This is a genomic window from Halobacteriovorax sp. RT-2-6 (assembly GCF_047085025.1).
Taxonomy (GTDB): domain Bacteria; phylum Bdellovibrionota; class Bacteriovoracia; order Bacteriovoracales; family Bacteriovoracaceae; genus Halobacteriovorax_A.
Map to the genome: position 1 here is coordinate 230,687 of NZ_JBKIYH010000003.1, position 57,671 is coordinate 288,357.

A 57,671-nucleotide genomic window follows, 5' to 3' on the forward strand; every position below is an offset into this window, starting at 1 on the left:
TCTTTCTCCATTACTGTTTGAAATTTCTTCTGATCAAACTCAAGTAAACCTTCCCTTGAAAATTGGATACCTAGTTCTCCAATACGAGAAGTCCCTCCGTCTTTAAGAGGAATATCTTTAAAGATTGCACTTCTTAATCGAGATTCGATTGATTGTAGAAGAATATCTCCACCTAGAGTTCTAGAGGTATCAGTCGTTTCATCCATTGTGTTTTGTTGTTTAATGAATGAGAATACACCGTTAATTTGATCAATTAGAGATTTTACTTTCTCTCCAATTTTTCCAGCATCTTCACTAATGTTGATAGTGAACTCATCACCAGGCTTTGCCTTTTTAAGATCAAGAGTTACACCAGGTATTAGTTCTGCCGCTTTGTTTTCAGGTAATTCGATTTCAAAACCATCAAGTGCAACGACAGCGTCTTGGGCCTCTCTTTCAAATTCAATATAAAAATCTTGTTCACCATCTACGAAATAGAAGTGTGGGAATTCTGCCTTGTTAATATCACCAGTATCTTTTAGCGATAGGATTAGACGCCAAGGTGTATCTGATTCCGAACCGTCATTGATAACACTGGCCCTTAGTCCTGATTCTTCATCTTTGTTAATTAGTTTTGCTACTGACTTTAATGAAGCGTTGTCAGCATCTACGTATATTTCTTTTGTATCGCCACTTGGTAGTGAGTATTGAATAAACCCAACACCAATATAACTTTCATCTGGATCAGCAAAACCAGATGTCATGGCCGAAGACTTCTGTGCAAGTTGTTTAACTTCGAATTGATATGTTGCTGGTTCCGCAACGTTCTTATCCGCAGTAATTCCTACGATATCATCATTTCCAATAACACTTAATTCTCTTAGAGATCTGGCACTACCGTTTTGGAGGAGGGTTCCACGCATACCTTCAACTAGGGACGTAAGCTCTTGGACAAGTGCTTTCTTGTCAGAGATCTTACCTTTACGCATTTCCATATTTTGAATAGGAATTCGTTCAGCTTTCATAATTTGCTGAACAATATCCTTTGGAAGTCCCGTGTTAATGGAGCCCATTGCTATCGACAAAAATCCTCCTGATTTTAGATGTGAAAATCCTTTTCACACTTGTCTCCAACTCTGATTTTATCACACTTGAGCTTTTTTTTCCGTCGCATCATTAGTGGAAGAATTTTCTAGGCAAGGCCTCTTCGTCATTTGATGTTTTAGGGGCTATAATAGTTAAATCCCTGAAAATAAAAAACCCGCCTTGTGGGCGGGTACTTTTCGAGAAAGTAATTTTTTTTGGGATTGGGATTTTGTACTAAATTTATCGGGTATTACTGTGAAAACTTTAGAGAAAAAGTCGGATATTTACATTGAAAAGACAAAATTCTTGTTATTTCGACTAGTTACATATTTTACATTCTTATTATTGCCAATCTATTTGCAAAAAGAAGTTAATCTCGAGCCAATTTGGCAAATTATCGCAATGATTTTCTTTTCAATGTTTATTGTTTCTCAGTGGTTCTTACTGGGAAAGGAAATTGACCACCGATTAAAGATATATTTCAAAGTGAACTCATCCATCGATAGAGTCGTTTATCGACTTTTTATGGGGATGTTCTTTATGGCCATTTATTTCAACTTGCTAAGCCTTTTGCCTCACAAGTGGAGTTACAATATTTTTTGGCTTACGTGGATTGTGATGGGGCTATTTTATTCATGGCCTACGCGAGGAAAGATCATTAAGGAGTCGGTTTCGACTAACTTCCATGAGTATCGCTATCTTGATAAGTTTGAAAAGACAGTACTATTTTTAACAGTAGTTATGTTCTTTACTTCGCTACCTCAGTTGCCAAATTTATTTTCGACAAGTTCTCTAAGGCTGTTCTTTGATCCAAGTGAACGAGTCTCAGGAGCATTCTGGAACTTTATATCAATTAACTATATTCCATTTAGTAAGTATCCAAAGCTTTTAAATCTATCATGGTCGATTCATTTTTACTTTGTAACGATGTCTCTATTTTTGATGACCTTCTACGCTCTTCTTCGAAATTTTGTTTCAAGGAGACTATCTCTTCTTGGAGTATTCGCGTTAGTTTCTTCTTGGTCATTTTCAAAGATACTTGCAAATAACTACGGATTTACCCTTTTAACGACTTTTTCTGTTGTGTGGGTATGGTCTACACTCTGGTCGACAAAGAGTTCTACGTACCGTTCAGGGCTGTTTATAGGTCTGCTAGGTGCTTGGGGAACAGTTATTGATAAGTCGAATATAATCTTATTAATAGTTCAACTCCTATTAATCCATTTTGTTTTCTTCAAAGAGGAAACTGCATGGTATAAGAGACAATTTTTCAAATATACATTGTTGGGAGTCTTTCTCTCTATTTCTCTGTTCTTTTTATCAACGAGCACCGTTTCAATCGAAATGATTGAAAGTGTAAACATAATTTCTGCAGAGATAATGAGGCTCGTGTCTCGTAAATCATTCTTTATTCTCTCAATTTTTGGCCTAATAGTTTTTATGTATAAAATTTTAGGGCAAACGCGAAGTGAGAAGCACAAAATACTAAATATCTCGCATGATTCTTCCATTAAGGTTGCTATCTCTATTCTGTGCCTCCTTCTAATTGACGTTCTCTTTAGCTCGCGAACATTTCAGGACTTTTCTATACTGTGGTTATTGGCATTTTTTAGTGTCTTACTTATCGAAGTTATCTTCCAGAAAATCAGAGGGCTTAGAAGCTCTAGGAATATGATATACGCGGTTTATATTATTATCTGTCTACTGGACTCACACTTTGAAGGACGAGTTAAAATCCTATTAAGAACGATCGGAGCAATTGACTAAAATCCTAGGACTTAAAATTATTTATTTATATGAGAATTAATTTATAATTTAATTAACGTTAACGATGAAAGGGAGTTTCATCTGTTTAAGTCTCATATAACAAGACAATTGTTTGAAGAGTTTTCTGATTCCTACAAAATGCGTAAAGACGCGGCCACTTCACATCCATTTGTATTTGTCGACCCAGCTGATAGTAGTATCAAGCTGATAGCTAGTTCATTTACTTATGATGATGGTGAAGAGTATGGAGCGATCCTAGCAGGTAGTGAAGAATTAGAATTCATGGTTACTTCCGAGTAACTGCCTCTACCTTACTGAAATAACTATTATTGTGCTTTGAGCATAAGGGAAATCCATCCCTCAAAATCTTACTTCAGATATTCGAAAAATATTATTGACAAGCTTTAAAAGCACTTTGAAATGTGCATATGTGGATAAGTTAGCTTTTTTTGTTGGTAAGTTTACTTGCGACCTGTCAAAACCTGTCATCACATCGCAACATCTAAGGTAAAGTGTTGAAAATAAGGCATTTCATTAGTAAAAGTTAAATTAATGAAAAATAACCAAGCATTATGGTCAAGTGTGGATAACTCTGTTAATAATGTTAGTAAAAAACCTGAGTCAATAAGTTTTTTCACAAAAGAAATTTTTTTTTCGCGCTCAGATGTAAGAAAAATGTCGTGGACTTACAAAAAGCGACTTTTTCAGTTTTTTGAATAATGTTGGTCTAATATCAGATATAAGGTTTAGTTAATGACGTTTAAAGTAAAAGATTATTATTACAACAAGGCTAAGAAAGAGAACTTTTTGGCCCGCTCTATTTATAAGCTAGAAGAAATTGATAAGAAGTATAAGGTTATCGAAAAGGGTAATAATGTACTCGACTTAGGTTATTTTCCAGGCTCTTGGATGCAGTATACGAGCAAGAAGATTGGGCCAGAAGGCTTTGCAGTGGGTATTGATATCAAGCCAGTAAATAAGAAACTTTTAGGAGTTAAGAATGTCAGGCTTTTTGAAAAGTCGATTTTTGATGTAACAACTGTGGAGGAGCTTGATTTTGATCGCAAATTTGATGTTGTTATTTCTGATATGGCCCCAAACACTACTGGTGTACGCTCTGTAGACCAGTTAAGAAGTTTAAATTTAATTGAACAAGTTTTTGCACATCTTGATGTCTTTTTAAAAAAAGATGGAAACTTTGTAATTAAAGTATTTGATGGCCATGAGGCCCAAGTCTTTTTAAAATCACAAAGAAGTATTTTTAAAGAATTCCATTTCCTAAAGCCGAAATCTACACGTTCGGTTAGTAAGGAGTTCTTTGTGATTGGTAAGGGCTATAAAGGTGTTCAAATATAGGTTTTTGTATAAGTATTTATTAGTTTTAGCTCCGCTCGCTTTAATAGGATATTTTTTAGTAGGAAAAGACGAGCAAAAGAAAATAGAAGTTAAGCCAAAGGCGAGTGAAATTGATAATCATCAATTGAAGCACTACCTCTCAAGCCAACTTTTAGATCCTAAAACTCCATTTAAACAAACAATTTCACATAATTCGAAATCTTACAAAGTGAACTATTCAACAGATCCTGAATTAGAGAGCTTTGTAAGAAAACGACTTCGTTATTATCGTCCTGATAAAGCAGCTATTGTTGTTATGGATAATAACAACGGTAATCTATTAGTCAGTATTGGATTTACAAGAGAAGGAAAGGTTTTTGATTACCTTCTTCCTTTTACTGGGACACATCCGGCAGCAAGTGTTTTTAAGATTGTTACAAGTGCAGATCTTATTAATAATGAAGATTTTAATATTCATGATAAGTTTAAATATCGTGGTCGCGGAACGACGCTTTATAAATATCAGTTAAAGAATAAAAAATCGCGTTGGCAGCGAACAACATCTTTTGATAAGGCTTTTGCATATTCTAATAATGTAATTTTTGGAAAGGCTGCAATTAATAATACAACTCCTGAAGAGTTAGAGGAGATGGCAAAGCGCCTTGGCTTTAATGACGAGTTAATGAAAGAAATTGACTTGGCCAAGTCGACATTTGAAATTCCTCAAACAGACTATGCAATGGCCGAAATAGCGTCGGGCTTTAATAAACGTACGCAAATCTCTCCGGTTCATTGTGCTGTACTATCAAGTGTTGTTGCTAATGATGGGGTTTTACAATATCCACGACTGGCAACTGACTTAGTTGATGAACAGAATCAAAAGGTTTGGCAAAACGAAATTCGTAAAGATCAGGTTATTGGCCAAGATACTGCTAAAGAACTATCTGAACTAATGCAAGGAACGATTAAACGCGGTACTGCAAGAAGAACTTTTCGAAGATACATGAGTAGACGTATTGCTAATAAACTCGAGATAGGCGGTAAAACTGGTTCAATTACTGGTGGTTTTCCGTTTGGGAAAAGAGATTGGTTTACATCTTATGCTAAACCGAAAAATAATTTAGACGATAAGGGTATCTCTGTTTGTGTCATGATTATTAACTATAAGAAATGGTATGTGAAATCGACTAAGTTGGCGCAAGAAATTATTTCAAAGTATTATCGAGGAATTAAGTGAGTGATATTTTAGACGAGAAAATTGCTAGTCGTAAGAAAAGTTTTCTAAGGATGAGTCGAGACTCATTTCTAATAATATTATTTCTTTTGGTTTTTAGATCTTCTTTTTATGAGCCATATCGAATTCCCTCTGGTTCAATGATCCCGACACTAGAAATAGGTGATTTTATTTTAGTTGAAAAATTCAGCTATGGCCTAAAGTTACCCTTTTCTGATATTGCCCTAGGTGGGGTTAATTCAAACCCTGTATATCTACTTAGAACTAATGATGTTCAACGTGGAGACATCATTGTTTTTAAATATCCAAACGATCCAAAAATTAATTATATTAAAAGAGTCGTTGGACTACCTGGTGAAACTATTGAGATTAAAAACAAGAAGATTTATATCAATGGTAAACCAATAAACGAAAAATTAATTGCAACAAGATTCAACGATAATTACGATTATCTTGAAACTAAGATGAATGAGAAAACATTTGTTGTTAAAAAAGATATGGATAATATCTATAAGCTAAACTATCCCGCAACAAAAATACCAAAAGACCATTATTTCGTAATGGGAGATAATCGCGACAACTCTTCTGATTCTAGAGCATGGGGATTCGTACCATTTGAAAATATTAGAGGACGCGCCTTCTTCGTTTGGTTCTCAATGATGCAAGATAGCTATACTGGTCAAATGAATATAAAATCAGAGCGTATTTTTAAGTCGATTGAGTAAGATCGATTCTTGTTGCACCATCATTTCCTTCATCTGGTGACCAATTTAGATCTCTCTGTCTTCTAAGCTCATTTCTCAGCCATTTCTTTAATGTACCATCGCCATGGCCATGTACAATGATTAAATAGGGAATATGTCCCATTCTTAGATCATCAATGCATGAAAAAACTTTCTGCTGGAATTCGCTTAAACGCATCCCACGACAATTAACCTCTGTAGTGTAGTTAATGGTCTTAAAGACATTAATTTCAACTTTTTTTGCTTTTTGTGGCTTCTTATTGTTGATACCTTGTTGATCAAAAAGGGAAGCCTTTGGAACAGAAATTTTCTTTCCATTAACCTCAACAACACAATTCTTACCTTTTATTTCAGAAACAATACATGTCGAATTCAGACGGTCGCAAAAATAGCGAGAACCAACTTTTATCTCAGTCGCAATTTGTCTTTCTTCTTTTGGCCTTTCATTTCTATTTGGTTTAAGTCTTTCATATTGCTTGTTTAAGGTAGAAATTTCATTACTTAAGCTTTTAGTCTTAACATCATTAAGACCTTTTATGATCTTTTTAATTTCTTTTTCATATTGATCATAAGCTCTCTGTTTCTCTAAGAAGAGAATACCTTCTTGAGATTTTTTTTGATTCTTAAGTTCATGATTAAGCTGAATATTTTCTTTAAGTGTTTTGCTGATTTTTTCTTGTTTCTTAGATAGATCTTGAAGAAGCCTTTCATAAGTAACGTATTTAGTATCAAGCATTTTTTTAGCATCATCTAAAATAAATTCAGGAATATTGTGTTTCTTACTAAGTCGCTTAAATATCTCTAGTGCCATTGATGAACCAGGTGTTCCAATGATTAGTTTGTATGTAGGAGTATTGTTATCAAAATCATAACCTACATGGGCCGAGATAAATTCTTCACTTTCTTGGATTTTGGTTTTAAGTAATTGGTGGTGTGTCGAAATAAGAACATCACATCCAAGTTCTTTTGTAACATAATTAATAATTGAATAAGCAAGTGATGATGCCTCATCTGAAGATGTCGAATTAAAAATCTCATCTGCAGCAATAAGTGAATCATTTTGAATATTTTCTAGCATTGATAAGATTACCTGAACTTCTCCCGCAAATGAGCTTAGTCCCATTTCTAAATCTTGGTAATCGCTGTCAAAGTAGAATACATCACTTTTATATTGTAGCTTTGCTTTTTGCGCAGGAATGAATAACCCAAGTTTTAGGAATAAATGGGCAATAACAATACTTTTGATGGATACTGTCTTACCACCTGTATTGGGACCAGAGATAATAATACCTCTTTTCTCACTATCAACTTCGATTGTGTTTCTGACACAATTATCAATTAGTGGATGATAAAAATCGACCAAGTTTGTTGAACCATCAATACTAACTTCTGGATAACAAAAACTTTTCGCGTGTGAATAACTAGCTAATGTATATGTATAATCTAATTCTATAAAAAATGAATACACATCATGCATTGTTGAAAGATCGTTATTCACTAGGTCACAAAAATTCTTACATATTTGTGATATGGCATAGTCAATTTTAGAGTTTATTTCGATAAGGTCATTAGACATCTTTCTCGTTGCAACTGGTTCAACAAAAAGTGTGTTACCTGTTGAAGACCTTGCAACGATACTACCTAGATCACTTCTATAAGAGTCACTTCTGATTGGAATGACAAATCTTTCATTAATAATATCAAAAGTATCCATTTGAAGACGCTTGGAAATGTCTTCATCCTTAAGAATAAAATTGATTGTTTCTCGAATTCTTTTTTCTAATCCTAATTGTTCTTGGATAAGTGGTGCGATAATAGGGTGTCTTTCAAGATGAACGCTGCCGTCTGCATCGACAAACTTTCTAAATGGATTGATAAATTTCTGCTTTAGCCTTTGAGTTTTATTCACTAACTCATCTAGATAAATTCGATAGTGGCTAAAATTAAGGACTCTTTTGGTTGAAAAAAGGTTTTCAATTGTATTTGCCAGAAAGTTAAGCTGATCTAATGTCGCAACGCCACCTTTAGAGATGTAATTTAGGGCATTGTGATTTTCTTCACTATCTCTCAAATTACTAAAAAAATAGTCTCCTAAACTACCTGACTCATCAATTTTCTTAATAATCTCATTTAAGTCAAAAAAATGCTCACTTAATTGTTCAGATTCGAATATCTTTGGATTATGTTCTATAATATTTTTATTAACTTGAAATCTTGCGTGGGTGATTATTTCAGAAGCTATCTTGCTCCAGTCAATATTACTCAGTGTTTGTGACAAAATTGTTGGATTATTCATGAATTTAAATTTCTCAGAGCTAGGGCGAAATGTCGATAGAATTAATGATCAATTAATTGAAAATGGCGCTTCAACAAATCCTCGAATACAAAAAATCTTCTCATCGGGAAAGCTCGTATTATTACAGCTTAGACTTAGAGGAAAGAATCTTTGCATTACAATTGGAAGAGGAGGAGAGCATTGTGGTATTTGGGACTCAATTCAATCGATTCCTTCAGAATATCGAATTACACGTGATCAGTTTCTAGAATTTCTAAGATCTAATATTCGAAATAGTCGACTTATTGAAATTGAAACTGATACCAAAGATAAGTGCTTAAATTTCAAGTTTTACGATAAGAGTAACCTTTTGCTTTTCTGGAAAGGACGACAACTATTCTTTAGTTATGTTTATATAAACGAGGGGAAGAAGTTTCACTTTTCTCCATGGCAATCGAATAAGAAGCAAGTTTTTGATTTTGAAAATTATTTCGACATCTTCAATGAATTAGGAAGAAAACAACTTGATACAAAAGATGTTAAGGAAAAAAAGCTTATTCTAGCTGAAGAAGATGTTTTTAATAAAAAAGCAGAGACAACTTATAATAAAAAATTGTTGCGTAAGAAAAATTTTATTCAAAAAGACCTTGAAAACTGTAAGGTTAGACATGAGCTTGAGAAGAAATTAATTAACGATGAATTAGATTTAAATGAACACGTTTTCAAATATAAATCACTCAAAGCTAAGTTTGATTTTGGCCTTAGTTACTATCAAAAGAAGAATATTCTTTTCACGAAGATTAAGAAGTTGCGAAAAGGTGAGGAATTTCTTGAAAAACGTCTTGCTGATGTTATTAAAGAAATTGAATCCAAGAAGGAAGTATTTGTTCGAGAAAAAGTGAATGTACCAGTTTGGAAGAAAGTAGCACCCAAAAATACTGAAGTTAATAAGTCGGATGATCATTCAATTTTTAAATGGAATGAAATATCAATTGCTGTTGGACTAAATACTAAGGGAAATGATTATATCCGAAGTAAATGGTCTAGTAAGGGTGATATTTGGTTTCATATAGATGGAGATAAGAGTGCTCACGTTATTGTTAAGAATTTAGAAGGCTTTGATTTTGATAAATATAGTGTAGTTGCTTCAATTCTAGCTGATTACAGTGAGTTTAGTGCTGATCAAATACCTGTTATATTTACTCAGGTAGAGAATTTAAAAGGTGTTAAAGGCTCTGCAGGTAAAGTTATTTATAAGAAGGAAAAGCATTTGATTTTACCTAAAGTCAATTGGAAGGAAATAATTTCAACTAGTTGGTAAAGGTCTGTGTCCCTTTTAAAATAAGTTAAAAGGACATATTATGCTAAAATTTAACTTATCCCTAATTGTTGTTTTATTACTTTCTGTCACATCTGTATTTTCTAACAATAGTAGTATTTTTAATGATCACAAATTAAGAACCTACACTCCATTAGAAGGGGAGATTCAAGATTTATTTTTCGATATTCGAGAACCTAATCTTGAAAAGTATGTAAGAGCAAATACGGCCCTTGAGCCTGATGATGTTTACTATCGTGTTTATTGGGTATATCCAAACAATATTAGAATTAGAGTTGAAGGGTTACCTGAAAAAGGTTTTGATTTATTAAAGCAAACTTTGATTGCAAAAGTTAAACCTTACGTAGAATTAGTTTTAGCGAAAAATCTAACGACTCCTTTAGAAATGAGTGCATTTAAGAAGGATCCTAAAAATAATAGTCGATTCATACGAGTGAAGGATCAAGCAGAATTATTAGATTTGAGTATTGAATTGTATTCAAGTGGACAAATTAAAGAGATTGAATCAAGTAGTCCACAGTTGCATACAAAAACTTCTTTTTCATATTCAAAAAAATCATGGGCAAAAGGGAAAAGTGTTATTTCACAGATATCAATTTCTGAAGGAAGAGGTGCTTCTTCAATTCTCAAAGAAATTGAAATTGAATATGAAAAATTTGGTACTTTCGGATTACCAAGTAATATCGAAGCAGTATCGTATGCCATAGCTGGCGATAAAAAGGTTGAGCTAGGTAAGTTAGATTTGAAGATTCAAAATTATCAAATTAATACTGGGCAAGCCAAAAAGATTATAGGCCTATAAATGAGACAAATAGAAATTAATAAAAAAGTTAGACTTTACTTTGAAAGTAAAGTTATCCATTTATCTGAAATTGATATTGAGGATTCTCTACGCTCTTTTCGTCCGGGGGAATGGTGTAGTTTCAATCATTTGAAAAATAAGTATATTGGCTTTGTGAATCCAAACTCGACAAGAAAAAAGAATGTCGTTGTCTTGAATTCAACTTTAGGGCCATGGGATTACATCTCTAAAACAATTGAAAAGGCGATTCGTTATCGAAATGAAATTGGTTATGGTAAAAATGCTAGGTTAATTTATGGAGATGAGGATGGACTGCCTGGACTTATTCTTGATGGATATCAGAACTGTGCAATTCTACAAATCAATACAGCTGGAATGGATGGCTTTCGTAACGAGATAAAATCACATATCCAAAGCTTAGTAGATAAAGAAGTGATTCTTCTTGATAATAAGAAATATAGAGATATTGAAGAGCTTCCTGTTTTTGAAAGTGATGAATTACCAGATGTTATTAAAATTGAAGAAACAGAATTTCAATATCAAATCAAGAAAGATCTAATGCAGAAGGTTGGTTATTATTACGACCACCGAGAAAATAGAAGAAAATTTGAAGATCTAATTAAAAGAACAGGACAGAATTATAAGACTGGTTTAGACCTCTTTACCTATGTGGGATCATGGGGATTACACCTTCTCAGAGCTGGTGTTGAAAATGTTGAGTTTGTTGACCAAGCTAATATGAGTGAAGTTGTACATAATCATCTTGAAATTAATAATTTCAGTGGCAGAGGAAACTTTACTCGTAATGATGTATTTAAGTTCTTAGATGAAAAAGTGAGTGAAGGGAAAAGTTACGATGTAATTGTCTGTGACCCTCCTGCTTTTAGTAAGAGTTATAAAGACAAAAAGGCTGCTATAAGTGGCTATGAAAAATTATATACAAAAATATTCAAAATGATAAACAAAGGTGGAATTCTCGCTGCTGCATCTTGTACTCAAAATATTTCAATGAATGAACTAGATCAATGTGTAGCTCGTAGTGCGCAGAAGAATAATTTATCAATCCGCTTAATTGACACAGGAATACAAGGACTAGATCATCCAATTAGCAAATTAGAATCAAAATCAAATTACATAAAATATTTAGCATATAAGGTGGAAAGAAATGACTGATAGTTCAAGACAGAAGGTTAATAGTGTTTTAGATAGGGCCAAACGTATTGTTTATGGTCAAGATGAAATGCTTGATAGTATCATTGCGGCTTTAGTCTGCGAAGGACATCTCTTAATTGAGGGGATGCCTGGACTGGGTAAAACTTTATCTGTTTCTACAATGAGTAAGCTATGTGACTTAACTTTCAAAAGAGTTCAGTTTACGCCTGACCTACTTCCCTCTGACTTAGTTGGAACGATGGTCTACTCTCAACAAAAGGAAGAGTTTTCTACAAAGTTTGGTCCAATCTTTACACAACTTTTACTTGCGGATGAGATCAATCGATCTCCTGCCAAGGTACAATCAGCTTTACTTGAGGCCATGGCCGAAAAACAAGTTACAATTGGTGACTCTACTCATAAGTTATCGAGCCCATTTGTTGTACTAGCAACACAAAACCCAATTGAGCAGGAAGGAACTTATCCGCTTCCAGAAGCGCAGTTAGACCGTTTTATGATGAAAGTTAGTGTAAATTATCCTGACTTCGAAGCGGAAAAATCTATTTTAGATTTAGAAAATGTAAAGCAAGACCTAGGCTCTTTTCTTTCAACCGACGATATCCTATCGATTCGCCAAGAGATCGATAAAGTATACGTCGATGATAAGATGAAAGATTTAATTATTAAAATTGTAAGAGCAACGAGACCTGGAGATAAGCATTTTTCTCCTGATTTTAAAGGACTTGTACAAGCAGGAGCTTCTCCGCGTGCTGCAATCTGGCTACAGAAACTAGGCCGTTTTAATGCCTTTATGGCCCAGCGTGATTTCGTTACACCAGATGATGTAATGAAAGTCGTTGCCTCAGTGTTAGGACATAGAATTATTTTAACTTATGAAGCATCCATTGATGGAATTAATCCGAGAGACTTAGCAGTTAAGATTGCTCAGAAAATGATTTAATATGAAGACACTTGAAGTACATCAAATTGTTCAAAATATGAAAAATAGTTTGTTCAAACGATCAAACTCATTTTCTATTGGTATGCTTAAATCTCACTTCAGAGGAACGGGATTAAAGTTTAAGGAACATCAGGTGTATGTTCATGGTGATGATGTTCGTTTTATTGACTGGAAGATGGTCGCAAAAACAAATACTCCATATATTAAGACTTTTGAAGAAGAGAGAAATGTTGAGATTACAATTCTTTTAGATTGTAGTCCCGGTATGGTTATCGGACACAACGGAAAGTCTAAGCTTGCAGCAGCTTTTGAAATTATATCGTTACTTTATTTACTCTCAGAAAAAACACATGACTATATAGAAACAATTATTTGTTTGAATGATCGAGTCTTAAGAGTTCAAAAAAAGAGAGGAGAGGCAGGGCTCGTTGCGTTTGTTGACGCCTTGAGGAAAACGAATGTTATTAATCAAGCTGGAGAGATTGATGTTGAATATCTGGTTTCTCAAAAAGAAAGAAATTTCGCTAAATTTGATGCCGAACTAGTTCGTGAATTTTATAAGAAAAGAGAAGTCGTTATTCTAAGTGACTTTTATGAATTCTTATCTCCAGAAACCCTAAAGAGACTAACTGCACGTAAACATGTTCATGCTTTTCGTTTGCTCTGTCCCCTCGATACTTCTAATGAGTTTCGATTCTCTATTGTTGGACGTATCGCTGGTAAAGGTAGTGGTAAGGTTGATACTAGATTAAAAGGAAAGGCGGAAGTTTTAGATTTTGGATTTCGTTTAAAAGATATAAATGTAGGGGATCGCTATTTAGAAGACTTTGTTAAGGAGATGTTGTAGTGAAAGCACGTTTCTTTTATGCATTCTTTTCAATTTTATTAATTTGTATGTCATTTAGCTCCTTAGCTTTAGACACCAAAATTGAGATAAGTATTGATAGTGAGAATAATGTTTGGAGTGTTGGTGAAATTAAAGACTTTAAGCTAACTATTTATCCAATAAATGACATAGTAGATGAAGATATAAAGGCTCATTTATTATCACGTGATTTTGCTGATATTATTAAAATATCAAAAGTTAATAAACAGTATTTCCTAGCTGCTAATCCAGAATATTATATTATTGAAGCCAGTGGTGTACTTATTGCTACACCAAAAGATTCGTTTCCAAAAATCTGGGATTATCGAGGAATGGCCCTAGGGGTTACATTTTCAGACATTAGTTTTCAAGATACTACAATTAAACAACAGGATTTTTTTGTATTTAACAAAAAGCTAAACGAAAATAAATCGATTTTAGATTATTCAATTTATCTTCTTATCGTTCTTATGGTTCTTGGATTGGCCATATATGGTTATCTACAATTTTCAAAAAAAAGAAGAGAGCATCAAAATTGGCAAAAAAGAGTTTTAACTTTTAAAAGTGCTGATACACGTGAAAAGCATGAACTTATATATAGTGAGAAGGATTCTTTTTTTGAATTATTTGAAAACCGCGAAGCCTTTAAAAATTATTTGAATAAAGTAAATGAAGTTCAATATAAAAGAGCTTGGACACCTGAAGATGATGTAGCAATTGTAGCTCTCCATGAAAAAGCAAAGGAGAATATCGTTGTTAAGTAACTATATCTTTCATAATAAGTACTTATTCATCTTTGGAGTTATTGGCTTTCTTTTTTGGTGCGCTGATTTTTTTGCCATTTTTAAAAAAGGTGAACTTATCTTACCTCCTAAATATAGCTTAAAGAAAAGGCCGTCATTTCTAAGAGGGTTGCTGTTTCTAATGGCCATCGGTGCTTGGGCATTAATAAGCTTTTCATTAATGGGCCCAAAAACTCCAATGGGTAAAAGCAATGTGAAGAAAGAGATTAATGACATTTATTTTGTAGTCGACGTCTCTAGATCTATGTTGGCAGAGGACTTTCCGCCAAACCGCTTGGAAGCGGCAAAAGGGCAAATAAGAAAGTTCATTGAACTATCTCCTGTTGATCGCATCGGTATTATTATGTTTGGAGATAAAGTTTTTACACTAATTCCTGTGACTACTGATTTGAAATTAGTCGAACAATCGGTAGAACAAATTAATATTGGTTTTCTAGGCTCAGGCACAAATATTGGGGATGCCTTAGGGCTTGCACTAGCACGATCTGAAACTAGTGTTGCTGAAAACAAATCTATAATTTTACTAACTGATGGTAGTGCCAATGCCGGATTAATGTCACCGATGCAGGCAGCAGAAAAAGCTAAAGAGCTTGGCATTAAAATATACACAATTGGTATTGGTGGTGATCCTGATGCTAAACTACCAGTTGGGCGTGATGCATTTGGTAGAATGAGATATCAAAATATGCCTGGTCAAAGTATGGACTTTGAAACTTTGCAAAAAATAGCTGAGATGTCTGGTGGAAAAGATTTTGTTGCCTCTGATAATGAATCTTTGAATGAGGTACTTTCTGAAATTAATAAATTGGAAAGAAAGGGCCTAGAAATTAAAGGGCGAATTATTTATCAAGAGGACTATTACAAGTTCTTACTTGCTGGCGTTTTACTTTTGATATTAATTGAAAGTACTCGTAGATTATATTTAAGGGAAGTAGCATAATGGATTTTGTTAATACAAAGCTATTGATTATATCTATTATAGTAGTCGCTATATTTATATTTTTTCTTACCTTATTAAGAAAGAAATTTTTCAAGATTGTTAAACAAGTATGGAATTTTGATTCGCGTTTTATTTCCAAGCTATCTATGTTCTTATACGCGTTAGCATTTTTAGGTTTTGCCCTATCTTTAGGTGACTTAAGAGGGCCGGAGGAACTTGTTGAATCTAATATACCTAATCAACGTACACTTATTCTAATTGATAACTCGCAAAGTATGTTAGTTGAAGATATCAGACCTAATCGTATAGCTAAAGCTGCAATTATTGCTAAACATCTTGTGAAAAATGCATATGGGCACCAGATTGCATTAAGTGTCTTTTCTGACATACAAAGAAAAATTGTACCCTTTACTGATGATGTTGATATTTTAGAGTCACGTCTAGGAAGTATGCTGAGCGCAACACCAGAAGGTGGATCTAATGTGAGTCTTGCTCTTAAAGAAGCTTTTCAGTTTTTTAAAACGAGTGAAGGTTTTTCTAAAGGAAATATCCTCTTAATCACTGATGGTGAAGAGCATGGAAGTGTTGATGTTGAAATACCAGACGAAATCAGCCTTGCTATTATTGGCGTAGGAACTGAAGAAGGTGGAAAAATTCCAATGCGTGGAAAACGTGGAAACTTCTTCGGATATAAAAAGTTTAATGGTGTTGAAATTATATCAAAAATGAATAAGCAATTTTTTGAAGATTTAGTCGGTAAGTCAAAATATGCAAAAGTATGGTTTGTTGAATCATATAGTTTACCGACGCAAGAAATATTGGCTTTCTTTAAGGATGTACATTTAAATTCTTTTACAAAAGGAACTTTGAGGTCTAGGCCGGTTTTAGGATATTGGCTTATTGTTTCAAGTATCTTGTTGTATGTGTTTTCTGTATTGCTTGGGCGCTTTAGAACTTTTAAACCAGCTGTCTTAGTTTTACTTATGTGTCTTTTTATTTTGCCTGAAGTTAATACTTTTGCTCAGGACGATGAAGAAACTCCAGTTGATCCCTTACAGCAGGAACTTGTAGATAAAATGAGGGCCGGTAAAATTTCTAAAGAAGAGAAGTTGAAACTGGCCGAGCTTTTTCTTAGGCAAAAAGAGGGGCAAAAGCAAGCTGCAGAAATTTATAATGAAACATTAAAAAATTATGAAGATGAAGCACCGGCAGATCTATTTAATTATGCAACTGCACTTTTGAAAGATAATCAGTTCGTAGACTCTATTAATTTGTATAAGTACATATTGGAGAAGAACTCAGACAATAAAGAATTAGAGCAAGTCATTAAGGAGCAAATTAAGTTTGCCCTACAAAAGCAAAAACAAGACAAGCAGAAGAAGAAAGAAGAAGAAAAAAAGAAGCAACAAGAAAAGAAAGATAAAGAAAATAAGGATAATCAGGAAAATAACGAGAATAAAGATAATAATGATGACCAACAGAAAAAAGAAGGTCAACAAGACAATAAAGATCAAAAAGACAAGGGTCAAAAAGGAAAGGACTCTAAAAATAATAAGGACAATAAGAAATCAGATTCTTCAGATAAAAATAAAGATAAACAACAGTCTGAAGGTGATCAAAATAAAAATGAGAAGAAGAAACAAAAAACTCAGCAGCAACAATGGAAAGAACTTGAAGATCAAGCTAAGAAAAAGAAGCGTATGAGAAAGGCAAATGGTGTCTTCAAACAAATCATGAATGATGACTCTCAGTTGCAAAAGAAACTTTTTGATTCAACCTCAGATGGTAATAATCGTAAGGATTGGTAATGTTTAAGTATATAGTTTTATTTTTGTTAACATTTTCTTCGCTAGCACAAACGATAACAGCTAAGGTAAGTTCATCAGAAGTATCGTTAGAAGACTCTTTTAAGTTGATAATAAATTTTGAATATCAAGGAGAGACTGAACCATATGTTAATTTCAAATTGAATAATGCTGAAATCGTATCTGATAATACGAACGATGCAAGCCGTCTTATGATAAAGGGTTACTTTGCTGGCGGTAAGATGGTTCAAAAGAAAGTTTATAACTATGTTTATGAGCTGAGGGCCATTAAAACAGGTTCTGCAGTTATTAGAGATATTAAAGTTGATTTCGGTGCCCAAGTTGTGAAACACAGATCATTAACTGTTAGAGTTCTTAGTCAAAGAGCAAGGTTGCAAGATTATTTTGTACGTGCTGAAGTTGATAAGACACAGGCATATGTAGGTGAAAAGATCGACTTGGTTTATTACATTTACTTTAAAGGGCAGATTTCAAATCCTGAATTTGTAAAATTCCCTGTTCAAAAGAACTTTTTAAAAAGATTTGAATTACCAAGATCTTCGGTTGAAAGTGTAAGTATTCAGGGAGAAATTTATAAACGAGCCGCTTTGTATAAAAGTGTACTGTATCCTGAAAAAGCAGGTGACTTATCGATAGATCCAGTTGAAATACGTTTTCAACATCCCGATTATACAAGTAGACGTGGGAATGCCTTTGGTATGTCCTTTACCTTTAGTACTGGTTCCGAAAAAACTAAAGTGTTAAGGAGTGATCGAGTTAAGATTAAGGCATTGCCTATACCTGTTGAAAATATGCCTAAATCATTTACTGGTCTAGTTGGTAAACATACTTTCAACCTAAGCCTGAATAAAAGTAAGATTGTCGTAAATGACGTACTTGAGGCACGTTTAGAAATTCGTGGTGATGGCGCTTTAGAGAAGTTTGATGCTCCTCGCTTGATAACATCAGATGCGTTTGAAGTTTTCGAAACAAGAGCAGAAATGATTGAACAAACAGCTTTAGTTAAAAATAAAGTTTTTGATTATACGTTTCTAGCGAAGAGGGCAGAGTTCGTATCGGAAAGGAAAATAGAACTATCTACATTTAACCCACTAACAGGGAATTTTGAAACGACAGAATTAACAATTGATCCATTGATTATCATAGGTTCCGGTTCTGCGGCTTCAAATATAGCTTCTGATGAGACTAAAGACGTTGTTAAGAAAGTTCAGCAGACAGCTCCTGCCGAAGTGAAGACTGTTGTTTCTGGAAATATTATGGCCCCTGTTTTTACGAATTCTAAGAAAAGGAATTTGTGGGACATTATTAATTACTCTTTAATCGGGATCGCCGCTTTTGTAATTGCACTAACAGCATTTCCTTACATTCGCTTCTTTGATAGAGACCCATTTAAGAATCTTAAAAGAGAATTTAACTATTCTAATATTTTTCACCATATCACGACATTTACACCAGATGTGCATGGTGATAGTTTAAATGATCGTATTAAGGGGATGAGAGTCTCTCCTGAGGCACGAAAGTACTTTAATGACTTGGTTGATAATGCTGGAAAAAATGAATACAAGGGAGCCAAGTTACCTCTTAAGTATAAAAAAGAATATTGGCAAGAATTAGCTAGAGCAAATAATGAAAATAATTAAAAGTTTAAAAGATATTGAATGTGATAACTTTGCGATAACCATAGGAAACTTTGATGGTGTACATCGAGGACATCAAAGAATTATTAAGCAAATTTATAGTGAGTGTAGCGAAGCTAATTTAAAGCTCGTTGTTATCACTTTCACTCCGCATCCTGTAGAAATTCTTAACCCTAAAGAACACTATCTTATCAATAGTTATGAGGAAAGAAGAGAACTTCTATCTGAATTAAGTATTGATTATCTTCTTGAAATTGAATTTAATCGAGATCTTTCAATGAAAGAACCAGATGATTTTTTAAACGAATATATTTTCAATCACGTTGAACCACAAAGAATATACTTAGGACATGATTTTGCCTTTGGTGCTCAGAAAAAAGGGAACCATGAGTTTGTTAAGAAATTTTGTGCTGATAAAGTAACAGATGTTAATGTTCTATGCTCTTACGATGTTGAAGGGGATAAAGTATCAAGTACGATCGTACGAGATGCACTATCTGTCGGTGATGTTGAAAGCGTTGCTAAATATTTAGGGCGCGAATACTTTATTCGCGGACGAGTAATCAAAGGAGCAGGTCGAGGTCGTCAGATTGGAATTCCAACTGCGAATTTAGCACTTGATCGCTATCGTCGCTATCCTAAAAATGGTGTTTATATAACTAAAACGAAATTTGGTGAATCAACTTGGTTTTCTGTGACAAATATTGGCCACAATCCTACATTTACTAACGGTAATAACGTTTTTGTGGAAACACATATTTTAGATTTCGATAATGATATCTATGGAAATGAATTAGAAGTTTCTTTTGTAAAGAGGCTAAGAGATGAAAAAAAATTCTCTTCAGTTAATGAGCTTATTGAACAAATAAAGCTTGATGTAGAAAAGACTCGAGAATATTTTAATGCTTAAGCTTGGTTTACTGGGAAAAGATATTCAACACTCAAAGTCACCACAAATCTATGATGAATTATATAGTGGTCAGGTAGAATATAGTCTTTTAGATGTCTCTTCTGAAGATAAGATTCCTTGCCTTAAAGATATATTTAAAACGTTACAAGGCCTTTCGATTACAGCACCATACAAGAAACACTTTTTAAATGATGTAATTCTAGAAGAGAGTGTTCGAAAAATAGGGGCGATAAATTGTATTAAATTTGATGGTACACAATTTTATGGCACAAATACGGACTTCTTAGCGGTCAAGGAGATCATATTAAATAATTCATATCATAAGAAAGATATCGTCATGCTTGGTGATGGCGCAATGACGGATATGTTTAAGGTCTTATTTGAAGAGCTAAATATTAGCTATCATCAATTTTCTAGGCGAAAAGATGGTGACCTTAATGCAGTTAAATACGAACAATATGTAGAACTAGATAATCTATTGATTATCAACTGTTGTGCTCGTCAATTTCAATTTAATTTATCGTTATCAACTAAGTCTATTTTCTGGGATATGAACTATTCCCATCCATTTCATCACTCTTTTCTGAGCAATAAACTCACTTATATAGATGGAAGTGAACTTCTTTACCTACAAGCCGTAGCAGCAAAAAAATTTTGGAACTTTACGTTATAATAGTAAATAAATAGTAAATAGTTAGTGTATCTAAGTATTCAATATTTAAAGAAACTAATCTTAGGATAACGTAAGGTGATAAGAAAAGAATTTCTAGAAGTCATTTCAAAAACGGGTATGGTACCAAGAAAAGATTTGGTGCCTTTGGCCGCAAATAAAAACCCAGGTGTTGTTTCAGAACTCGATTTGTTAAAGTTTAATTTCTTCGATGATATTAAATTTGCAAAAGCAATTGCAGAGTTAAGTGGGCTTACATATGTTGATCTCTCTGAAACTCGTGTTCCTGGCTCTACACTTCAGTTGGTAAAAAAAGGTGTCGCAACAAAATTTCGAATCGTACCTTTAAAAAGACAGTCCGGTACTTTATCTTTAGCAATCTTTGATCCCTCTCTTGTGGAAATTAGAGCAGAGATTCAAAAAGAAATTCAATCAAACGTTGAGTTTGTTCTTACTTCATTATCAGCTTGGAAAACTTTATATCAAAATATTCAAGCCTCTATTGATGAAATACTTGAGACGGTTAGAGAAGTTAGAACTGATCAAGCTACTGGTGACGATAATGTTAAAGAAGAAGATATCGGAGAAGATATTATTTCTTACGTAAATAAGGTACTCGCTGAAGCGTATATTAAAAAGGTTTCAGATATTCATGTTGAACCTTATGAAAATAATTTTAGAATTAGGTTTCGTTTAGATGGATCCTTACATGAATATGCAGCACCTCCAAAATCGATGCTTTTACCACTTGTCTCTAGAATGAAAATTCTTTCACAGTTAGATATTTCTGAAAGAAGAATCCCACAAGATGGGCGTATTAAGCTTGAAATTGATGGTAATCCAATTGACTACCGTGTTTCAACACTTCCAACATTGTTTGGAGAAAAGGTTGTAATGCGACTGCTAGATCAATCAAATCTACAGCTTGATATGACTAAGTTAGGTTTTGAAAAGAAACAGCTAGAAGTTTTCTTAGAAGGGATTAAGCAGCCATATGGAATGTGTCTTGTAACTGGACCAACAGGGTCTGGAAAAACGACGACTCTTTATTCAGCACTATCAGAACTTAATAATATAGAAAAAAATATTTCCACTGCAGAAGATCCTTGTGAATTCAACTTGGAAGGTATCAATCAGGTTAACGTTAGAAAAGATATTGGTTTAGACTTTGCAAGGGCCCTTAAGGCCTTTCTTAGACAAGACCCTGATATCATCATGGTTGGGGAGATTAGAGATCAAGAAGTTGGAGAGATTGCTATTGAGGCCGCTCTTACTGGCCACATGGTTCTTTCTACGCTTCACACCAATGATGCGCCTTCAACGGTAACTCGATTGTTAAATATGGGAATTGAACCATTTCTTGTAACTGGTGCGTTGAATGTTGTTGTTGCACAAAGGTTATGTAGAAAGATTTGTGAAAATTGTAAGACTATAGATGAAAGCGTAACTGTTGATCAGATTGTTGCATGTGGAGTTACTCCTAATTCTGCAAAGAACTTAAAAGTCTATCATGGTACAGGTTGTGAGTTTTGTGATGGGTCTGGATATAAGGGCCGTGTCGCAATCTATGAAGTTCTAGAAATGACTCCTGCTGCAAGGGACCTCGTTTTAAAGCATTGTTCTTCTGATGATTTGAAAAAACAGGCTATCGCTGACGGTATGAAAACTCTAAGAATGTCTGCATTAACCAAGGTTGCAGAGGGTGTCACAACTTTAGCGGAAGCAATTAAAAATTCAAGTATTGATAAATTATAAAAATATAAATGGGTGATATAGATGAGTAGCGATAATACGCAAACAAAAACTAAAACCGAAACAAAAACAGGTGCTATCACGAGTGCGGAGTCTTTGAAGATTCAACAGTTATTTAAGCTGATGGTTGATAATGGTGGATCCGATTTGCACTTAACTCCTGGTACAGCTCCTGCAATGAGAGTCAACGGGGATATTGTAAGAGTTAAACTACCGGCCCTTGATGCATCCTCAAGTAAATCACTTATCTATCAAATTCTTTCTGAAGAACAGAGGAATGAGTTTGAAAAGAATTTAGAGCTAGACCTTGCATTTGGGATAAAAGGCCTTGCACGTTTTAGAGCAAATATTTTTTATTCTAAAGGTGGAGTTGCGGCAGTATTTCGTTTGATTCCAAGTGCTGTTCCTGACTTTAAAGCACTTAACTTACCAAATGTTTTAATGGAAATGACTGATGTTTCAAATGGTTTATTTCTAGTTACTGGGCCTACTGGTTCTGGTAAGTCGACGACTCTTGCAGCTCTTATAAATCGATTAAATGAAATGGAGCCTGCGCATATTGTGACACTGGAAGATCCTGTTGAATTCGTCCATCCTCACAAAACGAGTATTGTAAACCAACGTGAAATTGGACGAGATACTCATTCATTTGAAAATGCTTTAAAAGGTCTCTTAAGACAAGATCCGGATATTGTTCTTGTCGGGGAGATGAGAGACGTTGAGACAATTGAAGCCGCTCTAACGATTGCGGAAACAGGACACTTGGTTTTTGGAACACTACACACTAACTCATGTGTGCAAACAATTAACCGTCTCGTTAACGTATTCCCTTCAGATCAACAGGATCAAGTTAGAACGCTTCTTTCATTTGTTTTACAAGGTGTTGTTTCACAACAGCTTTTACCTAAGACATATGAACCAGGACGTGTCGCTTGTTTAGAAATTCTAAGACCTACACCGGCAATTAGAAATCTAATTCGTGAAGATAAGATGCATCAAATTTATTCTCAGATGCAGATTGGTCAAGATAAGACTGGTATGACGACAATGAATCAGTCAATTAAAAAACATGTTGATTCAGGGGCAATTGATGCAGAGACAGCAATGTCGTATTCAACGAATCCGGAAGAACTTGGGCCGCAACTAGGTCTTAAGGAGAGATAGAGTAAGATATGCCAATTTATAAATGGGAAGGACTAGATAAAAACGGAAAGAAGACCAACGGTCAAATACAGGCCAATGATGAGAAGGACGCTAAGAAAAGACTTCGCGCCCAAGGAAATCGTGTACGTAAAATTATTCCACCTTCGATCTTAGAATTTGATATTAACACATGGTTAATTGAAAAAGGTATTGGTTCTGCTTTCGGTGCAGCCGAGCTTATGAACTTTACAAAGCAATTGTCTATTATGATCAATGCAGGTGTACCTATTATTTTGGCGCTTGAGATTATTTATAAATCAGAGAAAAATCCTTCTTTAAAGAATGCTGTTAAAAATATTGCGACTGATGTTTCAGAAGGTAATACGCTAGCCGAAAGTATGCGTAAGCAACAAGGCTTTGATAACCTTTACTGTAACCTTGTTAAGGCCGGAGAGGTTGGAGGGATTCTAGATGAGATTCTTTCTAAACTAACAGAGCACTTAGAAAAGCAAGAGAAGATTAAAAAACAAATTAAATCAGCTATGAGTTATCCATTAATTGTTTCAGGTATTGGTGCTTTAGTAGTTTGGGGACTAATTACTTATGTTGTGCCTCAGTTTACTGGAATGCTTGCGGACACTGGACAAGAGCTCCCTTGGATTACTCAATTTGTAATTGATACTTCAGAATTTTTTGGTGAATACTCTGGCAAGATGATCCTAGGTGGAATAGCTTTATTAATTTTTCTAACTTACTTCATAAAAACACCTCAAGGAAAAATTGTATTTGATAAGTTTTCAATGAGTGTACCAGGCTTTGGTATTGTTATTATTAAGGGGAGTTTAGCACAGTTTTCAAGAACTCTTTCAACACTGCTTGGTTCAGGTGTAGCACTCATCGATGCCTTAGAAATTTGTGTTGAAACAATTGATAATAGTGTTATCTCTGGTGATATCAAAGAAGTAAGAAAGAAAGTTATTGAAGGTAAAACTCTTACTGAACCATTAACTAAGATTGACTACTTTCCAGAAATGGTTGCTCAGATGATTAAGGTTGGTGAGTCAACAGGGGCCATTGATCAAATGCTGGCAAAGATCTCTGTTGTTTTTGAAGATGAAGTTAATGATGCAATTACTGCAGCAACAAAAATGCTAGAACCTTTAGTTCTTGTCGTTCTTGGTGGAATTATTGGTGGTGTTCTTATAGCAATTTACTTACCAATGTTCATGTCAGCGGGGGCATAAATACTTAAATTGACAAAGATTAGAGGCAAAAAAGTAGTTAAAATTATTTATTGTTTTAAGTTAAGGTATTGATATTATTGGGATTTAATTTTTAACTTAAATATGCCGTAAAGTAGTTATAGGGCTGGTTAAATCTTAATTTTAGCTAAGTTCTTAAAGTTATTTAAATTAATCTATCTAAATTAGATTAACGAGGAGAAAAGACATGAAATTTACGAACGAGTTGAAAAACTCAAAAGGGTTTACCCTAGTTGAGTTGATGGTCGTTGTTGCCATCATCGGGATTCTATCTGCGGTAGCAATTCCAAACTTTAAAAAGTATCAAGCGAAAACGAAAACTTCTGAAGCGAAACTTCAGCTAGCTTCAATTTACTCAGCGATGACAGCTATCCAAACTGATTATGATGCCTTCGGTACATGTTTAGGTGATGCTGGTTATGTATCTCCAAATGGTGCATGGGATTCATCTACTCCAACTAGTGGAAGTAACTATTATTCAATCGGATTTAGTGCTGCTAACTCGACACCAAACCAAATTGTTAGAGATAACGGCGGAACTTGTCAGAATATCGAATTTGGGGCACCTGCATTTAAGAAGGTTGGTGGACAGAGAACAACTGTTGCTAACATTTCTACGATCGCTGTTTCAAACATGGGGAATGGTTCACAAACTGCTCCAGGTGTTGATGCTCAAGGTGGTTACTTTGTAGCTGGAGCAATTGGCTATATTGATACAGATAACATTACAACTGCTAAAGCTAGTAAATGGGCAATTGACCAAGACAAAGTACTTAGAGAGATTAATAAAGGTTACTAATCTTTAATTTAATAATCTTGAAAATAGAAGGCCTCATTAATTTGAGGCCTTTTTTATTTCTTCTATTTTCTTAATTAAAACTTCTCGTTCTTTTATATCTTTAGTTCTATTCAATTGTAATTGAAGGAGTTGGAGGTGAGACTGTTTAGACTTACGTTTATTCTTAGCCTCTTCAATTAATCTTGGGAGAATTACAAAGTTTACAGCATAAGGTGTCTTTTGAATCTTTTGATACATTAATAGGGAATTGTCGTAATCTTTGAGTTGAAAGTGATAGTTAAAGGCGGCATTGTACATAAGTCTGTAATCGTTAGGAAAAACCTCTAAACCTCTATTGAATATTATCTCCGCTCCCAAAATATCATCTTTAATGATTGATAAGTAGATACCACCATGAAGATAATTTTCGTAAAACTCTCTATCTAAATCAGCAATTAGTTTAAACCTATAATATAGCCATGACTTCTCTTGGTTCTTTACGTGTTGAATATCAGCGTCAAGAAGCGTTTTTGTCCAATAGTAGCTTGAAATAAAACGGTAGTTTCCAAATGAAACAATTTTTATAAAATCACTATTTAAAGTAGTAAATAACTCAGGATTAACTGGTTTTTTAAATGAGAGATTATAGTTAATACCTATTAAAAGTATGAATAGGATCAAAGGAATCAATTTATTTGTAAGTTGTGTTTTCTTCATGAGCATATCTGATTATACTAATATTAAAAAAAATAAAAAGGCTTCTATGTTAATTTGTGAAAATATATCAAAATCATTTAAGAAAGATTTTTGGAATAAAGATTTTTTAGCATTACAAGATGTAACTTTTGAACTGAATGCTGGACGAATCGTTGGTTTTCTTGGTGCTAATGGTGCAGGAAAAACAACTCTAATCAAAATTATTCTTGGATTCATTAAGCCGAACACTGGTTCGGTTAAAATCTTGAATATTGATTGGACTGAAGATGAGGTAAGAAAGTTAATTGGTTATATGCCAGAGCGACCATACTATTATCAGAATTTAACAGGTTATGAGTTCTTAACCTATTGTGGAGAACTACAAGAAATTGAGAACGAAGAGATTGAGAAAAATATTGAAAAATGGGCGACTAAGTTAGAGATTAAATTCGCTTTAGACAGGAAGATTAAAGGCTATTCTAAAGGGATGTTACAACGACTAGGTTTTGTCTCAGTACTTTTACATAATCCAAGACTTATTATATTAGATGAGCCACTTTCAGGCTTAGATCCAATCGGACGTAAAGAATTTAAAGACGTTATTAAAGAGGTTAATGAAGAGGGTGTTGGTGTATTCTTTTCTTCACATATTGTGAATGATGTCGAAGAAGTTTGCCACGATGTTGTTGTTCTAGAGAGTGGTAAGATCATTTATAACGGGACGATTAAAGAATTAGTATCACAAAATACAAGTAATAAATTTATCATTAAGTACAATGATGGAGATAAGGATCATGAATTAGTGGTAGATGAAGATCTGAAAGATCAAAAAATCTTAGAATTAATTGAAGCTGGATCAAATGTTTTAAAACTAAATAGAGAAAGCTCGTCGTTAGAAGAAATAGTGTATCGGTTAAACAAATGAAGAATATATTAACAATCGCAAAGTTTACATTTAAAGATATTGTTAAGAGTAGAGTGCTCTATCTTACTTTTTGGATTGCTCTTTTTATCTTAACTTTAAGTTATATAACTTCAGAATTCTCTTATGGAAACGTTTTAAGAATTTCAATAGACTTTGGTTTAGGGGGAGCTTCATTGGCAGCAAATATTCTTGCAATTTTTGTTGGTGTAAATGTTTTGTCAGATGAAATTGAATCGCGAACTATATATATAACCTTGTCTCGACCTATTTCGAGAGTTAAGTTTTTACTTGGTAAAATCTTAGGAGTCTCGTCTATTCTTGTTTTAAGCTCATTTGTAATATTTGGAACTTCGTTAATAGTTTACTTATTACGTGGTGGTGCTCTTGATGGAGTTATAATTAATTCACTATTCCTAGGAATATTAGAGTCAATTTTACTTTTCTTGATTGTGCTTTTCTTTAGTTTAATAACTTCACGTGCACTAAGTGTTATCAATACTGTCGTTATTTATTTTGTTGGACATGCAATAACTCATATTTCAAGTTTATCTTTTGTAAAGGATAGAGAAGGACTTGAACTAATACTGCGAATATATAAAGCAGTACTCCCAGATTTAAACTTATTAAATTATAAGCCATTCGTATTTAATTCAAATCTTGTGTCAAATCAAAATATCATGAATAGTTATTTATATGGGCTTGCTTATATTTTAGTGCTTTCTTTTATAAATGCATACGTATTCAAAAATAAAGAGCTTAGCTAATGATATTACTATTTAAAATATATGCGTTTATCTTTGGAGCAATGATAGGAAGTTTTCTAAATGTTCTCATTTTGAGACTACCTACTAATGAAAAGTTTTTTATCGATCGCTCACGTTGTCCAAAATGTGGCTTTCAACTTAAGTGGTTTCACAATATTCCAATTTTAAGCTTCATTGGCTTAAGAGGGAAGTGTGCTAACTGTAAGACGAATATTAGTTTTCAATATCCAGTTATCGAGTTACTTACGGCAACTATATCGTTATTTCTATTTGGAGGCGAAATAAGTCTTCATGGATTAACTTCTTATTTATTCTTTTTTACTGTTGCTTGTTGCCTCCTTGTTCATTTTGTCATTGATGTACGTCATCAAATATTACCAGATGTAATTAATGTATATTTGGGAATAATCTTTTTTATCCATGTCGTATTTTTTTATAATTGGAAGCACTGGGTTCTAGGTGGATTAGTTGGATTTTTAGTACCTTACTTAATTACTTACCTATTTTATAAAATTAAAGGTGTCATCGGCCTGGGTGGAGGTGATATAAAGCTGTTTGGTGTTCTCGGAATTTATCTTGGTCCATTAGGAATTATTCATAATATGCTCTTTTCATGTATACTAGGAAGTTTGCTAATGATGCCTTTATTACTTTTCAAAGTTATTAAAAGAGACCAGGCAATAGCATTTGGGCCATTTATTATTATTGTGGCCGTTATTCAAATCTACTTTCCAAGTACCTTTAAAATGATGCTGGGCGCATTGTTGTTTTAAATAACTTCTTGAAATGACTGGACTGTGCAGAGTATAATAAAATAATACTTTGATAGGTCACGGATGAAGAAGAATATTGATATACAGGATGTTATATTTAAAATTAGGGAAGCTTTAGGTTTAGTTCCTAAAGAACTTATTGGTGTTGACATTGGTCAAAGCTCAGTAAAAGTCTCTAAAATAGTTACTAAGAATGATACTTATAAATTAGTTAAGTATGCATCTGTTCCACTTCCGGAAGCTGCAATCATAGAAGATGAAATTCAAGATGAAGAAGCTCTAAAAGAAGCTTTAAAAGAAGCTTTTAAAGAAGCGAAAGTCACAGAGCCCTATATTTGCCTTGGTCTATCTGGGCCTAATACAGTAATTAAAAAATTACAATTGGCTGGTGGAGATGATGAAGAACTTGAAGATCAAGTAATTTGGGAAGCAGAGCAATACCTCCCATTTCCGGTTGAGGACTGTAATATCGATTGGTATGTCATCGGTGAAAACATGGGTGGTGGTCTTGATGTTATTGTTTGTGCGGTAAAGAAAGATGTCCTTGAATCATTCAAAACAATAATTGAATCCTTAGGTAAGATCGTAAAAGTCGTTGATTTGTGCTCTATTGCGATTACTAATATCTACGAGCTAGCTTCTGAAGAGGATTTATCATCAGATATTGATGATGAGTCAGAAGATGAAATATTTGAAAATACTTCAAGTACAGATATAAATAAAATTCTAATTCCATCGACATTGCTAATTGATATTGGTTCTCAGGCAACTGTTTTTATCGTCCTTAAAAAAGGTATTCCAGTCTTTGTTAAAGAAATCATTATTGGTGGCGCGAGTATTACAGAAGAGATTCAGAGACAATTAGGGGTAACATTTCAAGAAGCGGAAGACTTAAAGAAGATGTCATCTGGTGAAGGTGTTCCTGATGATGTGTTAATGATTATTAATGAGATTAATGGAACTCTTGTTAACGAACTAAAAAAAGCTCATGACTTTTATATTAATGCAACTTCTGATGATTCTTTAAAGAATATTACAGTAACTGGCGGTTCAGTGCGATTACCTAATTTACTTGAGGAAATCCGATCATCTTTTGGTGTTGATGTTAATGTATTGAATCCATTTAATGAAATCGAATTTAATGAAAATGATTTCGATGATGATGAATTAAATGATATGGCCCACGAAGGTGTTGTTTCATTTGGATTGGCCCTTAGGGAGTTTCCAAAATGATAGAAATAAACTTATTAGAAAAAAAGAAACCTTTAGAGCTACCAGTAATTCTTGGTGTTGATTTTAATAAGGTAAATAAGAAATCGCTTCTTATTGGTTATGCTGTTTATTACGGACTTACATCTGTTCTAATTCCAGGTTTTAAAAATAAAAATCAAGATGTACGTGATGAGATTGTTCAGCAAAAGGCAGTCTTTAACAGACTAAAAAAAGAAGTTGATTCATTTGGTTCTTTAACTGAAGTTATGGATGCTTTTACAAAAAGAATTGAAGAGTTAAAAAGTAGAGAAGCACTTGTAGCGCAAGTTATGTCTAATAAATCTAACCCATATAAAGTACTAAGAGGACTTTCGGGATCATTGAATGATGATATTTGGTTTAACTCTCTAACAATTGACGACAAAAAAGTTATCAAGATTGATGGGGAATCAATATCTTTTTCATCGGTCGGGGACTTTATTAACAACGTTAAAGAACTTGAGTATTTCATACCAAGAAATGGCTACTCTTCTGAAACATTTGGTATGAAAGAACTTAAAGAAACTTCAGATCAGCTTTACGGTGAAAGTGTTACATTACAAAGTTTTTCAATTGAAGGGAAAATCCAATCATATGGAGATCTTGAGTAATGCTATCTCTAATTAATAAGCTATATTTAATCTTAATCGTTTGGGGCGCATTCCAGGCTTATGAAGCGTACAACGAAGTTGAAATTGAAAGAGCAAGTCTTCAAGAAGAAGTTAATATTGTAAACGGTAGAATTAGTAAGAAGAAAAAAGAATTAAAAAAACTTAAGGATTACGAAAGAGACGTTGAGCAAAAGAAAGAAGAGATTGAAATAGTTGCTCAAAAACTTGAAGAGACACAAAGACGTCTACCTAAAGATATTAGTGATAATGAAAGTATTAACTTAATCAAAAAGCTCGGGGAAAGCTTAAAGATCAAAGATGTACAAATTAATCCAAGCGGACAAGAAGAAAATGGATTCTATATTACGAAATATTATACATTTTCAGGGAAAGGGACATATCTACAATTCTTACTTTTACTAGAAAACATTTCTAAACAAGAAAGAATTTTAAATGTTAGAGATATTAATTTAAGTAAAATTACAAAAACAAATAAGTCTCGTTACGAAATAATTAATCTATACGCTACGATTGAGAGTTATATTTATAATCAAAACCATAGAGAAAAGCGTGGTATTGAAGAAATTGAGCAGAAACTTAAACAAGAACAATCTAAAAAACCTGCGAGAAAGAAAAGAACTAGGAATAAGAATTGAAAAATCAGAGCAAATTAATATTAGCATGCTTATTTTGTTTCTTAGCAATAGGACAAGCGCCTGTTGAACTAGGTTCCGGAAGAAATATTAGAGACCCGTTTAAAGTTAAATATAAGAAAAAAATGGGAAACAAAAAAGCGAGAAGAGAAAAGTTTACTGGTTTCTCTAATAAGCTTACGACAGATCATCTTCGTATTGATCGATTAAGAGTTACAGGTATCTTTTTAGGTAAAGATCCACGAGCGATTATAAAACAAGTTGAAGAAGAAGGATTATCTCAAGCTGTAATCATAAAAGAAGGTATGAAAATCGGCCCAGATCAAGTTGAGGTTAAAGCAATTCTACCTGGTGGGGTAGTATTAGTTGAGAAAATTATTAATGTATACGATGAAGAAGAGTACTTGGAAACAATACTTCCTTTATCAGAGTAGTTCATAATACTTTTATAAAATTCAATTTGTGATATCATAAAAATATAATAATTTTACTTAGGAAGAGTAAAAATGAAAAAAATAGTTATTGCAGTATCAATTCTATACTCATTTCTTGCACTATCAGCAAATTTAACAAAAATTGATTTTCAACAGAAAGACGATTTAAGTTATTTGAATTTCAATTTTGATAAGAACGATTTCAAAATTAAAAAGTTCCAAGTCGTTAAAGACAAACAAGTCATTATTGATATTGAAAATACAGTATCCACTCAAAGAGTTCTTAGAGCTTTTGATACTTCTGAATTTTCAGGTTCGGTAGTATTTGTTTCTGCTTTTAAGGCTCCAGGGAAGTCTCAAGATATTAGAGTCGTCGTACAATTAAGAGATAATGTTCGCTCTAAACTTCAAACTTCAGGAAACCTTGCAAGTATCATATTTGAAAATCGTTACGGAGCATTTGCTAGTTCTAAAGAGGAAGAAGGTGCTTTAACAACAGCTGAAGAAAAGAAGAGTCAAAGACTTCTAAAGCCAAAATCTAAAAGCATGGAAGATATCTTAGAAAACTTAACTCTTTCAGGGCAAAAAAAGTATGTTGGTAATAAGATTTCCTTGAATGTTAAGGATATGAAGATCAATGACATTCTTGATCTTATTGCGGATGCCTCAGGTTTCAACGTTATTATGACAAATGATGTTGCTGAGTTAAAACCATTATCACTTAACTTAGTAAATGTTCCATGGGATCAGGCACTCGATACAGTTTTATCTATTAATAAGTTAGTAGCAGAAAAAAATGGTGCAATTCTAACGATTAAGACGCTTGCTCAAGCAACAGAAGAGAAAAGAAAAGAAAGAGAAGCTACGCAAATCAAAGAAGTAGCAGAACCTCTCGTAACTAAAGTTCTTCCTATCTCTTATTCTAAAGCTAAAGACTTAACGACTCTTTTAAAGGACTATGTTACTCCTGCAAGAGGTTCTTTAATTGCTGATGAAAGAACTAATAATTTAATCATTAATGATACTCTTGAGACGACAGAAAAAATTGCAAAGATCGTTGATATTCTAGATCGTCAAACTCCACAGGTTCTTATTGAATCAAAAATTGTTGAAGTTAACGAAGGTTATCAAAAACAAATTGGTCTGCAGAATGGACTCAATTTTGGATATGACCCAATTGGACAAATACCAACTTCTACAGATTTAACAGGTTCGGCCAGTTCGACTAGTATTTCTGGTCCAGGGCTAAGCTTTTCAAGTGCTCCAACAACTGGTGAGAACACAAGGAACTTACTTGGTGTTACAATCTCAAGATTTGGACGCTTATTTGATTTAAATTTTCAGTTACAACTTTTAGAAAGTGAATCAAAAGGTAAGATCATTGCTTCTCCTCGAGTTGTAACTAAACATAACGTAAAAGCAGAAATTATTTCGACAGACACAACTTCTTTTGAAGAAAGAGAAGGGACTGGTGAAGATATTACAATTACATTCAAAGAGACAACTGCCGAGCTAAGTTTGGCCGTTACTCCTCAGGTTGCTAATGATGGGGCAATTGATTTAATTGTCGAACTATCTAAAGAGCAATTTGGTACTGCTCCAGCAGCGGGAGCACCACCTGATAAAACTAAAAGACAGGTAAAGACAAATGTACTTGTTGAAAATGGATCAACAATTGTTCTAGGTGGACTTTATAGTTATGCTAAAATTGAATCACATTCTGGTGTTCCTTATTTAAAGGATGTACCTATTGTCGGTTGGCTATTTAGAACTCCGTATAATCCACAGGTAAGTAAAACAGAACTTGTTATTTTCATTACACCGAGAGTTATTAATCAAGAACGTGCAGGTTTAACAAGTAGCTTGTAGATGAAAAATTACAATAATCTAATCACAAAATATAAAAGTCAATTGGAGAAAGACCCTCGATCGAAGGTCTTTGCTCCTTTGGCCGAAATATACAGAAAAGTTGGAATGAATGATGAAGCATTAGCTTTACTTAAAAGAGGACTAATTCATCATCCTAACTTCTCTGCTGCTATTATTGTTTATGGCCAGCTATTATTAGAGAGGGAAGAGATTGAAGAAGCTTACACTGTATTAAAGCCACAACTTTCTATTAATGGCGATAATATTAAGTTTCTTAAACTTTTTGCTCATTCTTGTTTTAAACAGAATTTGATCCTTGAGGCCCTAAATACATATAAAAGAGTTCTTTTTATTTCACCTAAGGATACTGAAGCAACTGAGTTTATTGTAAAATATGATAATTTTGACAGTATTGAAAATGAAGATCTAACTCAAAAAACTTTTGATATATCGAATTTAGATGATGAAATAGAAAGTTGGAGTACCTTAAGTTTAGTTCCACAAGTTAAAGAAGAGCCAGTCGTTGAAGATAAACCTAAGAGTGAACCAGGACAAATCTTTAGCCATACTCTAGTTGACCTTTATCTAAAACAAGGCGCAAAACAAAAGGCGATAGAAGTTCTTAACAGTGCGCTAGCTGAAAATCCTGAAGATCAACGTATCCAAGATAGACTACTTGAGCTTGAGGGACAAGATGAGATCAGTGAGAGTAAGGGCCGTGAAGACTTAATGGCCGCTTTTGAATCGACAGCTAAGAAATTAGAGCAAAAACCAAAAGTAGAACTGGAAAAACTGACAATGGCCTTTGAGCTATTCGAATCATACTTAAAGAAAAGAAGCAGCGAAGTTTTAAATGGATAAATTCTTAGTCATTAATGGTCCTAATTTAAATTTATTAGGAAAAAGAGAACCATCTATCTATGGCACACTTGATCTTGATGCCATTGAAAAGTACACCAATGAAAAACTCGGGCAGTTCGGGCATAAAGTTGATGTTGAATGGTTCCAATCTAATGGTGAGCAAGAGATCATTGAAAAAATACATGCTGCGTCAGAAAGTGATATTAAAGCGCTGATTATCAACCCAGCAGCTTTCTCTCATACTAGTATTGCTATTTTAGACGCCTTGCGCGTGATGAAATGCCCAGTAATTGAAGTACATCTTTCAAACACAAACCTAAGAGAGGAGTTTAGAAAGAATAAAATTACTGCAAAATCTTCAACAGCTGTGATAGAAGGTTTAAAAGAAAAAGGTTACTTCCTAGCAATATTATCGCAATTAATTTAAAGGGTTTTTATGGAAATATCGACAAACGACTTTAGGAAAGGTTTAAAACTAGAAATCGATGGCAAACCATATGTTTGTATTAAATGTGACTTCACTAACCCAGGTAAAGGTTCAGCTTTTTATAAGTTAAGAATCAAAAACCTAGAAACAGGTGCAGTTATTGAAAGAACTTTCAAGTCTGGTGTAGCAACTGGTGCTCTTAAGCCAGATCTAGAAGAAAAAGAAGTAGAGTATTTATACAATGATCCTGATGGATTTAACTTCATGGACCAATCGTCTTTTGAAACAATTCACGTTGCAACTGAATACATTGATGATGCTGCTAACTACCTACAAGAAGGTATTAAAGTAGGACTATTATATTATAAAGGTAAACCAATTTCGATTGAACTTCCTAACTTTGTTGAGTTATCAGTAACTGAAACAGACCCAGGTCTTAAGGGTGATACAGCTCAAGGTGGATTAAAGAAGGCAATTATGGAAACAGGTCTTCAAGTAAACGTTCCACTATTTATCAAAGAAGGGGAAATCCTAAAAATTGATACAAGAACTGGTGATTACGTCGAGCGTGTAAACAAATAATTTCTTAAATATAAAGGCCCTTTTAAAGGGCCTTTTTCTTATCTCTAATCCATGTCTTTCTGTGGTAAAAAGTACGCTTAACATTAATTAAAATAATTATTTGATATAATAATTTTAGATAGTTAGTTGTATTTATATACCAGAGGAAATGTGTCAAATAACACAACCGAAATGACAAAATATGAATTTGAAAAAGTAATGAGTAACACTCAAGAGCTTATTATTTTTTTAGAATCAAATCGTATTGATAATGAAGAGCAATCTTCAATTGATGTTTTTTATCTAGACTCACTCACAAAAATTTTATTTTTTCACTCCACTGGAAAAGTTCAAAAATTATTTTTAGAAATTAGTAGCCTCACTACTTACTTGATAAAAAGAAAAAAAATTAATCGCTTAAATGAATTAACAAAAATATTCACACACTTTGATATTACATATTCAAATGATTTATTATCGTACATTAAATTAATAAGTGGCCAAGAGTTAAAGGAAGATATCTCTAATATCATCACAACAATTACTGCTGTTAAAAACCCTGAAATATATTTTCAAATATCGGCCATTAGAAAAAGGTTAGTGAATGATATTAACTTAATAGATCCTTTGATGTTTATTGAATCCCTATTCAAGATCATTCCTCTATTTTTTGAGTCTGAAGAATTTCAAGATGTTTTATACAACTATGTTAAACGTTCAGACGATAATGATTTGATTAGAGCGATTAATCATTATTTGAAAGATTATACAGGTATAGAAGAATATACTAAGAATACGAAAGAGCACGTATTTAACAGGGATTATGTTGAGGCGTTGTATCTACCTCCAAATAGGAAAGATGAGTTGCTATCGTTAGTAGAATTAAGAGAAAAACTAATTGATGGCTGTGAGTCTAAAACTGAATATGTAAATACTCTATTTGAAATGGCTGCAGCTTATAAGCGACTTGGAAATGATGAACGAGCTTTCTTTATGGCAGTTATTGTTAATCGTTTAAGTCCAGGCTATAGGAATGTTGAGGTAATGTTAAAGAGATGAGATTTGTAAATAAATTTCTGATTATATTTACTCTTGTCTTTGGACTTCTCACGGTAGGAGCCTGGCGTTTTATACAGTCAAAATATGTATCAACATTACTAACAGAGTATATTAATAAAAATGTAATCATTGATTCAAATATGTCTCTTTCTTTCACTAGAGTTTCGGGTGGATTTTTCCCTCCTCGAACTATTTTAGAGGATGTTAATTTCAAAGTAAGAGATGAACTTGAAGTACAGGTAAAGGATGTTTCAGCAGCATTTTCTCTTTTAAGTCTTTTCTCATCAAATATAAGATTTAACTCTGTTGAATTTAGTGATGGTTATGTTGTTCTAGAGAAATTAGAAAAGAGTGAAGATGATAATTCTCAAGTAAGTATTTTTAATACTCTTTCCAATATTACTAACCAATTACCTTTTAAAATTAACAAGATTGAAATTAAAAACTCTGATTTTTATATTGCTGAAAATAAATTAAATATACCGATCAAGTACCTAGCACTTAGTCCATTTGAGTATAGCTATGACATCCTTCTTGATATTGAAAATGTTAAGTGGGAAGGTGCTGTAGTCGATAATCTTTATCTTGACGCTGAAATTGTTGAAAACAATATTCGTGTCAGAAATGGATATATATTCATTAAAGATTCTAAAATTAGCGGATCAGGAAAATATGAATTTAGCAGTAAGAAAGTTCATTCCGATATCGATTACAAAATAAACTTTGATAGTTTTGAGGACATAAAAAGAAAATACAATATAAATATTGATGGCGTAATAGAAGGGAAATCGACTATCACAGGTGCTGTTGATAAGAAGGATATATACGTTAGTGGTTTTACTAATGGTAGTAATATACATTCTGATTATGTAAATCTTGACTCTTTTAAAACGAAACACTCTTTTCATAATAACAAGTTAACGATTAGAAATTTCACTGGTGAAGTGAATAGTGGAAAAGTTAAAGTAGCTGATGAATTAGTGTTAAATTTTAATTCTGATAAAGTTATAGATAATGATGTCGTTGTTGAAACAACTAATCTTCATCTCAATGATATTTTATATTTTCTAGGCGAGGATTTTGTTCTTTTAAAGGGCCGAGCTAATGGAAAGGTTTTATTGAGAATGAATAATTCTGGTGAAGTCTTAGTCGATACCTTTAAGAATAGCCCTATCTCAATCACTAACTTAGCTTTAAGACCAAGTACTGATAACATTATAAATTTTTCTAACATTAGCCTAGAGAACTTAAATATAGTAGCAGGAAGTGATTTTAATATAAGTGTTAATGCTAAAACTAATAATTCATTGTTAATGGGGAAAGGTTCAGTAATAGGTAATCTTGTTGACTTTGATATTAAAGCAAAGAACTTCTCGATATCAGATCTTGGTGGTGAAATTGCTGGGGTTGCAAAAGGACATGGCGACTTTGATATTACAATAAAGGGAACTGATAATGTTGTAATTGATGTGAACTCATCAGATGTTGAGTATGTTGATGTTTTTGGTTTCTTGCTTGAGAAGAAATCCAAAGCAAATCTTAAGTATTCAATTAACGAAAATATCATTTATGTTGATAGTTTAAATAATACAACAAATGGACAGTCTAATATTTATGGTGTTGTAAATTTAGAAAAAGAAAATGTCGATTTAAATATTAAAATGAAGAGTGTTGACCTAAGTCTTCTACATAGAAATATTAAACCTATATGGGAAGATGTTAAGGTATATACCACACCACTTGAAGGTGTTTTTAATGCTGATGTAAATCTATCTGGAAATTTTTCAGATTTAGTAACTAAGTTGAAAATAGATTCAGATAAAGTAAGTGCCTATAAAGAGCCTATTGATAATATATCTTTAGAACTAATTGTCTCGAATAGGGAAGTCGAAGTAAAAGATGCAATAATAAAGAAGAATCGTTCAAGTGCATCCGCTGACTTTGTTTACAATTTCAAAAATGGATTCGAAAAAATTTCATTTATCACGACTCCAATTAAATTAGGTGATTTATATCGATATCGTGATCTTGGCCTTGGGTATAATGGTTATTTCTCTGCAAGTATTGATGCAAAAAGAAATGGTGTTTTAAAAGGAAAAGGTAACGCATATTTAACGGAAACTAAGATCGGAAACCAAGAAGTTGGAGCTTCTGAGTTAGAATTTGAATTCATTGATAAGATCATTAATTTTAATACTAATATTCTTAATCAAGGAATACATATTGATGGTGAGCTAGATTTTAGTAAATCACAACCTAAAGTTATTTTGAATTATGCAGTTGATATGCCTGATATTAAACCATCTCTTGCATTTATTTCTGAGCACAATTCTTTTAACAACGAGCTTAATGGTTTTGTACAAATGAGCGGTCAACTGTCTTATGACTTCAATCCTGATAAACCCGTCAGCTCTATCATGAATTTAACTCAGTTTCATATAAGTAATTATGGAAGATCCTTAACTTTAAGAAGGCCAACTTCAATAGAGATAGAACAATCTGAAATTAAACAATTAGGTCTCTCTCTCAGTGGATCCGGAGGATACTATCAATTGTCAGGAAGTGGTAATGTCGATACTAACTTTCAATTAGTTCAAGAGTTAGATATTAATCTAAGTTATCTAACATTACTTACTAGTGAGATTGAAAGGATATTAGGATCAATCAAAGGAAAGGGGATTATTGTTGGTAATCGAAAAAAATATGACCTATCACATTCTCTTAGCACTTCTAATTTTGGATTAAAGCTTAAAAGTGTTCCGTTAGAAATATCAAATGCTAATGGAGTTGGTGCATACCGTGATCAAAAAATCCTAATAAATAATTTAAGTGGCGAAATTGGTTCAGGAGATTTTAATCTTTCTGGTTACATTAAGGCTAATTTTCCGTTTCCTGAAGTATATATAACTTCAAATTATACAAATGTAGGTTATCAAGTTGAATCTCGATCTATCGTTAATACAGATGGAAACTTAACTCTGAGTGGAAGAGGTTTTCCTTATTTAATTAAAGGAAGTGTATTTGTTAATGGTGGACTTATTGAAAACGAATTTAATGATTTTAAATCTTCCTCTGAATTCAATAAAAGTTTAAGTAAGTATATCACTCAAAATCAAAGAGGAATTCCAGATCTTATTAATCTCGATATTGATTTAAGTGTAAAGGAAACTGTCCGTTTAAGAAACCGCTTAGCTGATTTACTAATTGCGGGAGACTTACATATTGATGGCCAGTTCACAAACCCGGCTATGCAAGGTCAACTTATCATTGTTCCAGGTCTTAGTAAGTTTAAATTTAGAGGAAATGATTTTATTCTTTCTGAAGGAGTTGTGTACTTTACTAAAGAAGAGAATATGGATCCAATTACATTAAACCTTTTAGCGAATTCAACAATTGGTCAGTATGACATTGAAATGGGAATAACTGGTTCAGTAGATGATATCTCTATTAATCTAGAATCAACCCCTTCTCTTTCAAGAGATAATATCTTCTCATTATTAACTTTAGGTGTAACTTCAGACTTCTCACAGAACTTAGAAGATAGTCAAAGAACAAACTTAACAACAATTGGGATTGGAACCTTTTTAGTTGATCAACTTAATATCAACGAAGGTTTAGATGCTGCACTCGGGTTGAAATTGAGTGTATTACCTGAATTTACTGAAAGTTCGGATAGTCCTATTGAAGAAGCTACAAAATCTGAGCAATCAGTTAAAACTGCTACTAAACTACAGATAACGAAAAAAGTGAATGACAATATTAATTTAAAGTTTTCCAATACTTTTGATAGTGAAAGTAATAAGCAATCAATTAATGTTGATTACAGCATAAGTGACAAACTTTCGATTGAAGGAATTTTTGAAAGTGAAGATGATACAAACAATAAAGAAGGGACAGATGGCTCTGTAGGAGCCGATATAAAATACAAATGGTCATTCTAAGATTGATAGCCACATTCTTTCTTCTAATCACTCCAGTTTTTGGAGCCGAATCAATTAATATCAAAAATGTTGATATTGATTGTACTGGACGTGAGGAGTGTTTATATATTATCGAAAGCTTCAAAAAGTATGAAGGCAAAGATTTAACTCGTGAGGAGTTAAATAGAGTGATTCAATTTGAACTAGCAAAGCCATACTATAAAACATTCTTTTATGAAGTTAAAAAAGGGCGACTTAATATTGTTGTAGAGACTAAGCCTCGAATTTTATCAGTATATGTTAAGGGAACAGACTCTGTTCTTAATCGTCGTATAAAAAATGATTTTAATTTGAAAGAGGGTGACTATTATGATGAGACAACTGCACAAGAGGGACTTAAGGCAATCGGTAAGGAATACTTTAAAAAAGGTTCTAAAGTAGGCACCATTACTAAAGAGTTAAATCAAGAAGGGGTGAAGCTTACTTTAAATCTTTTGAAGAATGAAATTAGAAGATTAGAAGAAATTAGGCTTAATGGTTTATTTGGCGTGAAGCTTAAAGAGTCAGAAAAGTTCTGGCATCGTATAAGAGGTACTTCTCTAGATTTTACTAATTATAAAAAAATGCTGCAGGAGTATCGTACCCTGCTTATTAGGGATGGCTTTTGGTTATCGCGTGTAAAAGAAGAACTTAAAGTTTTGAACAATGGGAATTATGAGTTAATTTTTAATATCGAACTTGGTTCTAGATTTGGTGTTAATTTTCATAATAATTACCGACTCAATCATAATGATCTACTTTCTCATGTTAAGAAGTATATACAAAACAATAAGGGAAGATTTGATGATATTTCTCTCAATCGACATATTGTAAATTTCTATCGTGAAAATGGTTACTATTATGCAAAGTCTAAACTTACGGAAGCGAAGGGATTTGATTTAAATGGAAATAATATTTTAAATCTATACTTCACGATTAATGAAGGTCGAAAGGTTACAGTTTCACAAGTAAACTTTAACGGAAATCACTATAAAGACAATAAACGACTAAGAAATATTTATTATAAAACAGACTCTGACTTACTCAAAGCAGACTATCTTCATGAAAGAGGACTAGAAAATGCTTCTGAAAAAATAAAAGAGTTATACGTTAAAGATGGATATATTTTTGTAAATATAGAAAAACCTAAAGTTGACTTTATAGATGGTGGCGATGCTGCAGTAGTATCTTTTTCAATCTCGGAAGGTGCACAGTATATTTTAAGTAAGATAAATATCGAGGGCATTGAGGATGAAGAGGCTAAATATTTTATAGAAGATGTTTTAAAAAATAAAATAGGTAAGCCATTCAACGTTGTACATATAGATGAAGATTTGAAAAATGCGCTAATCTCTCTAAAGACAAGAGGTTATTATTTTAGTTCTTATAGTGAAAAGCGACCTAAGAAAATTGTAAATGTTAACTCAGCAACTAATGAAATTGAACTTAATCTCAAGTTTGGCCTAGGTGTAAAAACTTACTTAGGGAATGTCATTGTAACAGGTAATTCAGCAACTAAGGACGTCGTAATTAGAAGAGAGCTTCCTCTTGTTCGTGGTGATCTCGTTACACCAAAGGCGATGAATGATTTTATTGCACGATTAAGAGAGTTAGGCTTATTTTCGAACGTAAATATCTCTTCATTTGTTGGAGAGGAAATTTCTCCTACTGAAAAGTATTTGAACTTTGTTATCAAAGTTACTGAAAAGGATTTTGGGCTTGCTGAAATTGCCCCAGGTTTTCGTACTGATCTTGGTCTAAAGTTTTCTTCAACTATTTCGTATAACAACTTTAATGGAATGAACCGTTCTTTTATCTTCAAGGCGCAGACTAACTGGAGAACTGACTTTTCATATCTTGATGACCGTAGAAAACAGGATTCTAGAAAGCTTTTAGAAGGGCTAGTACAGTTTCAATATGTAGAGCCTTATTTATTTTACGATCTATTTAATTCGAAGGTAACTTTTAAGGCCACTGCACGATATGAAAGGAAAAGATATTCTGACTTTGACGCTGATATTATTAGTTTTTCACCTCAACTTATAAAGACATTCTCTGATGTCTTATCGATGAGTCTTACATATGAATTTGATAATATCAGGCAATTTGATGCAACGGATGCTATTGATGAAGATAAGTATATTATTGGTGCAATTAGACCTGAGCTGACTTTAGATTTTAGAGACAATAAAACACTTCCAAAGAAGGGCTCATGGTTTAACTTTTCTTGGGAATTTGCTAATCCTTATTTAGGTTCTCAAGAAAGTGAAGATTTAACGATTGATTACCATAAGGCAGTTGTTAGAAATTTTAACTATATACCTATGGGTGATATTACTTTAGCGACTTCAATAGCACTTGGATATGAACATAACTTTTCTAGTGACATCGTTAAAGATAGTAGCGGTAATGTAATTATTGATTCAGATGGAAAACCAATGACTACAGGCTACATCCCTCCATTAAAGGTATTTCGTTTAATTGGACGTGATTATTTGCGTGGGTATAGCGATCTAGAGAGTGGAAGACTTAATGACGGTAGTTATATTAATGACACAACAGTTAGAGGTGAGGCATATTTTGTAAACTTCAGACTGGAGCCAAGATATTATATTGGTGACTATTCTGCTATTGCTGTATTTTTTGATGCAGGGCGAGTATTTGTTGATAAAATTGATAATTTTGACTTACTGAAATCTGTTGGTATGAGCTTCAAGTTTTTTACACCAATTGGCTCTCTAGATTTTGACTACGGAGTGAAATTAGATCGCATCGGGGGCGACTCTTTTGGCCGTTTTCACATCACAATTGGCCAATTCTAATAAAAAACGTATTTTCAGTGCCTTATGGCCGAAGAAAATATTACGCATGGCCAAAAAAATAACAATTTCCCATTGTTTTATTGGGACAAATTGTTTAATATCTGCCGAAACCCGTTACCCCACAAACAACGGAATTATGGGCCTTTAGGTCCTTAAGTGTTGTAAACAAATCATTTTATTCTGATGATGCGTTTACGTTTTATTGATTTTTAACATTATTAAAGTGGAAGGTTACTATGTACACTGAGAAATCATTTGTGTTGAAGCCAGCAGACGCTGACAAAAAATGGCACTTAATTGATGCTACTGATATGGTAGTTGGACGTTTAGCAACTGAAATCGCTAATGTATTAAGAGGGAAGAACTCACCAAAGTACACTCCTCATACAGATTCTGGTGATTTTGTTGTTGTTATTAACGCAGAAAAAGTTAGATTTACTGGGAATAAGTGGAACGATAAAGTTTACTACAGACACACAGGGTATGCTGGTGGACTTAAAGAAAGAACTGCTAAAGAACAATTAGAAAGAAAGCCAGAAGCGATTCTTATGAGCGCTGTTAAAGGTATGCTTCCTAAGAATTCTCTAGGTAGAAAACAATTAACAAAACTTAAGGTTTTTGCTGGATCTGAGCATGCACATGAAGCTCAAAAACCAGTAGAATACAAATTCTAGTAAGAGGTTATTATTATGGCTAAAGGAAAAACTTGGGATTCACAGGCAGTTGGTAGAAGAAAATCTTCAGTTGCTAGAGTTTACATGGCTGCAGGGACTGGTAAAGTTGTTGTTAATAATAGAGATATCAAAGAGTACTTCACAAAAGGTACAGATAGATACGTTGTTAACCAACCTCTAAACCTACTTAAGCTTGCAGACAAATATGATCTAAAAATCAACGTAACTGGTGGTGGAACTACTGGTCAAGCGGGTGCTGTTCGTCTTGGTGTTGCAAGAGCAATTCTTAAGATTGATGCTGCACTTAGAGGCGAGCTTAAATCAGCTGGATTCCTTACAAGAGATCCAAGAAAAGTTGAAAGACAAAAAGCTGGTCAGAAAGGTGCAAGAGCAAAGTACCAATTCTCGAAGCGTTAAGATTTATCTTACAATATTTTCGAATATATGCGGGGCCCACTTTTGTGGGCCTTGTTTATTCATGGGCCTACCAAAAACTTTTCTTCTATGCTATAAATCCTTATGGCAAAATCCATTCAGCTTAAAGGCGTAAGAACTAATAATTTAAAAAATATTGATGTTGAATTTCCAATTAATAAGATCACTTGTGTTTCAGGTGTATCCGGTTCAGGAAAGTCATCTTTAGTTTTTAATACATTAGCAAATGAGTCTAAGAGAAGATTTTTAAATTCACTTCCTTCTTCAATGAATTTTTTTGAAAGAGTTCCAACAAGTGCAGAAGTCGATAGTATTTCACCAGTTCTTCCTGTTTGGAGTTTGGCACAAAATAATCCAATAGTTGGTTCGCGATTAAATATGGCCGACCAGTTAGAGATTAGTTATGAATTGGCCCAATTATATTTTGAGCCTTTTTCCACAAAATGCTTGATTCATGGTGATGAGTTTGTTGATGGTCTTTCACAAGTTGAGACTGAAATTAATGAATCCGTGAGTGATGACTGTAAAGTCATTCATGTTCTTATTGGTAAAGACCATTATCTTGAGAATATTAATGGTATGCCTGCTAGAAGTTTTGATTCTAAAACTTCAACTATTCGAGAATTTGATAAAGAAGACTCTCAATGGGAAATTTTTAGAATTAAACCGAAGAGTATGAATCAATTTCGTAAAAAGTGGACTGAGCTTATAAAAAATAATGCTGTATCTCAGTTAAGTGTTTTTCTTGCAGGTCAAGATTTGTTAAAACACTTCAATTTAAACACTAGCGCTTATTGCCCTAAATGTTCGCAAGAAGAATTGAGAAGTGCACGTCAGATTAGTGACTTGCTTCCTTACAATGGTGTTGGTGCTTGCTCTGAGTGTAAGGGTTATGGATCGACACTAAGTTATGACATTAATAAAATTGTTAAATATCCAAAGAAAAAAATATCAGATGGTGCAATAACTTTCTTAGAATACTCAAAATATAATGATCATTATAAATATTTTGTAGCAGAAATTAAAAAAGTAGGCATCTCTCCTGACAGTCGTTTTTGCGATGTTAAAGAGGAGATCGAAGATATTTTAATGAAAGGAAGTGGACGCTTTTATGGTGTTTTAAACTTTCTTTATGGCCTTGAAGAAAAAAGATACAAGCGTTCTGCTAGAATCTTTTTGAGATCACTTCAGAGTGAAAAGTGTTGTCACTTATGTGAAGGTAGAAGGGTTTCCCCAAGTGCACTTCATCACCGTGGAAATTTACAGAATATAAATTCATATGGAGAATGTTTATCTCTCACTATTGAAGAGCTATATGAAAATATATTCGTGGATAAGAATGAGACGATCGTAAAAAAAATATTGGCCAAGTTAGAAATTGCAATAGAATTAGGTCTAGGGCAATTCCCTTTGATGACAAAACTTAAATCACTAGAAACTAGTGAATATCAAAAATCACTTCTAGTACGCTATTTAAGTTTTCAAGGTAGTGGTTCATTGTTTGTACTTGATGAGCCTAGTCTTGGAATGAATTCTGAAGAGCAGAAAGTTTTACTGAAGTTTCTAAAAAAACTATCTTCAAATAATACTGTAGTAATGGTTGAACATAGTAGAGTCTTACAACAAGGAAGTGACCATAATATTGTTATTGGACCTGGAGCAGGCCATTTAGGTGGTGAAGTTGTTGCTCATAAACTTCCGAAACTAGAAACAGTTAAAAAGAAAGTTTCTAAAAAATCTCTATCTGATGAGGAGATTATCTTTAAAAATATTGAGTTTGAAGGCTTTAGATATAATGAGATCAAATTTCAAGTCGGTACAATTAATCAAGTGAAAACTCAGATGGATTCATTTGATAAGAGACTTGTTATTAATGCACTCTTTAATGAGTTAAATGAAGATATCTTTAATGAAAAATATGACTTTGAAACTTCTTATGAAATAGATGGTTTAAGTTATCCTGAGGGGATTGAAAATATCTTTATTTATGAAACAAGGATTGAAAAATCAACAAGTCGCTCTACTGTTGGAACGGCTCTCGATTTAAGTGGTCATGTCAGAAACTATTTTTCAAAGCTACCTGTCTCTAAATCACTTGGACTAGAAAAAGGTCACTTTTCTAAAAATAGTAAATTAGGACAATGTGCTGTTTGTGAAGGAAAGGGTATTCAAGAAATAGATATGCAATTTCTTGAAGATGTAACATTCGATTGTGATGAGTGTGGTGGAACTGGTTTAAAAAAATTCTACGCAACTATCACTGATGGAAAATATACAATTATTGATGCATGTAAAACTCCTATATCAACTTTGTTTGAGTCAATTCCAACGACGCCGAAAATTAAGAGAACAATTGAATATTTAAAGTTATTAAATCTCGATTACCTAACTCTTGATCGTATCATTCCGTCGCTATCTGGTGGAGAGCGCTTGCGTGTAAAACTTCTTAAGGCCATTGATAAGAAGGTAAAGAATTCTGTTATTGTTCTAACGAATATCTCTTATGGATTATCAATTAATGAACTGAATTCAATCTGTGAATTACTTGAGGGGTTAACAAGACAGGGGAATACGCTAATTTTACTCGATAACCATGAAATTTTTAGTAATTTCAATACGATAGAGCTTGATTAAAATGCTAAAGTATTAAGAGTATTATCCGATAAGAACAGTATGTTAAAGTTCTTGTTGTGCACTATTTCTTTTCTTTTTTCTGTGAATGTTTCGGCACAAGAGTTATTCCAAATTCCGTTGAGTAAGCAACTCTCAGAATCAAATGCGATTATTATGGGAATTTATCAGGGAAGTTTCCCTAAAAAGTTAAGCAACGGCTCCGTTGTTACGAATGTCTCGTTTAAATTAGAAAAATCTGTAGGTTTAGGAAGTCGACAATTGATGAATAAGAATTCCTTCAGCTTTGTCTACGATGGTGGGACTTGGCAGGGGATTGAGTATCCTAATAAATTACGACCTCGTTTCGTTGAAGGTCGCCGTTATATCGTACTCTTGAGAAAAGGCGAATATGACTTTTATCCTCTAAATGAAAGACTTGGTGTCTATAATGTAATTGGACGAAGTGGTGAAGAAGCAGTCATCTCTCAAGCATTTCCTGATAACCCAAAGTTTGGTTCAAATTCATTCAGTACATTTAATCTGTGGATCAGCAGTATTTATGGCGAAGGATTAAAAGGGATTGGAACTGATAAGGATATTTTTCATAAGAAAAAGGGTGGAAGAAAAATAGCTTCACTCAACGACTCTTCAGAATCAAACGAATATAAAATTCACATCTATTGGTTAGCACTTCTTTTTGGATTACTTGGTGCGGCACAGTTAAGAAAATCAAAAGTCTAATTATCTAAATTTACTATTCATTTTTGACGCGCAATTTAGTAAAATTTAACTAATTATCCCATGGAAGGTAAATATGAATCTATTAAAAGTACTTTTGTTAATCACAGTTTTTTCACTGGGTCACAAGGCCTATTCACAAGATTTATTAAACGAAAGAATTCGCAAAATTCCGGATAAGAAGAGATCAATCTTTTTTAACAAAGGAATCTTTCATTCGACAAATAGTAATACCAATTCTGTCTTGAAATCAATTCGTCATGGAAATGGTAGCTCAAGAGGATTTGAAAGATTGGTATTCGACTTTGAAACAAATGAAGCTCCAAGAGTTTATGGATATAAGTCAGAAAAAGAGAATAAGATCTATGTAGATTTTTTTAAAACAAAACTTAATAAGAAAGTTGGTTCATTTGGAACTTCTAAACTTGTGAAGAAAGTTGATTTTTATCCTGTAGGAGACGATACACTCTCTGCAGAACTTGTTATCGATGGAAAACATTCAATTGATGTTTTTACATTAAAAAATCCAGGTCGATTAGTAATCGATATTAAAAAGTAGGTGTGATTTATTATGAATGAATACGAAGAGTACAACGTGCAAATTAAAGACTCAGCAGGGGATGAAAAATTTCCTGAAGATGTTGTAATCATACCTATTATGAATAGCCCGATTTTTCCGGGAATGATTGCACCAATTATTTTAACTGAAGACAAGTTTACTGCTGAATTAGATGAGTATCTAATCAAGAGTGGTTACCTTGCACTTAACTTGGTTAAAAATGATCTTAAGAATGAAGAAGGAGAGATTGATCCTACGATTCAAGAAGATCTTGATTCAAGAGAAATAACTTCAAAAGATATCTATAAAGTAGGTGTTCTTTGTAAAGTTGTAAAAAGACTAAAGCTGCCAGATGGGTCAGTTAACGTTTTAGTTCACGGTATTAAGAGATATCGTGCATCTAATATCTATGAACAATCACCATTACTACGTGCAAAGTATGAAGTATTTGATGATATTTTAGAGGAAGATGAAGAACTAGATGCATACACTCGTTCTATCATTAATCAGGTTAAAAAGCTTAGTGAAGTAAACGCATACTTCAACGAAGAGATGAAGCTTGCAATGATTAACTCTTCTTCTCCTGGTGCACTTGCTGACTTAGTTGCCTTTGCATTATCACTTGATATTCCAGAAGCTCAAGACTTTTTAGAAACTCTTGTTGTTAAAAAGCGTTTTGGAAAACTACTTGTTTATCTAAAGCGTGAAAAAGATGTTGCAGATATTCAAAAGAAAATCTCAGACGAAGTTAACGATAAAGTAAATAAGTATCAGAGAGAATACTTCTTACGTGAACAGCTTAAAGTAATTAAATCTGAGCTTGGGCTTGAAGAAGATGATAAGGCTCGTGATATTAGCAAGCTTAAAGAGAGAGTTCTTGAAGCAAAGCTTCCTGAAGAAGTTCTTCAGTCTGTAAATGAAGAGTTAGAGAGATTAGAAGTAATTCCAGACTCTTCTCCTGAGTATAACGTAACACGTACATACCTAAATTGGATTGTAGACCTTCCTTGGTCTAAGTCTACTGATGATTATGTAGATATGGATAAGGCGCAAAAGATTCTTGAAAAAGAACACTATGGCCTTGAAAAAGCAAAAGAAAGAATCATGGAGTTCTTAGCTGTTCGTAAGCTTAAGCCACAATTTGATGGAACAATTCTATGTCTTGCAGGTCCTCCAGGTGTTGGTAAGACATCTATGGGGAAATCTATTGCTGAATCTCTAGGACGTAAGTTCTATCGTTTCTCTCTTGGTGGTATGAGAGATGAAGCAGAGATTAAAGGACATAGAAGAACTTATGTTGGAGCGATGCCAGGTCGTTTAATTCAAGCAATGAAACGTGTTGAGGTTAATAACCCAGTAATCATGCTTGATGAGATTGATAAACTTGGACAATCTTTTCAGGGTGATCCAGCTTCAGCATTATTAGAAGTTTTAGATCCAGAACAAAATCATACATTCATCGATCATTATCTAGATGTTCCTTTTGATTTATCAAAAGTACTTTTTATATCTACAGCAAACTACATTGGTGATATTCCAGAACCATTATTAGATCGTATGGAAATCATTGAACTTAGTGGTTATACGATGGAAGAGAAGCTTTCAATTGCCACTAAATGGGTAATTCCAAAGCAAATTAAAAAGCATGGTTTAGAAAAGAAAGACATAAGTCTATCAAAAGCTACTCTTAAGAAGCTTATTGAAGACTACGCTCGTGAGCCTGGTGTTCGTGTTATGGAGCAAATGATTGCTAAAATGTGTCGTCGTGCTGCACTTGAAAAAGTTAAGGCAAAGAGACATAAGGTATTCAATCCTAAACCTACGGAGCTAGAAGATATTCTAGGAACTGCTCGCTACCAAAGTGAAAAGGCCCTTAAGAAGCTTTGTCCTGGTATGACTACTGGTTTAGCTTGGACTGGTTATGGTGGAGATATTCTTTATATCGAAACTCTTTCATTGAATGGTAAAGGGTTTAAGTTAACTGGTCAGCTTGGTGATGTAATGAACGAGTCAGCTAACCTTGCTTATAGTTATGTAAAACAACTTCTTCAAAATGAAATGGATGAGTATTTCAAGATGAAACCAAAGAGAAAGGTTTCTGATGAAAATGAAGAAGATGAGATGGAAGACTTCCTTTCTGAAAGAGAAGTTCACCTTCACCTTCCAGCAGGTGCAACTCCTAAAGATGGTCCTTCAGCAGGTATTACAATGGCATTGGCCCTTTATTCTCTTGCACATAATGTGACAATTAAGAGTAATCTTGCAATGACTGGTGAGTTGTCACTTACAGGTAAGGTACTTCCAGTTGGTGGTATTAAAGAAAAAGTATTAGCAGCTAAGAGAGCTGGTATTACAAATATTATTCTACCAATAGATAATGAGAAGGATTTAAAAGAAGTTCCTGAAAGACATAGAAAGGGAATGAAGTTTTATCCGGTTGCGCATTTTGATGAAGTTCTAAAAATTGCGATTCCAAAATTTAAACCAAAGTTTAAGTAATAAAAAAGGCCCTCATGGAGGGCCTTTCTTATATGAAAAAATTTAAATTCAAATTAGAATTCGACTTAGAATTCGTCTGAGTCGTACTCACTTACTGGAGCATGCTTAACTTTACCAGCTGCAATTTCTCTAAGTGCTGTAACAACATCTTTATTTTTACTTTTAACAAGTTGGTCTGCACCATCTCTTAGTTGCTTAACTCGCTTAGCTGTTAGGTGTACTAACTCATAACGGTTTTCAACTTTTTCTAAACAGTCTTCAATCGTAATTCTTGCCATTTTGTGCACTCCGAAAAATTAAATGTGACTTAAGTTATTTTTATAGGACAAAGCGCTGTTTTTGTCTAGAGATTGGGCCTAAATATTTAAAATATTTAGAAATACAGGAATATGTCTCACGTGATTTAAGTAACTTAGGTAGCAATTGTTGAGCATTTTACTTGCAAATTACATTCTATATGAAGAAGCAATTATTTATATTTATTGAACAACAGGCCGTCTCAAAATCTGTTAAACATTATCAAAGAAAGTTCAGTGGCGTCTGTGCAGGTAATATATTAAGAAAAATTGATTTAATTTTTAAAAATGGTCCATGTGATTTGGCAATTGGTTACTATATTTTTAAGATTGATATTATAAAAATTGAATCAAAGACACTTTTTGGTGAAGTGTTAAGTTATAAATATTTTGGTGAATAATGGATAATTCTACAATAGTCGAACTGGCCTTAGAAGAAAGGAAGTTTCTACACGAAATGTCTAATAAGCTTGCAATCGCGGATGGAATGGCCGCTAAAGTTTTAAAGCTATTAGAAGAGCAAGGTGGAGATGAAGATATAATAAGAAGACAGAAGAAGGCGACAAAGGCGATTAAAGAGCAGATAGAGCTTCTAAAAGAAAGAAGATTTCTGCTCCATGAGCGTTCTAATTAAGGTTTACATTAACCTGGTCACCAACCATAAAGGCAGGAATATCTAGAATTGGCTGTCTATCTTTGTCATTAAAGTTCTTAGTAATCGCAATAGAAGTATCTGAGTCGTGATGAATTACTTCGAGCTGGCCAACCTTCATTTTATGACGGTAGCGCTTCTCTCGGTCATATGGATCATTTAAAATAACGACTCGGTATACATCGAGTAACGTTCCATTTTTTATACCTTGTTTTTCTCCAAGGTTCACATAGTAGTTCTTTTGAATTTCTTGTACGTCATTGGTCATAGGTAATTCATGTTCCACAGAATAGATCATGTAGCCATTCGCGATAACTTGCGTTTGAAATAGGATTCCGATGATGACGAGTATGAAATGTGCAAGAGTTTTCATTCATTACTTCCTTTGTTGCAGTAGTACACTTTGCAAGCATACTGATCTACTATTCGGAAAAATGAGGTAAAAAATGATAGGGGCGTTTTTAACGGAAATTGGGGGAAATATATTCCCCCAAAATAATTAGCTTATTAACTACTTTAGTCTTAAGTATTTAACTTTATTAACAACTAGGTCGTTATATCTGAAGTTTTTTAGTCGGTTATGGTAAACAATATAATCACGAGAGTAGTACAGAAGTACCCAAGGAAGGTCCTCTAGAACAATATCCTCTACCTGTGACATAAGTAGATATTTCTCATCGCTATCGTTCATTACTTTAATACTTTCAAATTTTTTATCAAAATCTGAATTAGAGTAATTTGATACGTTTGGTCCAGGTGCTTGGTTCTTCGTTGTTAAAAGTTGTAGAACATTTTCGCTATCTGGATAATCAAGAGTCCAACCATCTAGCCATATTTGTAATTTACCTTCTTTTGATTTCTTCAAGAACGCAGGAAAAGTATTCAATTGGATTTTCATTTTAATCCCAATTTTCTCAAGATCTTGTTTAAGAAGCTCTGCTCGTTGTCTTTGAGTTGTAGAAGATGCTCTCGTATCGTAAACAAGAGTTGGAAGTCCTTTTCCATCTGGATATCCGGCCTTCCTTAGATATTCCTTGGCCTTCTCTACGTTATAAGAATATGGAAGTTTTCTTGATGGATCATATCCAGGAATTCCTGGAGGATAAATTGAGTTAGCCTTTAATCCAATATTATTTGTAAAAGTTTTAATATACTTCTCAACATTTACAGCATGTGCAATAGCAAGCCTTAGATTCTTATTTGTTCCAACGATTGGATCCTTCATATTGAATGAGAACCACCAGTATGTGAAACTTGAAAAAATATCAAGAGTGATATTCTTATCACGAAAGTCTTCTGTAAGTTCACCGCTAGGGGATACAAGTGAGTGATAATTGTCTTTTGGAACTCTTAGGAAATCTAATTTCCCAGACATAAATTGTAGCCATCTTGTTTGGGCTTCTTTAATGATATGGAATTCAATTTTATCAATGAATGGAATTCTCTTACCTGCATCAGTAAGTAAGTTCTTACTATGAGCGAAGCGGTCACCTTTTCCTGGATAGAATGATTTATGATACTTATCAAAACGGCTCATAAAGAGTTTTGAACCGCGAAACCACTTATCTAGTTTATATGGGCCTGTACCAATGAGCTCATCAAGAAATGTTTCTTTCTTAATAACTTCTGCCGGCATAGGTGAAGTAAAACTCATTGCCAGAGCGTTTAACATTTGTGGATATGGTGCAATTAATTTGATTTGTAATGTTCTTTTATCAATTGCTTTAAGTCCGTCGACATCAGTAGATAGAAGCTTATCAAAATCACTTCCAACTTCTTTTCTAAACTTATTAAGTCCGACAACTCTACCGTCGAAGAGCCACCAACCATTACTTCTATATGGAGTAAAGGCGAGGCGTTTAATTTGGTTGATAAAGTCTTGAGCTTCAACAAAACGTGGCTGACCATTGAAAGCAGGATGGTCATGATACTGCACACCTTCTTTGATTTTAATAGTATATGTAAGTCCATCATCTGAAACTTGTGGCATTTCTTCAGCAAGAAGAGGCACAAGCTTTAATGGTTTTCTTAAATAGTGATATTCGAATAATTGTTCATAACCTTGATAAATAACTGACATAGAAACAGAGTCATAGCCATTTACGGGGTCAATTGTTGAGATCGATTCTGTTAGTGGAAATCGAAGTGTATTCTTATCATCTTTATCAACTCTACAAGATACTAGAGGCAGTAACAGAATAATCAGAATAAAATTAAAAAGGGGAGTTTTGCTCATTACTTTCCTCATCATTTTGGACATTTTTAAGTTCAGTATTAATTTTGTCGTATGAATGTCCTTTTGACAAAAGAAAGCGTATCAACTTTTGCTTAAAATTAAAATCTTCGAGGGCCGAAACGCCTTTAGAACGCAATTTCTTATTAATTAGCTCTCTTAGTTGACCATCTTCAGTATATCGATACTCTTCGTATAATTCATCGATCAGCTCTGTACTAGGTTCGACTCGTTCGGCCCTTAATTTATTGAGAATATTTCTCTTACTTAAGCCTTTATACATAAATGTTTTAATACGTGTACGAATGTATTGTTCTTCTTGAAGATATTTAGATTCTTCTAGAAAATCTAGTAGCTGATCTATGAAAGGAGTGTATTTTTTCTCGTATAATTTTTGAGATAATTTATATCTTGAGTAGTCTCTCTTTGATAGAAGCCAGATGCAGTATTGATAAGCTCTTTTAAACGAGCGAATGTCTTCAGACTTCGTTTCTGAGTCGTCTAGAGGTAGTTTTTCAATGGTTTCTTTGAGAGTCATTAGAAAGGGCGCCCCTTAATATTAATATCTATCATTCGATAGGATAGAAACTTAAGGGGCTATATTTGTTTATTGTACTACTTTTTTAGACTTAGATTTTGCCTTCGTCTTCTTTTCTTCAATTACTGGCTCATCTTCGATAATTTCACCAGTTGTTTGATCAACTACAGTGTTACCTTCGATTAGTCCGTGAAGAGCTAGAATCTTATTTTTGATTTCTAATGCAATCTCTGGATTATCAGCTAAGTATTGTTTTGAGTTCTCACGCCCTTGACCAATTTTTGCATCATTATATGAGAACCATGCACCAGCTTTCCCAACGATATTATTTGCAACAGCAAGATCTAGTAGGTCACCTGTTTGTGAAATACCTTGTCCGTACATAATATCAAATTCTACAACTTTAAATGGAGGAGCTACTTTGTTCTTAACAACTTTAACTTTAGTTCTGTTACCGATTACTTCGTCACCATTTTTAATTGCACCAGTTCTTCTGATATCAAGTCTTACTGAAGAATAGAACTTAAGTGCGTTACCACCTGTTGTTGTCTCTGGGTTTCCGAACATAACACCAATCTTCATACGAAGTTGGTTAATGAAAATTACTGTACAATTTGAACGATTAATTGATCCAGTAAGTTTTCTTAGTGCCTGTGACATTAGTCTTGCTTGAAGACCCATGTGTGAATCACCCATGTCTCCTTCAAGTTCTGCTCTTGGAGTAAGTGCAGCAACAGAGTCAACGATAAGAAGATCAACAGCACCTGAACGTACAAGCATATCTGTAATTTCAAGGGCCTGCTCACCACTATCTGGTTGTGAAATAAGTGTATTTGGAATATCAACACCTAGCTTTTGAGCATAAACTGTATCAAGTGCGTGCTCAGCATCAATAAATGCTACAGTACCACCTTGCTTTTGCGCTTCTGCTGCAATGTGAAGAGTTAGTGTTGTTTTACCTGATGATTCAGGTCCGTAGATTTCAATGATACGACCTTTTGGAACACCACCTACACCAAGTGCAAGATCTAGTCCTAAACAGCTTGTTGGAATCGCTGGAATTCTTTCTGGACCATTTTCAGTATCCAGTTTCATAATTGCACCTTTTCCGAATTGTTTTTCAATTGTTGAAAGTGCTAGGTCTAATGCTTTTTGCTTGTTCTCGTTAGATGTTGTGGCCATAAGCTCTCCGTGTTTTTTTATAAGTTCTATCAAATTTATCTTCTATCAGCTAATGCAAAAAGCGGTATTTTTAACTTCCCTTTAAGTGCGGGGATTTAATGAACACAACAAAACTGAATTCCAGTTTTTTACTTTTCGCTTATTAATATTTTTAGCGTAAGTTTTGCGTAAGTCAAGAGATAAATTCTAACAATTTAAAAGTAAGGATGTAGCTGATTCCGGCCATAAGACCCGCTGCAATATCGTCAAATGTTGTTCCTAGAGCGTCTTTGCGATTGTCGAAGTATTTAACTGGTCCTATTTTCCAGATATCGAAAAATCTAAATAGGGCAAAAATAGCTACGTAACTTACGTAACTTTGATCTTGTAAAAAAAATGACGCAATCCAAATCCCGATTACTTCATCAATTACTATCCAAGAAGGATCGACACAATCATATTCTTTTTCAATAACACCAGTGATAAACACTGCACCTATTGTAAGTATTAAGAGAAATGGAATGAAGAAGAAGAATGGCGCATTAAGTTTTCCGATAAAATAAAGAAGGATAATTGTAACTAAACTTCCAACAGTTCCAGGGGCCTTAGGAGCTAGTCCTGCTCCAAAAAAAGTAAGAAATAGAATTCTTAAGTCAGTTAGTGACTTTAATGTCAGTTTTTTTGTATTTTTTAGCTGATTTTCTGTCTTCATGGGCTTATGGTAGCATTACTCAACGATAGAACAAAGTAACTTTATGAATCGACCTGATTATTTAAAAAATTATATTTTTGACTGGGATGTAATTGATGTTGTTGTTGGTGGTAAATCAGCACTCGACTCAAACTTCTTTGTAGCTAAATTAGATGACATTACAGAAGTAAATAAATTCTTAAAAGGCTACGGACTTGATACTGAAGATCCAGTCTCAAGGGCGGAGTTATTTGGAAATTTTCAAGAGGCCGTCCAATTTATTAAACGTTACTTTTTAAAAGATGGAACACCGGATGGTCTTGATTTAGAGATACCTAATTCTCTTTATACTGTTACTGATATAAGTGGCCTGTTTTTAATGGCAACTGGTAATTCGGATCACACTGTAGAAGAACAATTGTGGGCAGAAATTGTTTTAAAAGTAATGCACACAATTCTGCACGCGGACAAAGACCTACGTTCTAACTACTTTAATCAAATTCAAACTCAAATATTTGATAAATTTTATCGCTACCTTCACCGCGACCAAGAAAATAATCTTTTCTTAAAGTCTGGAGAGATTTCAATTCCTTTAGTGGACTTTGAAACAAAGTCTAAGAAGTCACGTGATAGTGTAATTATTAAGCTACTCCACAAGGCCGAAAACGTAGCGGAAGAATTATTTGATAGAGTAGGAGTACGATTAGTTACGAAGAATAAATTAGATATTTTAAAAGTGATTCAATTTTTGATTCGTAATTATATTATTACTCCTCACAATATTAAGCCATCAAGATCTCTAAATACAATCTTTGATATTAGTCATTTTAGAACTAAGTACTCAAGCTTAGTGAAGATGGCCTTAAGAAACAATCTTTCTGAAGAAAGATTTGTGTCAGCAGTCAATAGAGAGATTGATGAATGTAGCTTTGATAATTTAAAGAATGAGAATAATCTCCATTCTTCTACAAAGTATCGTTCTGTTCAATTCACTTGTCGCCAACTTATAAAATATAAGAATCCTTTTTTGGCAGAGTTCTTTAAGTTAAGAAAGTTAGCCAAAGAGGAAGATTCGGCAGTTGCAAAGGAATTACTAGGTTTAGACTTCTCTTCTCTTGCTAGAGATATTAGATTTTTCTATCCTTTTGAAGTTCAAGTTGTTGATGAAACTTCTTATAGAATTAATTCTGAAGGCGAGGCGTCTCACAGTGAATATAAGAAAGCACAACGAATCTATGCAATGAATCGTGTTTTCAAAAAACTTCTAATTCACAAAGGTTTAGTCCAAGAATAGATCGATTCGTTCATTGATGAATTCAGGAAAATCTACTTGTGGAACATGACTTCCATTCTTGATGATATATAGTTCGGAGTTTTTAAGGCTATCATGTAAGATTTGTTGTAGATAATTTGGAATCACCTTATCTTTATCCCCACCAATAATTAGCGTAGGAATTTTAATTTCTTCAAGTTCTTTAATGATCTTTTGATCTCTCATTTGATCAAGGAGTTGGAAGAAGATATCAGGTGAAAGTTCACCAAGTTTCTTCATATAGTATTCAACAAATTCAATATTTGTTTTCTTTATATTAAATCCGCCATTCCAGACTAATGCACTTGCAAGAGGGTTGCGATAAACATTTTTCCAAATAAATTGA

At 33.5% G+C, this 57,671-nt stretch carries 53 protein-coding genes (2 of these 53 running past the window's edge); 43 read left to right on the forward strand and 10 right to left on the reverse strand.

The window, feature by feature from the left end; all coding sequences use genetic code 11:
- Nucleotides 1-1,064, reverse strand: the 5' portion of a protein-coding gene (gene fliD / locus ACMAYS_RS14990) for a flagellar filament capping protein FliD (protein ID WP_392993819.1). 304 nt of this gene lie to the left of the window's left edge; 1,064 of the gene's 1,368 nt are visible here — the first part of the coding sequence; it begins with the start codon at nt 1,062-1,064; the stop codon falls past the left edge of the window.
- A gap of 358 nt (nt 1,065-1,422) precedes the next feature.
- On the opposite strand from fliD, the gene ACMAYS_RS14995 reads away from it, so the two are divergent.
- From ACMAYS_RS14995 to lepB, 5 genes are all read left to right on the forward strand, one after another.
- On the forward strand, nt 1,423-2,832 hold the full coding sequence (locus ACMAYS_RS14995) for a hypothetical protein (RefSeq protein WP_146037877.1): 1,410 nt from the start codon (nt 1,423-1,425) through the stop codon (nt 2,830-2,832).
- A 138-nt stretch (nt 2,833-2,970) separates the two neighbouring features.
- The gene (locus tag ACMAYS_RS15000) at nt 2,971-3,132 is read left to right on the forward strand and encodes a hypothetical protein (RefSeq protein ID WP_158246909.1); all 162 of its coding nucleotides are present in this window, start codon (nt 2,971-2,973) and stop codon (nt 3,130-3,132) included.
- A 453-nt stretch (nt 3,133-3,585) separates the two neighbouring features.
- Nucleotides 3,586-4,188 (forward strand): SAM-dependent methyltransferase, encoded by a 603-nt coding sequence (locus tag ACMAYS_RS15005; RefSeq protein WP_103218488.1) that lies wholly within the window; start codon nt 3,586-3,588, stop codon nt 4,186-4,188.
- A 4-nt stretch (nt 4,189-4,192) separates the two neighbouring features.
- Nucleotides 4,193-5,404, forward strand: coding sequence for a penicillin-binding transpeptidase domain-containing protein (locus ACMAYS_RS15010; protein WP_146037876.1), 1,212 nt, complete (start codon nt 4,193-4,195; stop codon nt 5,402-5,404).
- Nucleotides 5,401-6,126, forward strand: coding sequence for a signal peptidase I (gene lepB / locus ACMAYS_RS15015; protein ID WP_103218486.1), 726 nt, complete (start codon nt 5,401-5,403; stop codon nt 6,124-6,126). The genes ACMAYS_RS15010 and lepB overlap by 4 nt, the downstream gene beginning before the upstream one ends.
- Here lepB and ACMAYS_RS15020 read toward each other — a convergent pair.
- Nucleotides 6,110-8,440, reverse strand: coding sequence for an endonuclease MutS2 (locus ACMAYS_RS15020; RefSeq protein WP_392993810.1), 2,331 nt, complete (start codon nt 8,438-8,440; stop codon nt 6,110-6,112). The two genes, lepB and ACMAYS_RS15020, sit on opposite strands and share 17 nt — an antisense overlap.
- Here ACMAYS_RS15020 and ACMAYS_RS15025 point away from each other — a divergent pair.
- The 15 genes from ACMAYS_RS15025 (at nt 8,439) to ACMAYS_RS15095 (ending at nt 25,280) form a co-directional block, all read left to right on the forward strand.
- On the forward strand, nt 8,439-9,740 hold the full coding sequence (locus ACMAYS_RS15025) for an NFACT RNA binding domain-containing protein (protein WP_103218484.1): 1,302 nt from the start codon (nt 8,439-8,441) through the stop codon (nt 9,738-9,740). The two genes, ACMAYS_RS15020 and ACMAYS_RS15025, sit on opposite strands and share 2 nt — an antisense overlap.
- 40 nt (nt 9,741-9,780) lie before the next feature.
- Entirely contained in the window at nt 9,781-10,560 is a 780-nt protein-coding gene (locus tag ACMAYS_RS15030) for a hypothetical protein (RefSeq protein ID WP_412463549.1), read from the forward strand.
- Entirely contained in the window at nt 10,561-11,733 is a 1,173-nt protein-coding gene (locus ACMAYS_RS15035; RefSeq protein ID WP_392993803.1) for a class I SAM-dependent rRNA methyltransferase, read from the forward strand. It begins immediately after the preceding gene.
- Entirely contained in the window at nt 11,726-12,673 is a 948-nt protein-coding gene (locus ACMAYS_RS15040; protein ID WP_103218481.1) for an AAA family ATPase, read from the forward strand. Before ACMAYS_RS15035 ends, ACMAYS_RS15040 begins: the two co-directional genes overlap by 8 nt.
- Nucleotide 12,674: 1 nt before the next feature.
- Nucleotides 12,675-13,520 carry a DUF58 domain-containing protein gene (locus tag ACMAYS_RS15045; RefSeq protein WP_103218480.1) on the forward strand — a complete coding sequence of 282 codons (846 nt, stop codon included), beginning with the start codon at nt 12,675-12,677 and terminating at the stop codon, nt 13,518-13,520.
- Nucleotides 13,520-14,302 carry a hypothetical protein gene (locus ACMAYS_RS15050; RefSeq protein ID WP_103218479.1) on the forward strand — a complete coding sequence of 261 codons (783 nt, stop codon included), beginning with the start codon at nt 13,520-13,522 and terminating at the stop codon, nt 14,300-14,302. The genes ACMAYS_RS15045 and ACMAYS_RS15050 overlap by 1 nt, the downstream gene beginning before the upstream one ends.
- A 160-nt stretch (nt 14,303-14,462) precedes the next feature.
- Nucleotides 14,463-15,281: a VWA domain-containing protein gene (locus ACMAYS_RS15055; protein ID WP_158246908.1), complete on the forward strand. Its 819-nt coding sequence runs from the start codon at nt 14,463-14,465 to the stop codon at nt 15,279-15,281.
- 146 nt (nt 15,282-15,427) lie between these two features.
- Nucleotides 15,428-17,089, forward strand: coding sequence for a vWA domain-containing protein (locus tag ACMAYS_RS15060; protein ID WP_412463550.1), 1,662 nt, complete (start codon nt 15,428-15,430; stop codon nt 17,087-17,089).
- Entirely contained in the window at nt 17,089-18,747 is a 1,659-nt protein-coding gene (locus tag ACMAYS_RS15065; RefSeq protein WP_412463551.1) for a BatD family protein, read from the forward strand. The genes ACMAYS_RS15060 and ACMAYS_RS15065 overlap by 1 nt, the downstream gene beginning before the upstream one ends.
- Entirely contained in the window at nt 18,734-19,654 is a 921-nt protein-coding gene (locus ACMAYS_RS15070) for a bifunctional riboflavin kinase/FAD synthetase (protein ID WP_103218475.1), read from the forward strand. The genes ACMAYS_RS15065 and ACMAYS_RS15070 overlap by 14 nt, the downstream gene beginning before the upstream one ends.
- Complete coding sequence (locus ACMAYS_RS15075; protein ID WP_412463552.1) at nt 19,647-20,327, forward strand: hypothetical protein; 681 nt, start codon at nt 19,647-19,649, stop codon at nt 20,325-20,327. Before ACMAYS_RS15070 ends, ACMAYS_RS15075 begins: the two co-directional genes overlap by 8 nt.
- Before the next feature lie 75 nt (nt 20,328-20,402).
- On the forward strand, nt 20,403-22,079 hold the full coding sequence (locus ACMAYS_RS15080) for a GspE/PulE family protein (RefSeq protein WP_412463553.1): 1,677 nt from the start codon (nt 20,403-20,405) through the stop codon (nt 22,077-22,079).
- 21 nt (nt 22,080-22,100) lie between these two features.
- Nucleotides 22,101-23,240, forward strand: coding sequence for a type IV pilus twitching motility protein PilT (locus tag ACMAYS_RS15085; RefSeq protein ID WP_392993792.1), 1,140 nt, complete (start codon nt 22,101-22,103; stop codon nt 23,238-23,240).
- Between the two features lie 8 nt (nt 23,241-23,248).
- On the forward strand, nt 23,249-24,463 hold the full coding sequence (locus ACMAYS_RS15090) for a type II secretion system F family protein (protein WP_103218472.1): 1,215 nt from the start codon (nt 23,249-23,251) through the stop codon (nt 24,461-24,463).
- A gap of 205 nt (nt 24,464-24,668) precedes the next feature.
- Nucleotides 24,669-25,280 carry a type IV pilin protein gene (locus tag ACMAYS_RS15095; protein ID WP_412463554.1) on the forward strand — a complete coding sequence of 204 codons (612 nt, stop codon included), beginning with the start codon at nt 24,669-24,671 and terminating at the stop codon, nt 25,278-25,280.
- 36 nt (nt 25,281-25,316) lie between these two features.
- Here the strand turns inward: ACMAYS_RS15095 and ACMAYS_RS15100 are convergent, their stop codons facing one another.
- Nucleotides 25,317-25,976, reverse strand: coding sequence for a hypothetical protein (locus ACMAYS_RS15100; protein ID WP_412463555.1), 660 nt, complete (start codon nt 25,974-25,976; stop codon nt 25,317-25,319).
- 46 nt (nt 25,977-26,022) lie between these two features.
- On the opposite strand from ACMAYS_RS15100, the gene ACMAYS_RS15105 reads away from it, so the two are divergent.
- The 20 genes from ACMAYS_RS15105 (at nt 26,023) to lon (ending at nt 50,442) form a co-directional block, all read left to right on the forward strand.
- The gene (locus ACMAYS_RS15105; protein ID WP_158246906.1) at nt 26,023-26,880 is read left to right on the forward strand and encodes an ABC transporter ATP-binding protein; all 858 of its coding nucleotides are present in this window, start codon (nt 26,023-26,025) and stop codon (nt 26,878-26,880) included.
- The gene (locus ACMAYS_RS15110; protein ID WP_103218468.1) at nt 26,877-27,644 is read left to right on the forward strand and encodes an ABC transporter permease; all 768 of its coding nucleotides are present in this window, start codon (nt 26,877-26,879) and stop codon (nt 27,642-27,644) included. The genes ACMAYS_RS15105 and ACMAYS_RS15110 overlap by 4 nt, the downstream gene beginning before the upstream one ends.
- Nucleotides 27,644-28,417, forward strand: coding sequence for a prepilin peptidase (locus ACMAYS_RS15115; protein WP_412463556.1), 774 nt, complete (start codon nt 27,644-27,646; stop codon nt 28,415-28,417). The genes ACMAYS_RS15110 and ACMAYS_RS15115 overlap by 1 nt, the downstream gene beginning before the upstream one ends.
- A 63-nt stretch (nt 28,418-28,480) precedes the next feature.
- Nucleotides 28,481-29,650 carry a type IV pilus assembly protein PilM gene (pilM, locus tag ACMAYS_RS15120; RefSeq protein WP_392993784.1) on the forward strand — a complete coding sequence of 390 codons (1,170 nt, stop codon included), beginning with the start codon at nt 28,481-28,483 and terminating at the stop codon, nt 29,648-29,650.
- Nucleotides 29,647-30,279, forward strand: a complete 633-nt coding sequence (locus tag ACMAYS_RS15125; protein ID WP_103218465.1) for a PilN domain-containing protein — start codon at nt 29,647-29,649, stop codon at nt 30,277-30,279. Before pilM ends, ACMAYS_RS15125 begins: the two co-directional genes overlap by 4 nt.
- The gene (gene pilO, locus ACMAYS_RS15130) at nt 30,279-30,935 is read left to right on the forward strand and encodes a type 4a pilus biogenesis protein PilO (protein WP_103218464.1); all 657 of its coding nucleotides are present in this window, start codon (nt 30,279-30,281) and stop codon (nt 30,933-30,935) included. The genes ACMAYS_RS15125 and pilO overlap by 1 nt, the downstream gene beginning before the upstream one ends.
- Nucleotides 30,932-31,366: a hypothetical protein gene (locus ACMAYS_RS15135; RefSeq protein ID WP_103218463.1), complete on the forward strand. Its 435-nt coding sequence runs from the start codon at nt 30,932-30,934 to the stop codon at nt 31,364-31,366. Before pilO ends, ACMAYS_RS15135 begins: the two co-directional genes overlap by 4 nt.
- 72 nt (nt 31,367-31,438) lie before the next feature.
- Nucleotides 31,439-33,235 (forward strand): type IV pilus secretin PilQ, encoded by a 1,797-nt coding sequence (pilQ, locus tag ACMAYS_RS15140; protein ID WP_412463557.1) that lies wholly within the window; start codon nt 31,439-31,441, stop codon nt 33,233-33,235.
- Nucleotides 33,236-34,096, forward strand: a complete 861-nt coding sequence (locus tag ACMAYS_RS15145) for a tetratricopeptide repeat protein (protein ID WP_412463558.1) — start codon at nt 33,236-33,238, stop codon at nt 34,094-34,096.
- Nucleotides 34,089-34,523, forward strand: a complete 435-nt coding sequence (locus ACMAYS_RS15150; RefSeq protein WP_103218460.1) for a type II 3-dehydroquinate dehydratase — start codon at nt 34,089-34,091, stop codon at nt 34,521-34,523. The genes ACMAYS_RS15145 and ACMAYS_RS15150 overlap by 8 nt, the downstream gene beginning before the upstream one ends.
- 9 nt (nt 34,524-34,532) lie before the next feature.
- The gene (gene efp / locus ACMAYS_RS15155; protein WP_103218459.1) at nt 34,533-35,105 is read left to right on the forward strand and encodes an elongation factor P; all 573 of its coding nucleotides are present in this window, start codon (nt 34,533-34,535) and stop codon (nt 35,103-35,105) included.
- A 150-nt stretch (nt 35,106-35,255) separates the two neighbouring features.
- Nucleotides 35,256-36,143 (forward strand): hypothetical protein, encoded by an 888-nt coding sequence (locus tag ACMAYS_RS15160; protein ID WP_412463559.1) that lies wholly within the window; start codon nt 35,256-35,258, stop codon nt 36,141-36,143.
- Complete coding sequence (locus tag ACMAYS_RS15165) at nt 36,140-40,084, forward strand: translocation/assembly module TamB domain-containing protein (protein WP_412463560.1); 3,945 nt, start codon at nt 36,140-36,142, stop codon at nt 40,082-40,084. The genes ACMAYS_RS15160 and ACMAYS_RS15165 overlap by 4 nt, the downstream gene beginning before the upstream one ends.
- Complete coding sequence (locus tag ACMAYS_RS15170; RefSeq protein WP_412463561.1) at nt 40,072-42,924, forward strand: outer membrane protein assembly factor; 2,853 nt, start codon at nt 40,072-40,074, stop codon at nt 42,922-42,924. Before ACMAYS_RS15165 ends, ACMAYS_RS15170 begins: the two co-directional genes overlap by 13 nt.
- A gap of 236 nt (nt 42,925-43,160) precedes the next feature.
- Nucleotides 43,161-43,598 carry a 50S ribosomal protein L13 gene (gene rplM / locus ACMAYS_RS15175; protein ID WP_103218455.1) on the forward strand — a complete coding sequence of 146 codons (438 nt, stop codon included), beginning with the start codon at nt 43,161-43,163 and terminating at the stop codon, nt 43,596-43,598.
- Nucleotides 43,599-43,613: 15 nt separating this feature from the next.
- Complete coding sequence (gene rpsI, locus ACMAYS_RS15180; protein WP_103218454.1) at nt 43,614-44,015, forward strand: 30S ribosomal protein S9; 402 nt, start codon at nt 43,614-43,616, stop codon at nt 44,013-44,015.
- A gap of 102 nt (nt 44,016-44,117) precedes the next feature.
- On the forward strand, nt 44,118-46,667 hold the full coding sequence (locus ACMAYS_RS15185; RefSeq protein ID WP_103218453.1) for a hypothetical protein: 2,550 nt from the start codon (nt 44,118-44,120) through the stop codon (nt 46,665-46,667).
- A 117-nt stretch (nt 46,668-46,784) separates the two neighbouring features.
- Nucleotides 46,785-47,387, forward strand: a complete 603-nt coding sequence (locus ACMAYS_RS15190; RefSeq protein WP_392993765.1) for a hypothetical protein — start codon at nt 46,785-46,787, stop codon at nt 47,385-47,387.
- A 73-nt stretch (nt 47,388-47,460) separates the two neighbouring features.
- A complete protein-coding gene (locus tag ACMAYS_RS15195) occupies nt 47,461-47,943 on the forward strand; it encodes a hypothetical protein (protein ID WP_103218451.1) in 483 nt (160 codons plus the stop codon).
- A 12-nt stretch (nt 47,944-47,955) separates the two neighbouring features.
- Complete coding sequence (lon, locus tag ACMAYS_RS15200; protein ID WP_412463562.1) at nt 47,956-50,442, forward strand: endopeptidase La; 2,487 nt, start codon at nt 47,956-47,958, stop codon at nt 50,440-50,442.
- A gap of 65 nt (nt 50,443-50,507) precedes the next feature.
- On the opposite strand, the gene rpoZ is transcribed toward lon, so the two are convergent.
- On the reverse strand, nt 50,508-50,720 hold the full coding sequence (gene rpoZ / locus ACMAYS_RS15205) for a DNA-directed RNA polymerase subunit omega (protein WP_103218449.1): 213 nt from the start codon (nt 50,718-50,720) through the stop codon (nt 50,508-50,510).
- 179 nt (nt 50,721-50,899) lie between these two features.
- Between rpoZ and ACMAYS_RS15210 the strand changes: the two genes are divergently transcribed.
- Nucleotides 50,900-51,139 carry a hypothetical protein gene (locus ACMAYS_RS15210; RefSeq protein ID WP_103218448.1) on the forward strand — a complete coding sequence of 80 codons (240 nt, stop codon included), beginning with the start codon at nt 50,900-50,902 and terminating at the stop codon, nt 51,137-51,139.
- Nucleotides 51,139-51,372: a hypothetical protein gene (locus ACMAYS_RS15215; RefSeq protein ID WP_392993760.1), complete on the forward strand. Its 234-nt coding sequence runs from the start codon at nt 51,139-51,141 to the stop codon at nt 51,370-51,372. The genes ACMAYS_RS15210 and ACMAYS_RS15215 overlap by 1 nt, the downstream gene beginning before the upstream one ends.
- Here the strand turns inward: ACMAYS_RS15215 and ACMAYS_RS15220 are convergent.
- From ACMAYS_RS15220 to ACMAYS_RS15240, 5 genes are all read right to left on the reverse strand, one after another.
- A complete protein-coding gene (locus ACMAYS_RS15220; RefSeq protein WP_103218446.1) occupies nt 51,365-51,763 on the reverse strand; it encodes a hypothetical protein in 399 nt (132 codons plus the stop codon). The two genes, ACMAYS_RS15215 and ACMAYS_RS15220, sit on opposite strands and share 8 nt — an antisense overlap.
- Before the next feature lie 138 nt (nt 51,764-51,901).
- Nucleotides 51,902-53,626, reverse strand: coding sequence for an ABC transporter substrate-binding protein (locus ACMAYS_RS15225; RefSeq protein ID WP_158246905.1), 1,725 nt, complete (start codon nt 53,624-53,626; stop codon nt 51,902-51,904).
- Entirely contained in the window at nt 53,604-54,161 is a 558-nt protein-coding gene (locus ACMAYS_RS15230) for a regulatory protein RecX (RefSeq protein WP_103218444.1), read from the reverse strand. Before ACMAYS_RS15230 ends, ACMAYS_RS15225 begins: the two co-directional genes overlap by 23 nt.
- A 69-nt stretch (nt 54,162-54,230) precedes the next feature.
- Nucleotides 54,231-55,343 (reverse strand): recombinase RecA, encoded by a 1,113-nt coding sequence (gene recA / locus ACMAYS_RS15235; RefSeq protein WP_103218443.1) that lies wholly within the window; start codon nt 55,341-55,343, stop codon nt 54,231-54,233.
- 172 nt (nt 55,344-55,515) lie between these two features.
- Nucleotides 55,516-56,034 carry a phosphatidylglycerophosphatase A gene (locus ACMAYS_RS15240; protein ID WP_412463563.1) on the reverse strand — a complete coding sequence of 173 codons (519 nt, stop codon included), beginning with the start codon at nt 56,032-56,034 and terminating at the stop codon, nt 55,516-55,518.
- Nucleotides 56,035-56,077: 43 nt separating this feature from the next.
- On the opposite strand from ACMAYS_RS15240, the gene ACMAYS_RS15245 reads away from it, so the two are divergent.
- Nucleotides 56,078-57,307 (forward strand): TIGR04552 family protein, encoded by a 1,230-nt coding sequence (locus ACMAYS_RS15245; protein WP_103218441.1) that lies wholly within the window; start codon nt 56,078-56,080, stop codon nt 57,305-57,307.
- Here the strand turns inward: ACMAYS_RS15245 and ACMAYS_RS15250 are convergent.
- Nucleotides 57,293-57,671 carry the final stretch of an alpha/beta fold hydrolase gene (locus ACMAYS_RS15250; RefSeq protein ID WP_103218440.1) on the reverse strand. Its footprint extends 509 nt past the window's final position, so the window shows 379 of its 888 coding nt (coding positions 510-888); its start codon lies off the right edge, out of view — the gene reads right to left on this strand; its stop codon occupies nt 57,293-57,295. The two genes, ACMAYS_RS15245 and ACMAYS_RS15250, sit on opposite strands and share 15 nt — an antisense overlap.

What these genes read in the sequence shown, in the direction of transcription:
- efp (WP_103218459.1), top strand. Translation starts at nt 34,533, where the DNA reads ATGGAAATATCGACAAACGACTTTAGGAAAGGTTTAAAACTAGAAATC.
- ACMAYS_RS15230 (WP_103218444.1), bottom strand. Translation starts at nt 54,161, where the DNA reads ATGACTCTCAAAGAAACCATTGAAAAACTACCTCTAGACGACTCAGAA.
- ACMAYS_RS15145 (WP_412463558.1), top strand. Translation starts at nt 33,236, where the DNA reads ATGAAAAATTACAATAATCTAATCACAAAATATAAAAGTCAATTGGAG.
- ACMAYS_RS15220 (WP_103218446.1), bottom strand. Translation starts at nt 51,763, where the DNA reads ATGAAAACTCTTGCACATTTCATACTCGTCATCATCGGAATCCTATTT.
- ACMAYS_RS15005 (WP_103218488.1), top strand. Translation starts at nt 3,586, where the DNA reads ATGACGTTTAAAGTAAAAGATTATTATTACAACAAGGCTAAGAAAGAG.
- ACMAYS_RS15225 (WP_158246905.1), bottom strand. Translation starts at nt 53,626, where the DNA reads ATGAGCAAAACTCCCCTTTTTAATTTTATTCTGATTATTCTGTTACTG.
- ACMAYS_RS15185 (WP_103218453.1), top strand. Translation starts at nt 44,118, where the DNA reads ATGGCAAAATCCATTCAGCTTAAAGGCGTAAGAACTAATAATTTAAAA.
- ACMAYS_RS15095 (WP_412463554.1), top strand. Translation starts at nt 24,669, where the DNA reads ATGAAATTTACGAACGAGTTGAAAAACTCAAAAGGGTTTACCCTAGTT.
- ACMAYS_RS15100 (WP_412463555.1), bottom strand. Translation starts at nt 25,976, where the DNA reads ATGAAGAAAACACAACTTACAAATAAATTGATTCCTTTGATCCTATTC.
- ACMAYS_RS15045 (WP_103218480.1), top strand. Translation starts at nt 12,675, where the DNA reads ATGAAGACACTTGAAGTACATCAAATTGTTCAAAATATGAAAAATAGT.
- ACMAYS_RS15105 (WP_158246906.1), top strand. Translation starts at nt 26,023, where the DNA reads ATGTTAATTTGTGAAAATATATCAAAATCATTTAAGAAAGATTTTTGG.
- ACMAYS_RS15090 (WP_103218472.1), top strand. Translation starts at nt 23,249, where the DNA reads ATGCCAATTTATAAATGGGAAGGACTAGATAAAAACGGAAAGAAGACC.
- ACMAYS_RS15035 (WP_392993803.1), top strand. Translation starts at nt 10,561, where the DNA reads ATGAGACAAATAGAAATTAATAAAAAAGTTAGACTTTACTTTGAAAGT.
- ACMAYS_RS15245 (WP_103218441.1), top strand. Translation starts at nt 56,078, where the DNA reads ATGAATCGACCTGATTATTTAAAAAATTATATTTTTGACTGGGATGTA.
- lon (WP_412463562.1), top strand. Translation starts at nt 47,956, where the DNA reads ATGAATGAATACGAAGAGTACAACGTGCAAATTAAAGACTCAGCAGGG.
- pilO (WP_103218464.1), top strand. Translation starts at nt 30,279, where the DNA reads ATGCTATCTCTAATTAATAAGCTATATTTAATCTTAATCGTTTGGGGC.
- ACMAYS_RS15055 (WP_158246908.1), top strand. Translation starts at nt 14,463, where the DNA reads ATGGCCATCGGTGCTTGGGCATTAATAAGCTTTTCATTAATGGGCCCA.
- ACMAYS_RS15115 (WP_412463556.1), top strand. Translation starts at nt 27,644, where the DNA reads ATGATATTACTATTTAAAATATATGCGTTTATCTTTGGAGCAATGATA.
- ACMAYS_RS15240 (WP_412463563.1), bottom strand. Translation starts at nt 56,034, where the DNA reads ATGAAGACAGAAAATCAGCTAAAAAATACAAAAAAACTGACATTAAAG.
- ACMAYS_RS15110 (WP_103218468.1), top strand. Translation starts at nt 26,877, where the DNA reads ATGAAGAATATATTAACAATCGCAAAGTTTACATTTAAAGATATTGTT.
- ACMAYS_RS15060 (WP_412463550.1), top strand. Translation starts at nt 15,428, where the DNA reads ATGTTCTTATACGCGTTAGCATTTTTAGGTTTTGCCCTATCTTTAGGT.
- ACMAYS_RS15065 (WP_412463551.1), top strand. Translation starts at nt 17,089, where the DNA reads ATGTTTAAGTATATAGTTTTATTTTTGTTAACATTTTCTTCGCTAGCA.
- pilM (WP_392993784.1), top strand. Translation starts at nt 28,481, where the DNA reads ATGAAGAAGAATATTGATATACAGGATGTTATATTTAAAATTAGGGAA.
- ACMAYS_RS15210 (WP_103218448.1), top strand. Translation starts at nt 50,900, where the DNA reads ATGAAGAAGCAATTATTTATATTTATTGAACAACAGGCCGTCTCAAAA.
- recA (WP_103218443.1), bottom strand. Translation starts at nt 55,343, where the DNA reads ATGGCCACAACATCTAACGAGAACAAGCAAAAAGCATTAGACCTAGCA.
- ACMAYS_RS15075 (WP_412463552.1), top strand. Translation starts at nt 19,647, where the DNA reads ATGCTTAAGCTTGGTTTACTGGGAAAAGATATTCAACACTCAAAGTCA.
- ACMAYS_RS15195 (WP_103218451.1), top strand. Translation starts at nt 47,461, where the DNA reads ATGAATCTATTAAAAGTACTTTTGTTAATCACAGTTTTTTCACTGGGT.
- pilQ (WP_412463557.1), top strand. Translation starts at nt 31,439, where the DNA reads ATGAAAAAAATAGTTATTGCAGTATCAATTCTATACTCATTTCTTGCA.
- ACMAYS_RS15170 (WP_412463561.1), top strand. Translation starts at nt 40,072, where the DNA reads ATGGTCATTCTAAGATTGATAGCCACATTCTTTCTTCTAATCACTCCA.
- ACMAYS_RS15070 (WP_103218475.1), top strand. Translation starts at nt 18,734, where the DNA reads ATGAAAATAATTAAAAGTTTAAAAGATATTGAATGTGATAACTTTGCG.
- ACMAYS_RS15150 (WP_103218460.1), top strand. Translation starts at nt 34,089, where the DNA reads ATGGATAAATTCTTAGTCATTAATGGTCCTAATTTAAATTTATTAGGA.
- ACMAYS_RS15215 (WP_392993760.1), top strand. Translation starts at nt 51,139, where the DNA reads ATGGATAATTCTACAATAGTCGAACTGGCCTTAGAAGAAAGGAAGTTT.
- ACMAYS_RS15025 (WP_103218484.1), top strand. Translation starts at nt 8,439, where the DNA reads ATGAATTTAAATTTCTCAGAGCTAGGGCGAAATGTCGATAGAATTAAT.
- rpsI (WP_103218454.1), top strand. Translation starts at nt 43,614, where the DNA reads ATGGCTAAAGGAAAAACTTGGGATTCACAGGCAGTTGGTAGAAGAAAA.
- ACMAYS_RS15085 (WP_392993792.1), top strand. Translation starts at nt 22,101, where the DNA reads ATGAGTAGCGATAATACGCAAACAAAAACTAAAACCGAAACAAAAACA.
- ACMAYS_RS15030 (WP_412463549.1), top strand. Translation starts at nt 9,781, where the DNA reads ATGCTAAAATTTAACTTATCCCTAATTGTTGTTTTATTACTTTCTGTC.
- ACMAYS_RS15020 (WP_392993810.1), bottom strand. Translation starts at nt 8,440, where the DNA reads ATGAATAATCCAACAATTTTGTCACAAACACTGAGTAATATTGACTGG.
- ACMAYS_RS15125 (WP_103218465.1), top strand. Translation starts at nt 29,647, where the DNA reads ATGATAGAAATAAACTTATTAGAAAAAAAGAAACCTTTAGAGCTACCA.
- ACMAYS_RS15165 (WP_412463560.1), top strand. Translation starts at nt 36,140, where the DNA reads ATGAGATTTGTAAATAAATTTCTGATTATATTTACTCTTGTCTTTGGA.
- ACMAYS_RS15000 (WP_158246909.1), top strand. Translation starts at nt 2,971, where the DNA reads ATGCGTAAAGACGCGGCCACTTCACATCCATTTGTATTTGTCGACCCA.
- rpoZ (WP_103218449.1), bottom strand. Translation starts at nt 50,720, where the DNA reads ATGGCAAGAATTACGATTGAAGACTGTTTAGAAAAAGTTGAAAACCGT.
- rplM (WP_103218455.1), top strand. Translation starts at nt 43,161, where the DNA reads ATGTACACTGAGAAATCATTTGTGTTGAAGCCAGCAGACGCTGACAAA.
- ACMAYS_RS15040 (WP_103218481.1), top strand. Translation starts at nt 11,726, where the DNA reads ATGACTGATAGTTCAAGACAGAAGGTTAATAGTGTTTTAGATAGGGCC.